Source organism: Mycetocola manganoxydans, assembly GCF_003667545.1.
GTDB classification, from domain to species: Bacteria; Actinomycetota; Actinomycetes; order Actinomycetales; family Microbacteriaceae; genus Mycetocola_A; species Mycetocola_A manganoxydans.
Genome location: NZ_RCUV01000010.1, coordinates 1 through 56,532, shown reverse-complemented (window position 1 = coordinate 56,532; position 56,532 = coordinate 1). Strand labels below are relative to the sequence as shown.

The following is a 56,532-nucleotide window of genomic DNA, read 5'->3' as shown; positions in this document are numbered from 1 at the left end:
CGTGAAAACTCGCGTCTTTCCGGGGAGAGGAACGGTCGATTGAGCGATGTTCTTGCGGCGGTGGGTCAGGTCGAGGATCTCCCGCATGAGTGGGGATGTCTCTTCTTGGACGGACGTAGTACTCACCGACTTTCCTTCAGATTGGGGATGTTTCACGTGAAACGGTCTCCGTTCTCTCGTTGATTCAACCGTACCGGACTGGCTCCCCCGCCATTGACGTCGCCGCGCGAGCATCCCGCTGATCGAGCCTGTCGAGATCCCGATGTTTCACGTGAAACCTCCCACTCCGTGCCAATCATTTCGACAAGCTCAATGACCGGAGCGACCCAGGCCTCCGGTGATCGAGCTCGTCGAGATCCCTGTCCCGGTGATCGAGCTCGTCGAGATCCCTATCCCGTTGATCGAGCCTGTCGAGATCCCCGTGTTTCACGTGAAACACTGCCTGAGGTCCTGATGTCGCCATTTCGACAAGCTCAACGACCGAACCGGCCGGTGATCGAGCCTGTCGAGATCACTATCTCGCTGATCGAGCTTGTCGAGGTCCCGACGTCATTACGCGGTCATCACGCCCGGCGCCGCCTACAGGCGCCGGACGTGATGAGTCTTCAGCGATCAGCCAACCTGATCCCGGCCTCCTCATCGCTCGCACCCGATCCCCGCTTCTGCAGTTCGACGATGCCGGGGAGGTCCGCATGTCGCCCTTCGATGAGAGCACGTCGCTTCCTCCGGCTCCACCCCTGCACCTGCTTTTCGCGTCCGAACGCCTCTGCGATGCTGGGATATTCCTCGCTGTAGAGCAATCTGACGGGCAAGCGAGACCTCGTGTAGGCGGACCCGAGCCCGTCGTTGTGCTGAGCCACCCTCTCCAACAGGTGCCAGGTGCTCCCGACATAGTAAGTCCCGTCGGAGCACTCGAGAATGTACATGTAAGGCATGAGGACAACGGTGTCAGGTAGAGGCACACGCCCACCGCGAGGTCCCGATCTGTGGAGAAGACAACGGTCCGGCGTGACTGTGGAGGAGCGGCGATGCCACGCATCGTTTCACGTGAAACGATGCGTCTGGGGAAGGGTCCGGTTTAGCTGCGAACCGTACCGAGGATCACTCGCGTGACATCCTCCGTGAGCCCTTCTCCCAGAACCTGCACGCGGGCGTCGCTCACCTTGTACTTGCGCATCTCTTTCTGAGCGGCGTCAATTTCGTTCTGGGCGTTCGCGCCCTTCAAGAGGACCAGCTCTCCTCCATCGCGCACAAGGGGAGCAGTCAGCGGAAGGAGCTTCTTGAAAGCGCTGACAGCGCGTGCAGTGACTTGATCGAGGCGCGCCGTCAGGCGCACGTCTTCTGCGCGCTCGCGGAGAACAGACACATTGCTGAGTTCAAGCTCGTTGACCTGATCATTTAGCCAAGCGACGCGCCGCTCCATCGGCTCGATAAGAACAAATTGCACATCCGGGCGCGCAATTGCGAGAACAAGACCAGGAAGGCCGGCACCGGAACCGACATCACCAACCAAGCCCGGACGCAGAAGCGGGGCGACGAGGGCGCTGTTGAGCACATGACGGGTCCACAGGCGGGGGAGCTCGAGGGGACCGATCAGACCCAGCTCTTCTCCGTGCTTCGCGAGGTTCTCGGTGAACCGGCGAGTGAGCTCGAGTCGATCACCCAGGAGGGTCGCGGCGGCAGCAGGCTCGGGCTCAAGAGTGGCGTCAGTCATGTTGGGTTAACTCTATTCGGTCCGCGAGTGTGGTGAGGTCGGGTCCACGCGGGAGGGGATCTCGACAAGCTCGATCACCGGGGTGGGTGGCCATTGAGCCCGTCGAAATGACCGCGAACGATCTCGACAAGCTCGATCACCGGGGTGGTCATTGAGCCCGTCGAAATGACAGCGAACGATCTCGACACGCTCGATCACCGGAACGCGCACTCGACACGCTCGACCACCGGGGGACGATCACCGTTTCACGTGAAACCGAACCTCAGGCGCGCGTGATTACCGTGTGACGATCGCGACCTTCGCCGTGCGAAGTGGAGACAAAGCCCCGGTCAGAGACAACATCGTGGACTAGCTTGCGCTCGTAGCTTGACATCGGAGGAAGAGCTGCGGATGCCGCTCCGCCGTCGAGCTGCGCAATTGCACTGTCGACGAGAACGCTCAGCTCTGCCTGACGCGCATCGCGTGATCCGCCGATGTCAAGGATGAGGCGGGAGAACGCGCCGGTCTTGCTCTGCACAGCGAGGCGAGTCAGTTCCTGGAGCGCGCTGACGACATCCGGCTTCGAGAGAACGCGGATGTTGCTTCCCTCGGCAGCGGTCACGGCCACGTACGCACGCCCGTTGCGGACGTCGATGTCGATGTCTCCATCGAGATCGCAGATGTCGAGGAATTCCTCGATGTAATCCGCGGCAACGTCGCCCTCTTCTTCGAGCTGGGTAACGGTGGGGGAGTCGTTTCGGACGACTGCGACGTCGGTCTGGTTGTCGATCACGTCTGACATGGCGCTACTTTCCGTTGTTCTTGGGAGCTTTACTTGCGTCGGGCTTGGAGCCCGCGGCAGGAGAAGTGGGTGCTGCAGGAGCGGCCTTCGGCGCGGGCGTCGTTGGCGCTGTGCCACCGGACTTCGGCGCTGCTGGACCTGTCGGTGCCTGGGCCTTCGGGGCGCCGGCCTTCTTGGCGCGGTTCTTACCGACCGGCTGCTGCCGCTGGGCGGGCTTCTTCTCTTCGATCACGAGAGTGTCACCAGCCGCACCGTCGGCTGGCTTGAGCTTGCCCTTGCGCGCGAGACGCTCTTCGCGTTCCTTGGCTGCTTCGGTCCCGGGCATCGGCATGTTCCGGATGATGATGAACTGCTGAACCATGGTCCAGATGTTCGATACGAGCCAGTAGAACATGACACCGAGCGGGAAGGCGAAGCCGGAGAAGAGGAAGACGAAGGGGAGGATGTAGAGCAGGATGCGCTGCTGCTTGAACATCGGGCTGGCCTTGGTCTCGTCGGAGATATTCTTCGAGACGATCTGAAGCTGGGTGATGAACTGCGACGCGGTCATCAGTACGACCATGATCGCGGCGACGATCATCACGCCGACCTGGGGGCCGCCCGCAGCGTTCATCGCCGAGGAGAAGCTCATGTGCAGGGGAGCGAGGTCGAACAGCGAGGACGAGCCGAACTGCTCCGACAGAGCTTCGTTCAGCGGGCCGACTCCCGACTTGCCCGTCTGAGAGTCGTTGAGCACGGAGAACAGCGCGAAGAAAATCGGCATCTGCACCAGCAGCGGGAGACAGGAACCCAGCGGGTTCGTACCAGTCTTCTTGTACAGCTCCATGGTCTCGCGGCTCATGGCCTCGCGACTGAACTGATCCTTCTTACCCTTGTACTTGTCCTGGATCTTCTTCAGCTGCGGCGCGACTTCCATCATGCGCCGCTGGTTCTTGATCTGCTTGACGAACAGCGGGATCAAAAGCGCCCGCACCACGAGAACGAGTCCCACGATCGACAGCACCCAGGTGAGACCGTCGGCGGGAGGCATTCCGAGCGCCGACAACAGCGAGTGCCAGCCCACGAGGATGAGCTCCACGGCCCACTTCAGTGGCCAAAGGATGATCGACAGGAGATCCATGTGGGAGTTAGCCCTTTCGGTGGCGTGCTGTAACAACGAACCCACGCGGGGTCACGCTGTATTTGAAGTTTTTCTTGAGGGGAGCATCATCGACCCCGCCCGCAGCCCACGGGTGGCAGCGCGAGATTCGCCGAAGAGCGAGTCCAGAACCGATTACCGCGCCATGCTGTGCAATCGCGTGCATCGCATAAGCAGAACAAGAGGGATAGTACCTGCACACGTCGCCATAAAGCGGGGAGATCACTGTGCGGTAGGCGATAAGAGCGGCCACCGCCGCATTGCGAGGAAGCAACAGGATGCTGTGCATTGCGTCTGCCCCTTCACTCGCGTCCACGACGGCACCGGTCATGACTTCGCCACCAGACGCGCGGTCGATCGCTGAGCCTCGGTATTCAAATCGCTGAAATCCGCGGTCGCTGCGGGAGGAAGAGCACGAAACACCGTCTCGGCGCCGTCCGGTAACGTCCGTGCCAGGTCGAACGCGATTGCCTTCAACCGTCGGCGGACACGGTTACGGACGACTGCGTTGCCAACCGTTTTTGCAACAATGAACCCGAATCGCGGAGCTCCGCCATTCGGGTTCATCGTTTGGTAGGTCACACAGTTCACGCCAGCGATCCGTCGGCCGCGTCGTACAACCCGTTTGTAGTCGTCCGCACTCGTGATGCGTTGCGCTTTAGCGAGCACGAAAACGACGGGTTGCCGAGGTCGGGATGCTACGCGGAGAGTTCGGTGCGGCCCTTGCGACGGCGTGCACCCAGGATGGCGCGGCCGGCACGGGTGCGCATACGCAGGCGGAAACCGTGCACCTTGGCGCGACGACGGTTGTTCGGCTGGAACGTTCTCTTGCTCATAATCACTTACTCCACGTTTGGAAATCTCCGCTGCGGCGAGTCGCATGGCAGGGAAAATTGGCGCCCGAGGGCACAAGTCAACTGACTAAATCTACGGCCTGCGCTACCGATGGTCAAACCGAACCGACCCAAACAATCGATTATCCACAGGTTTCCCAGCTAGGCCAGCACTGACACGCTGGCGGATTTCTGCGGTAAATTTGGGCCAACCCGTGCGATTGGCTAGCGTGAGGGATCAGTTATCCCCAGCTTCGACCACTCGGTTCCCCATAGATCCGGGGGTGTGGGAGCATCCGTGGATAACTCTGTGAATAACTTTATGTAGGGAAATATGGCAAACGAGCAAGAGTCAATCACGCAAACGTGGCAGACCGTGCTCGATGAGCTCGCCACCGACGAGCGCATCACACCCCCGCTGCACGGGTTTTTGAACCTCGTGGTCCCCAAGGGCATCATGGCCGGCACCTTCTATCTCGAGGTGCCGAACGAATTCACCGCCGGTCAACTCAACATGCGAATGCGTGCCCCCCTGCTCAAGGCGATCGGCACCCTCCAGGAGTCGCACGGGGCGTCAACGTTCGCCGTCGTCGTGAATCCCGAGATCATCGACGAGGAATACGAGCCGCTTCCCCAGGCTCCGATGCACCAGCAGCCTCAACAGCAGCAGAGCTACGTCAACAACACATCGCACCTGTCGATGTCTGACACTGCTCTCCCCGCCCGACAGAACGACACGAGGCTCAACTCGAAGTATTCGTTCGACAACTTCGTCATCGGGCAGTCGAACCGGTTCTCCCATGCCGCTGCCGTGGCCGTCGCCGAAGCTCCGGCCAAGGCGTACAACCCGCTGTTCATCTACGGTGACTCCGGGCTCGGCAAGACTCACCTGCTTCACGCCATCGGCCACTACGCGATGAGCCTGTACCCCGGCATCCGTGTCCGGTATGTGTCGAGCGAGGAATTCACCAACGATTTCATCAACTCGATCGCTAATAACCGTGGCTCCGTCTTCCAGGCGCGGTATCGGGACATCGATATCCTGCTGATCGACGACATCCAGTTCCTGCAGGGCAAGGCAGAGACCCAGGAAGCGTTCTTCCACACCTTCAACACCCTGCACGATCACAACAAACAGGTCGCCATCACGAGTGACCTCCCGCCGAAGGCTCTCACCGGCTTCGAAGACCGGATGCGTTCGAGATTCGAGTGGGGTCTCATCACCGACGTCCAGGTACCCGACCTCGAAACCCGGATCGCCATCCTCCGTAAGAAGGCTCAGAGCGAGAAATTACAGATTCCGGACGAGGTCCTCGAATTCATCGCGTCAAAGGTGTCGAGCAACATCCGCGAACTCGAGGGAACCCTCATTCGCGTGACGGCATTCGCCAGCCTCAACCGCACGCCCGTCGATATGAACCTCGTCCAGACCGTGCTCAAGGACCTCATCACGCTCGACGACGACAACGTCATCTCGCCCGTCGACATCATCAACATCACGGCCGCTTACTTCAAGCTCAGCGTCGACGACCTCTATGGCTCGAGCAGGTCCCAGGCGATCGCGACGGCACGACAGATCGCGATGTATCTCTGTCGAGAGCTCACCAATTTGTCTCTCCCCAAGATCGGTCAACTCTTCGGGAACCGTGATCACACGACGGTCATGTACGCAAATAAAAAGATTTCTGACCTCATGCAGGAGCGTCGGTCGATCTATAACCAGGTCACCGAATTGACCAGTCGCATCAAGCAGGGCCACCGCTTCACTCGTTAAAGCGGTGCTCACAACCGGTTAACGGATCAAAAACTGAGGCGTCGTACACAATGTGGATAACCCTGTGGAAACTCTCCTGAAAACTCGGGCGCATCTGTGAACGGATCTCGGCCGATTGTGAACAACGGCCCCGGATGCCAGTAATTGCATGGGACTCAATCGACAGCGAGTGCACACACCGCCAACAAGTCACACCGGTGTAGTTCCCACAGATTGCCTAGCGTGTCGGAAGTTATCCACAGTTTCCACAGCGGTTAAGACCTTTAACCATTCTTTAACTTTCTCTCAGGCCAATAACCTTTTCGCCGCCGTCGAACCGTGAAGCATCACTCGGGAAGACGTGAATGACAGTGCTTCTCCGACCCGACTAACATGGGGATCCACTCGTACCTTGAAACGACAGGGGATCCAACCGTGCGGTTTAGCGTCAATCGCGATGTCTTCAGTGAAGCAGTCTCATTCGCGGTGAAGCTGTTGCCCCAGAGAACAACGCTCCCCATCCTCAGCGGAGTGCTGATTCAAACCACCGACGACGGCCTGACACTGTCGAGCTTCGACTACGAAGTCTCGGCTCAGACCCAGATCAGCGCACAGGTCGAGGAACAGGGAACGATCCTCGTCTCCGGTCGCCTCCTGGCCGACATCGCCAGCCGGCTTCCGAACGCTCCGGTGCAGTTCACCACCAACGACAACCGGATCGTCGTGTCCTGTGGTTCGGCGAACTTCACGCTGCTGTCAATGCCGGTCGAGGAATACCCGAGCATTCCGCAGATCTCCGGCGAAACCGGACTCGTCCCGGGTGAGGACTTCGCCGCTGCCGTCGCCCAGGTCGCTGTCGCCGCTTCTCGTGACGACGTCACCCCGGTCATCACCGGTGTCCAGCTCGAAGTCACCGACAATCGCCTCAGCCTGGTGGCGACCGACCGGTACCGGGTCGCCGTGCGCGAGATCGATTGGGACAACGGCGACAACAGCGCGCCTGATTCGCTCGTCGCGCTCGTTCCAGCGCGCACCCTGCAGGAGGTCGGCAAGACGTTCGGCCACTCGTCGACGATCTCCGTCGCATTCACGAGCAAGGATGACCGCGAGCTGATCGCTTTCACCGCGGACAAGAAGACGGTGACGTCGCTCCTGATCAAGGGTTCTTTCCCCCCGGTCAGGCGGCTTTTCCCCAACTCCAGCGAGAACTACGCGGTCATCAACACCGCCGAGCTCATCGAAGCCGTTCGCCGTGTCTCACTCGTTCTCGAGCGCGAAGCAGCTCTTCGCTTCACCTTCACAATCGACGGGCTGACCATGGAGGCCGTCGGATCCGAGCAGGCGCAGGCATCTGAAGCGATCGATGCTCTCCTCACCGGCGACGACATCGTGCTCAGCCTCAAGCCGCAGTTCCTGATCGACGGCCTTACCGCCGTCCGCAGCGAATACGTTCGTTTCTCGTTCACCAAGAGTGAGAACACGAACAAGCCGGGTCCGATGCTCATCACCAGCCAGTCCTCGAAGGACCAGCCAGGCGCCGACAGCTTCAAATACCTGTTGCAACCGAACCTGCTTCTTCGCTGACACTCGACCACTCACGACTCAAAGGACTTCTCGCATGCACATCGGGCTCATCGGACTCGGAAAAATGGGCGGCAACATGCGGACGCGTCTGCGCAATGCCGGTATCGAAGTCACCGGTTTCGACCAGAACCCGGATGTCACGGATGTAGCGACGCTCGACGAGCTGGTCGCCGCTCTTCCGTCGCCTCGCACGATCTGGGTGATGGTCCCGGCCGGAAAGATCACTGACAGCGTCGTTTCTGACCTTCATGACCGTCTCGACGCCGGCGACCTCGTCATTGACGGTGGCAACAGTCGCTTCACCGAGGACTTCAAGCACGCGGAATTGCTGTCAGCGAAGGGTATCGACTACATCGACGCCGGCGTGTCGGGTGGAGTGTGGGGCCTTGAGAACGGTTACGGCCTCATGGTCGGCGGATCGGCGGCGCAGGTCGAACGGGTCATGCCTGTCTTTGACGCACTTCGCCCTGAGGGACCGCGTGAAGAAGGCTTCGTCCACGTCGGCGAGGTCGGCGCCGGCCACTACGCCAAGATGGTGCACAACGGCATCGAATACGCGCTGATGCAGGCATACGCCGAAGGATTCGAGCTGCTGGAAAAGCGCGAAGACATCATCCGCGATGTCCCGGGCACGTTCAAGGCCTGGCAGCGCGGCACCGTCGTACGATCCTGGCTACTTGAGCTTCTCGTCCGCGCGCTCGATGAGGACGACGACCTCTCTGAAATCGAAGGGTACGTCGAAGATTCCGGTGAGGGCCGTTGGACGATCGAAGAAGCCGTCGCCAACGCGGTTCCCGTTCCGACCATCTCGGCGTCCATCTTCGCCCGCTTTGTCTCACGCCAGGAAGACTCGCCGGCGATGAAGGCCGTGGCAGCTCTCCGTAACCAGTTCGGTGGCCACTCCGTGAAGAAGTCGGACGACTGAGACCGCTGTCAGCCGCCCTCGGTAGGCTTACGCGGTGATTGTCACCCACCTCAACCTCAGTAACTACCGCAACTACGCGGTTGCTGACGTGGCGCTGGCACCGGGGGCGAATCTCTTCGTCGGCCGAAACGGCCAGGGTAAGACCAACCTGGTCGAAGCCCTCGGCTACCTCTCTACCCTCGGTTCGCACCGGGTGTCGACGGATTCAGCTCTCATCCGCGCCGGCGAAGATGCGGCGATCATTCGCGCCCGGCTTCAGCACAATGGCCGTGATCTCCTCGCCGAAGTACAGATCAACCGCAGCGGCGCGAACCGCGCACAGGTGAATCGCGGCCAGATCAAACCGCGTGAGCTTCCGCGCTACTTCTCGAGCGTGCTATTCGCCCCCGAGGATCTTGGAATCATCCGCGGCGACCCGTCAGGCCGCCGCCGTTTCCTCGACCAGCTGCTCATTCTGCACACACCGCGGTTGGCCGGTGTTCTCTCTGACTACGAACGCACACTCAAACAGCGAAACTCGCTGCTGAAATCCGCGCGCGGTTCCGGCCTCAAGACCAACCAGCTGACGACACTCGAAATCTGGGACGACAAACTTGTCCTTCTCGGCTCGGAAATCATCGACGAACGCGTCGCGCTCATCGGCTCTCTCCTCCAGCCGATTCGGGATGCTTACGCTTCGGTCGTCGGGGACGATCACCGTCCGTCGCTCGCAGCGTTGTTGTCCATCGACGGCCTCGACGCCGAAGCGGAATCGGGTTCAGGAACAGATGACGCCGCGGCATCCGGCACCGGAGTGACCGCTGATCGCTTTCGTGAGGCGCTCGCCCGGCAGCGACGCAGCGAACTGGAACGCGGACTCACTCTCGTGGGCCCCCACCGCGATGATGTGTTGTTCGAGTTGAACTCTCTCCCGGTCAAGGGGTACGCGAGCCACGGCGAGACCTGGTCATTCGCGCTCGCGCTCAAGCTTGCGTCCGCGGAACTGCTCCGCCGGGACTCCAACTCGGGCGATCCAGTGCTCATCCTCGACGATGTCTTCGCCGAACTCGACCTCAATCGGCGAGCCAGACTCGCGGCCGCTGTGAGCGGATTCGAACAGGTTCTCATCACGGCGGCGGTACTCGACGACGTGCCAGGTGACCTCACCGCCCACACCGTGCACATCTCCGCCGGCCGAATTCTGGAAACCGCGGAGGAGGCATCCCATGGCTGAGCCATTGTCAGGAGGGGAGCCGCTGTCGGAATCCGCCCGCGTCTATGTGCGATTCAAGGAGTTGTTCGGCGGGCAGAAGCACTATGCCCGATCGAAGCGCAACCGCAAGATCGACCCCGCTGAGAGTGTCCCGTTCGGGCACGGCCGCGATCCGAAGGGGGTCGGCGACGTTCTTGGTGCGCTGACCAGCCAGCTTGGCTGGGATTCTCCGCTGGCTCAGTCAGAACTGGTCTCCAACTGGACCGAACTCGCCGGCGAGGAGACAGCAAATCACTCGTCACCGGTAGGAATAGAAAACGGTGTGCTCACCGTTCAGTGTGAGTCGACCGCGTGGGCGACCCAACTGCGGCTGATGCGAGTCGACATCATGACGCATATCGCGGTGAGGTATCCCGAAGCGGGCATCGACAGCATCCGTTTTCTGGGACCCAACGTCCCAACCTTCAAACGCGGTCCCAGATCGGTTCAGGGGCGTGGCGTGCGCGATACCTACGGTTAACCAGACATTTCTGGTCTACCCAGCGATAAAAGTGGCTCAGACGGGCATATGCGCCCCGAAGCCGTTCGGTTCTTGATAGAATTACATGTCGAGCACGAACACGGTTTGGAGCCTAATTTCATATGTCATCAGAACCGAACAGGTCCGCAGATAACAGCGACTACGGCGCAAGCCAGATTCAGGTTCTCGAAGGTCTCGAAGCCGTACGCAAACGTCCAGGAATGTACATCGGTTCCACCGGTCCGCGCGGTTTGCACCACTTGGTTTACGAGATCGTCGACAACGCTGTCGATGAGGCCCTCGCAGGGTACTGCGACAACATCGAGGTCACTATTCTCGCCGACGGCGCGGTTCGCGTCGTCGACAACGGCCGTGGAATCCCGGTCGACATCCACCCGATCGAAGGAAAGTCGACCGTCGAGGTCGTTCTGACGATCCTGCACGCTGGCGGAAAGTTCGGCGGCGGCGGTTACGCGGTCTCCGGCGGTCTTCACGGCGTCGGCAGCTCCGTGGTCAACGCGCTGTCGAGCCGGCTCGATGTCGAAGTCCACCGCCAGGGTTCGGTGTGGCGCGCCACCTTCCACGACGGCGTCGCCGACGCACCCCTCGCCCAGGGCGAGGACTCGGACAAGACGGGAACGACGGTCACATTCTGGCCGAGCGCCGAGATCTTCGAGACCATCGAGTTCGACTACGACACGCTTCGCACACGCTTCCAGCAGATGGCGTTCCTCAACAAGGGACTCCGGATCGCTCTGCACGACGAGCGTGTCGATCACCTGGTCGAAGGACCGGCAGGCGTCGACGGTGCCGAGCCGGAGATGGTTCAGCAGTCGAACGTGTTTCTCTATGAGCGCGGACTGGTCGACTATGTCGAGTACCTGAACCACGCCCGCAAGGCTGATCTGGTCAACGACGAGATCATCTCGTTCGAGACCGAGGACGACAACCGCAAGATCGCACTCGAAGTCGCCATGCAGTGGACGACGTCGTACACCGAGAGCGTCCACACCTACGCCAACACCATCAACACGCACGAGGGTGGAACCCACGAAGAGGGATTCCGCGCCGCGCTGACGACTCTCGTCAACAAATACGCGCGTGAAAAGGGATTGCTCAAGGAGAAGGACGACAACCTCTCCGGTGACGACGTGCGCGAGGGCCTTACCGCCGTGATCTCGGTGAAGCTCACCGAACCCCAGTTCGAAGGCCAGACCAAGACGAAGCTCGGCAACACCGAGGCGAAGGCGTTCGTCCAGAAGGTCGTCGGTGATCAGCTCGGTGACTGGTTCGGGCGCAACCCGGCCCAAGCCAAGGAGATCATCCGCAAGGCATTCTCGGCAGCGACCGCTCGACTCGCGGCCCGCAAGGCGCGCGAAACCGCTCGTCGTAAGGGCCTCCTCGAGGGCGGCGGTATGCCAGGCAAGCTCAAGGACTGCCAGTCGAAAGACCCCTCGCTGTCCGAGATCTTCATCGTCGAGGGTGACTCCGCAGGCGGTTCGGCCGTTCAGGGCCGTAACCCTGAGACCCAGGCGATCCTCCCGCTTCGCGGCAAGATCCTGAATGTGGAGAAGGCCCGTCTCGACCGAGCCCTCGGCAACGCCGAGGTCCAGGCCATGATCACCGCGTTCGGTGCCGGCATCGGTGAGGACTTCAATCCGGACAAGGCGCGGTACCACAAGATCGTGCTGATGGCCGATGCCGACGTCGACGGACAGCACATCACCACACTGCTGCTGACATTGCTGTTCCGGTACATGCGTCCCCTCATCGACTTCGGCTACGTCTACCTGGCCCAGCCGCCGCTGTTCAAGCTCAAGTGGTCGAACGCGGCGCACGAATACGTGTACACGGACGCGGAGCGTGATGCTCAGCTCGCCGCTGGAATCGCTGCCGGCCGACGGATTCCGAAAGAAAACGGCATCCAGCGGTACAAGGGTCTCGGTGAGATGGACTACAAGGAGCTGTGGGAGACGACCATGGCGCCCGAAACCCGCACCCTGATGCAGGTCAACCTCGACGATGCCGCCGCGGCCGACGAAATCTTTTCCACCCTGATGGGCGAGGACGTCGAGTCCCGCCGCAATTTCATCCAGAAGAACGCGAAGGACGTGCGGTTCCTTGACATCTAACGACGATTCCACCACCACCCCCGAAGGCGCCGAAGACATCGTGGTGGATCCGCCGGAGGACCACGGCGTCCACGGACGCATCAACCAGGTCGACCTCCAGCTCGAGATGCAGAGGTCCTACCTCGACTACGCGATGAGCGTCATCGTCGGTCGTGCGCTTCCCGAAGTGCGCGACGGCATGAAGCCCGTTCACCGCCGCGTGATCTACGCCATGTACGACGGTGGGTACCGGCCGGATAAGGCGTTCTCGAAGTGCGCGCGCGTTGTCGGCGACGTCATGGGACAGTTCCACCCCCACGGTGACTCCGCGATCTACGACGCCCTTGTGCGCCTCGTCCAGCCCTGGAGCCTGCGGTACCCGCTCGCCCTCGGCCAGGGTAACTTCGGCTCCCCCGGAAACGACGGCGCTGCTGCACCCCGATACACCGAGACCAAAATGGCCCCACTGGCCATGGAGATGGTCAGGGACATCGACGAAGACACCGTCAACTTCCAGGACAACTACGACGGACGCACCCAGGAACCGGCCGTCTTGCCTGCCCGGTTCCCGAACCTGCTCGTGAACGGCTCCGTCGGTATCGCCGTCGGCATGGCAACGAACATTCCGCCGCACAACCTCCGCGAGGTCGCGGCCGGCGCCCTGTGGCACCTCGCCAACCCCGAAGCCCCGCGCGAGGAGCTTCTCGAAGCCCTCATGAAGCACGTCAAGGGCCCCGACTTCCCGACCGGAGCACAGATTCTCGGCGTCAAGGGAATTCAGGATGCCTATCGCACGGGCCGCGGATCGATCACGATGCGTGCTGTCGTCAGTGTCGAAGAGATCCAGGGCCGCACGTGCCTCGTCGTCACCGAGCTGCCGTACCAGGTCAACCCGGACAACCTCGCGGTGAAGATCGCCGACATGGTCAAGGACGGCAAGATCTCGGGAATCGCGGACATCCGCGATGAGACGTCGGGCCGCACCGGGCAGCGCCTCGTCATCGTGCTCAAGCGCGATGCCGTCGCAAAGGTCGTACTGAACAACCTCTACAAGCACACCCAGCTGCAGGAGAACTTCGGCGCCAACATGCTCGCCATCGTCGATGGCATCCCTCGTACCCTTGCTCTCGACGGATTCATCACCGCGTGGGTCGCACACCAGATCGATGTCATCGTCCGGCGCACGAAGCACCGCCTGATGAAGGCGGAAGAGCGTGCGCACATCCTGCGCGGGTACCTGAAGGCCCTCGATGCGCTCGACGAGGTCATCGCCCTCATCCGCCGTTCAGGAACCGTCGAAGACGCGCGTGACGGCCTGATGGAGCTTCTCGACATCGACGAGTTGCAGGCGCGCGCCATCCTGGAGATGCAGCTGCGCCGCCTCGCAGCCCTCGAGCGCCAGAAGATCATCGACGAGCACGACGAGATCGAGCGCGAAATCACCGAGTTCAAATCGATTCTCGCGAGCCCTGAGCGCCAGCGCACGATCGTCAGCGAGGAACTCACCGAGATCGTCGACCGGTACGGCGACGACCGCCGTACCGAGATCATGTTCGGCTACGACGGCGACATGTCGATCGAAGACCTCATCCCCGAAGAAGAAATGGTGATCTCGGTCACCCGCGGTGGCTACATCAAGCGCACACGGAGCGACAACTACCGCCAGCAGCACCGCGGTGGAAAGGGCGTCAAGGGTGCCCAGCTCCGGGCAGACGACGTGGTGGATCACTTCTTCGTGACTACAACCCACCACTGGCTGCTGTTCTTCACGAACAAGGGCCGGGTCTACCGGGCCAAGGCGTACGAGGTGCAGGAGGCAGGCAGGGATGCCAAGGGCCAGCATGTCGCGAACCTTCTTGCCATGCAGCCGGACGAGGAGATCGCAGAGATTCTCGACATCCGCGATTACGAGGCGGCGAAGTACCTCGTTCTCGCCACCCGCAACGGACTGGTGAAGAAGACCGCTCTCAGCGAATACGACACCAACCGCACCGGCGGCATCATCGCGATCAACGTCCGCGAGGGCGATGAACTGGTCGGCGCCCTCCTCGTCGAGGAAGACAGTGACCTCTTCCTGGTCTCCAGAAAGGGCATGTCGATTCGCTTCACGGCGACAGATGAGGCGCTTCGTCCGATGGGCCGATCGACCTCCGGCGTGATCGGAATGAACTTCCGCGACGACGATGAGCTGTTGTCGGCATCCGTGCTACCCGCGGACCCTGAGAACGATGCGTTCGTCTTCATCGCCACCGAAGGTGGTTTTGCGAAACGTACCGCTATCGAGCAATACCGTCTCCAGAACCGCGGTGGACTCGGCATCAAAGTCGGAAAATACAACGAGGACCGTGGGCACCTCGCCAGCGCGCTCATCGTGGGTGAAGACGACGAAGTGCTTGTGGTTCTTGCCAGCGGCAAGGTGGTAAGGTCTGCGGTGGCCGAAGTTCCCGCCAAGGGCAGGGACACCATGGGCGTCGTTTTCGCACGATTCGCTGACGACGATCGGATAATTGCCCTGGCCAGGAACAGTGACCGCAATCTTGTCGCCGCCGACGCAGAAGTAGCCGAAGTTCTCGTGGTAAATGAGGCTGAGCCGCTCGCGACCGAGGCCGTAACGAAAGAAGAAGAATGAGTAGCGTTGCCGAAAAGCTCGCACAGAAGTCGACCAAGCGTACGTCGACCAAGCAGGTCAGGCTGAAGCTCGTCTACGTCGACTTCTGGTCGGCCGTCAAGCTGTCGTTCCTCGCTGCGGTGGCTCTCGCCATCGTGACGATCGTTGTGTTCTTCCTCGTCTACACGGTCCTCGACCAGACGAACATCTTCGACAACGTCAACGGCCTCTACAAGGACGTCGCCGGCGTCGGGAACGACCTGAGCGCAATCTTCAACCTCGGACGGGTCATGGGCTTCGCTGTTGTCGTGGCGATTCTCAACCTGATCGTCGTGACCGCGCTCGGCGCGCTGTGCGCCGCGTTGTACAACCTCAGTGTCAAGATCACCGGCGGTCTGCTGGTGGGCTTCACGAACAACTAGTTCGCGTCGGGCGGGTTCCTTCGTTCAGGAACCCGCTCGATTAGAACAAACGGCAGATTTCAGGTAGTCTCAAACCTGCCCAAACGGGGATATAGCTCAGGCGGTTAGAGCGCTTCGCTGATAACGAAGAGGTCCCAGGTTCAAGTCCTGGTATCCCCACTCGGGAGACATATTTACACAGTTTCCCGTTAATCGGGGCCTTAGCTCAATTGGTAGAGCGCCTGCTTTGCAAGCAGGAGGTCAGGGGTTCGATTCCCCTAGGCTCCACAAAAGAAAAGGCCCGTTCTTCTCCGGAAGAACGGGCCTTTTCTCTTTCCACTCACGTCCATGCCGGTAGTGCGTCGACGTCACGGGATCCCCGCAGAGTGAGCCAGACGGGAATCGGCGAGATGATGACGAGTGTTCCGGCCACAACCAACGTGGCCCGCGGCCCGATCAACTCGCCGAGGATTCCACCGGTGAGGGCACCCAGGGGGAAGAGACCCATGATGAGGAACCGCATCGTCGCGGTCACCCGCCCCAGCATCCGTTCGGGACAGAACCGCTGACGCAGACTGACGTTGGTGATCGCGTAGACGATCTGGCCGAACTCACCTGCGGCCATTCCCACAACGACGAGCAGAACGAGCCAGCCTGGCTGTGCGAAGGGCACAGCCAGCGCGAGCGGGCCGGTGAGGGCGAGAGACAGCCAGATGATGCGGGCGGAGCCGACGCGGCGCGAGAGCGTCGGGGTGAGTGCAGCCCCGGCCATGGCGGTCACCGACCCGACGGCGATCACCATCCCGATGACAACCGGCGACAGACCCAGGGTTCGGGCAAGGAAAATCATGTTCACAGCGGATGCCATGGCGAACGAGAAATTACCGGTCGCGCTCGCGAGGGCGGTCGCCCGAAGCACTCGGGTGCGGGCGACGAATCCGAGTCCCTCACGAATCTGCGGCCACAATCGCGGCCGTACTTCGGGTCGGGGTACGACCGCTTCGGTCGAGCGGATCGCGAGGAGCGCAATCGCCGACACCGCAAAGGTCACCGACTGCACGAGGATGACGCTGGCAGCGCCCAGGGCGGCCACCAGGGCGCCGCCGATGCCCGGACCGACCACCTGCCCGGATGCCCGAACCATCTCCAGAGACGAGTTGCCTGCGAGTACGCGGTTCCGTCCGAGGACCGAGGGGATGTAGCTCTGGTATCCGACGTCGAAGAAGACCCGGGCAACTCCGGAGAGCAGAGAGACGATCACCAACTGCGTGATCGTGAGGATGCCGAGGAGCGCGGTGAGCGGGATCGTCGCCAACAGCACTGCTCGAGCGATGTCGCTCGCCACCAGGATCGGCCGCCGGCGCCACTGGTCGACCCACGCGCCGGCGGGAAGCCCGATGACGGCGAAAGCGAGCGTTGACGATGCCGTCACCAACCCGAGTTCGAACGGGGAAGCATCCAGGGTGAGAACGGCGAGCAGAGGAACAGCGACGCCGCTCACCTGCGCGCCGAGCTGACTGGTGGTCTGGCCGAGCAGAAGCATCCGGAAGTCCCGGTCCCGGAACAGGCGCTCGTCTGACATGACGCTCCCGGAGAGTGGTCACCATCCACGTGCGCGATCAGCGCGCGTGCACATCATTCTGCATGAGTATCGTGGGCGAATGGACATTCGGATAGCCGCATACGGAGTCGTCATCGACAACGACCAGATCCTCCTCGCCCACTGGCGGGAATACGGACGCAGCGGCTGGACACTTCCGGGCGGCGGAATCGACCCCGGTGAAGACCCGGCGGATGCCGCGGTGCGCGAGATTTACGAGGAGACCGGGTACACGGCCGTGCTCGACGGACTGCTGGGGATTCACTCATTCGTCGCTCAGCCCGAGGCTCGACTCACCCCCGGAGCCACCCAGGCACTTCACGGACTTCGGATCGTCTACCGCGCCCACGTCACGGGAGGTGAGCTCACGAACGAGGTGGGTGGATCGACAGACATGGCGGCGTGGCATCCGCTCAGCGCTGTCCCGACCCTCGACCGGGTCGGGCTCGTCGATGTTGCGCTCGGAATGCTCTAACCGCACAGTGCGGTTACCCCGTGCCGCCTCAGTCAGTGGAGTCTGGAGCGCCGGGTGCGTCGTCGTCTTCCGTCGGCTCGAATTCCCGGCCACTCACCGAACTCGGCGTGATCTGCACGATGACCTCTTTCGATCCCCGAGCGAACGGGTCCCTCAACCTGCCTGCCACCGGACCCGTGTCGTCGTCACTCTCCAACCGACGGGCGAGCCCGCGCACGATGACGCTCCATCCGCGCGACGTACTCAAGTCGTCCGCTTCGAACAGAACAGCCGCGTTCGCCGCAAGGCCGGCCAGTTTGTCGCCGGGCGCGGTGCGGAAGTACACCGTACCGTCCAGCACCGTATGGGTGACGGGATAAATGTCGGTGATGTCACCGACCGTGACGACGATCCGTCCGACAGGTGCATCCGCCAGGCGCTCGAGTGATTCCGCTTCGGTCAATTCCCGCATGGGCATGATTCCTCCTGCAATCGGCGTTTCGCTCATTGTCGCGCACACCTGAACCGAACGACAGGACTGTCACAACAAAAAAAGGCCAGCCCCAGAGGGACCGGCCTTTTTTGCGAGATCAGAGGTTGGGTAGTGCCGGTTCTTCGTCGGCAACCCAGAGTTCGTCGTCAGCCCGGAAGGTCTGCCACACGGCGTACGCAACACCCGCCGCAGCGAGAACGCCGACACCGATGGCGACGACTCCGCCGACATTCGTCTTCTTGGGCGGCGGCTTGGGCTGGAAGCGCTCGAGCGCAGCCCGAACCCGGTGGTCCTTCGCGATGTCACCGACCGACAGGACGCTGCCGACAACACCGCCGAGAACGGGAAGAACTGATTTGTCAAGGCCCTTCATGGCCCCTTCGACGAGACCGCGAGAAGCGGCGTAGCCCCGGTCGACAACCGGCTGAACCTTGTGCTCGTACGTGCTCACAACGGAGGGAACGACCTGCTCACGTCCATATGCCCCGAGTTGCCTGCTCGCCTCGCGAGCAACGTGGTTGGCGTGGTCAAGGATCTCCTGCTGGGCGTGCCACAACTGATTGGCCTCACCCTTGAGTCGCTTGAGTTCTTTCTTACGCTTGCGTGACAGACTCACCGCTGACCTCCATTGATCTCGTTTTAACGCGACAGAACTCCATCTTGCCATTGAATGGCCGGAACGCCACCCGGCGGGGGGTCATTGCGTGTGTAAGAATTGGGAACATGTCAAAGCACACCGCTGTCGCAACCCTCCACACCAACTACGGCGACATCAAGGTCAACCTTTTCGGAGACCACGCCCCCAAGACTGTCAAGAACTTCGTCGGACTCGCCACGGGCGAGATCGAGTGGACGGATGAGACCACCGGTGAGACCAAGAAGAACACGCCCCTGTACCAGGGCGTCATCTTCCACCGCATCATTCCCGGCTTCATGATCCAGGGCGGAGACCCCCTCGGCAACGGAACCGGCGGACCCGGTTATAAGTTCGACGACGAGATCAACTCGGACCTGAACTTCAACGAGCCGTACATGCTCGCAATGGCAAACGCAGGCAAGATCGCAGGCAAGGGAACCAATGGATCCCAGTTCTTCATCACCGTCGGCAACACCAGCTGGCTGCAGGGCAAGCACACCATCTTCGGCGCTGTCGAAGACGAGGCTAGCCGCAAGGTTGTCGACAAGCTCGCTGAGGTTCCGCGCGACGCCCGTGACCGCCCCCTCGACGACATCGTCATCGAGAGCGTCACGGTTGCCGACGCCTAAGCCGACGACGACCTCCGGCCATCGGGCGGGCCCCGCCCGATGAGCCAGTCTTCGGTTCCCCCGGTGACCCGCAGCAATTTTTGTTATCGCCACCCCGATCGTCAGAGTTTCGTGCTCTGCCAGCGATGCGGGCGTACGATCTGCGGCGAATGTCAGACACCTGCCGCCGTCGGTGTCGTGTGTCCGGAATGCATGAAGGAGCAGCGTCGAACGGCGCCATCGGCCCGAACCGGCTTCTTCAGCCGATCCGGTGACCGGCCCGTCGTGACCTATGGCCTGATCGCGATCACGGCGTTCGTCTTCCTCCTGCAGCTGATTCCGGGGCTCGGGATCACGAATTATCTGCTGTACGCGGGTGTCTTCTCCGTCCCCGCTGAGCTCTCCCCTGGCTATGGATTCGAACCGTGGCGGATGCTGACGACGGTTTTCGCCCACTCCCAGGGCTTCATCTTCCACATCGCGCTGAACATGTACTCGCTCTGGCTATTCGGCCAGGCCCTGGAGCCGATGCTGGGCAGGGCACGTTTCCTCACGCTGTACCTGATCTCCGGCTTCGCCGGTTCTCTCGGCGTCCTGTTCCTGACCGACGGTTACGTTCCCGTTGTCGGCGCGTCCGGCGCGATCTTCGGCCTGATGGGGGCATTCCTCGTCATCCAGCGCAAGCTCGGCGGCAATATGAATGGCTTGCTCGTCCTCGTCGGCATCAACCTCGTGATCGGCTTCATCCCTGGGATCAACGTCGCCTGGCAGGCCCACCTTGGCGGTCTCGTCGGTGGCGCTCTGGTCGGGTTGATCTACTACGAGACCCGTCGACTCCGGCACAAGGGTCGTCAAAGACTTCTGATTGCCGGCCTCTGCGTCGTCCTCGTTCTTCTCGGTCTTCTGCCTTCTCTGGGGCTCTTGAGCACTCTGGGCGGCTAACCGGGCTAGAATCGGCCCTATGGCACGCGACAAGACGAACAGCACCCAGTCCGCTCCGAGCACCCAGCGGACCGGTGAGCAGGCACCCAACCCGGTTTGGTTCAAGCCGGTGATGTTCGGTTTCATGCTGCTTGGACTCGCCTGGATCATCGTCTTCTACGTCAGCCAGGGTGCTCTTCCGATCCCCGCGCTCGAGTCGTGGAACATCGTCGTCGGGTTCGGGATTGCGTTCATCGGCTTTCTCATGACAACTCGCTGGCGGTAGTTTCCACAACCCTGTGTAAAAACGCCCGGGATTCCGTGTAACACGGCGAGCACAGCTGAGAAAAATCGCTGGCCAGAGTTATTAACAGGGTTATTAACACTGTGGACAATTACACGGGTGTAATTATCCCCAGCATGTGGATAACCCTGTGCACAACCTCGAGAACCTCGGAATCCGTGCCGGGCTAGACTGGCGAAATGGTCGCCCACGATGTTCCCGCGCGTGGCGCAACCCGACGCGGTCGATCTCGTCGCGGCCGGCCCCATCCCATCAGCGTCGTCGGGGTTCTCGGAGAGTTGCTCGTTACGGCCGGCGTGTGCGTTCTCCTCTTTCTCGTCTGGCAGCTGTGGTTGAACGATGCTGTTCTCCGCGCAGCACAGAACAACGAGGCTGCTGCGCTCAGCGAGCAGTGGTCGGAGGAGCCGATCCGACCGGACACCCCGTCGGACCCGTTGACACCGGTCGTCGTGCCCCAGCCGAGTGATGCCGAGATCTTCGGCATCCTCCTCGTGCCGCGCTTCGGTGCTGATTACGCCGCCAAACTCGCCGGCGGGGTATCTGCGTCGCGGACGCTCAACCCGATCGGACTCGGCCACTACCCTGAGACCCAAATGCCCGGCGAAGCGGGTAACTTCGCCGTTGCCGGGCATCGGAACACCCACGGCAAACCACTGAACCTGATCGGTGAGCTGCGGGTCGGGGACGCCATCGTGGTCGAGGTGCCCGAGGGGTGGTACACCTACCGGTTCCGCACACTCGAATACGTCCAGCCATCGGGGGTCGGTGTGCTGGAACCGGTGCCGCAGGCCGACGGCGTTGCGGCATCCGATTCGATCATCACCCTCACGAGCTGCAACCCGGCGTTCTCAACCGCGGAGCGTATCATCGCCTATGGTGCGTTCGAGTCCTGGACTCCCCGGGCGTCCGGCCCACCGGCATCCATCACCGAACCGCTGGAGGACTGAGCATGTATGCAGCCCTGTGGCGCGCGCTGCCCGGTCCGCTCTGGATACGTGTGATCATCGTGATCGCTCTGATCGCGGTAGTTTTGTATGGACTGTTCACGTGGGTGTTCCCGTGGGTGCAGTCGTTTATCGATACCCAGGAAGTAACCGTTGAAGAGTAAGAGGCTCCCGTGACCCGAGTGCTGGTTATCGACAACTACGACAGCTTCGTCTACACCCTGAACGGCTACCTCCTGCAGCTCGGGGCTGAGACGGACGTGCTCAGAAACGACGTCTTCTCAGAGGCGGATGCCGCCGCGCGGCTGAACGAGTACGACGCGGTCCTCGTCTCGCCCGGTCCGGGCAAACCGTCGGATGCCGGTGTGTCGATCGCCGTCGTGAACGCAGCACTCGCCGCCGGCAAACCGTTGCTCGGAGTGTGCCTCGGCCATCAGGCGATTGCTGAGGCATTCGGCGCCCGGGTGACCAACGCCGATGAACTCATGCACGGCAAGACGTCGCTCATCGAACACGACGACAGCGCGTTCTACGACGGTGTTCCGCAACCGTTCACGGCAACGAGGTACCACTCGCTCGCGGTGGTCGACGGCACAGTTCCCGACGACCTCCTCGTCACGAGCCGCACGAGCGGGGGCGTCATCATGGGCCTTCGGCACCGTGATGCGCCGATCTACGGTGTGCAGTTCCACCCCGAAAGCGTCCTCACCGAGGGCGGATACCTCATGCTCGGCAACTGGCTCGCGGCATCCGGACTGCCACAGGCCGCCGTCACCGCTCGCGGTCTCAGTCCGCTCGTTCAATCCTGACGTTCGCGCTCGTTTAGGCGTCATCGCCGGGCCTGGCACGCCTCTTTTCAGCGCCTGATACTCCCCCTTTCGCGGGGTGTCAAGCCTTGCCCGGAAAGCTTGGAGTTGGCGCAGCTACGGGTGAGGATTTCTTCACACGACTCGAGACCGAACTGGCAGCGTCACCCCTGACCCGGCCAGCGGTCTCCTCTCAGGAGGAAGAATCATGACAGAAACCTCATCAGGAGCCGGCGAATCGTCGACCACCGATCGCGTGCGCGGAGCTGGATCCCACGTTGCGGGGGTGGCCGCCGACGAAGCAGCCAACGTGAAGCACGAAGTAGGAAGTCAGGCCAAGAATCTTGTCGGCGAAGTCCGTTCGCAGTTGAAGGGCCAGGTGTCGACCCAGCAGGAGCGCGCAGCCGGCGGCATCCGCACGGTGAGCGACCAACTCCGTTCGATGGCCGACTCGACGGACTCCGGAATGGCGTCGAACCTTGTCTCGCAGGCAGCATCGCGGGCTGGGGACGTTGCCGGCTGGCTCGAGAACCGTGAGCCGGCCGACCTTCTCGACGAGGTCAAGCGCTTCGCACGTCGCCGCCCCGGTCTGTTCATCGCCATCGCGGCAGGAACGGGCATCGTCGTCGGCCGTCTGGCCAAGTCCCTTGCCGGAGGCAACGACTCCTCAGACAGCGACTACTCGACGAACCGCCAGTCCTTTTCCTCGCCCACCGACACGACCTCCGGCTATGCCGACACGACCGGGTACGCCGGGACGTCCGGTTATGCGGGCACGACGGATGCAGACCGTTCCGTCTACACTCCGCCCGTCGGAACGGTCGACTACGAGACGAGCGGTGACCTTCGATGAGTGAGCCTTACGTTCCCGACCCCGACGGGAGGACCGAGTCACTCGGCGACCTCCTGGGTGAGGTCACGAGGGACATCTCGACTCTCTTCCGCCAGGAGGTGGAGCTCGCGAAGGCTGAACTCTCGCAGTCAGCCAAGAAAGCGGGTAAGGGTGCCGGAATGTTCGGCGGCGCGGGTGTCGCCGGATTCATGGCGCTCCTCTTCCTCTCCATCGCACTGTGGTGGGGCCTCGGCCTCCTCATCGGCAACGTCTGGTCGGCCATCATCGTGGCGGTCATCTACGGAATCGTCGCTGCCGTGCTGGCCATGCGGGGCAAGAAGGAAGTGGAAGAAATCACCGGGGCGCCGAAGACGGCTGAAACCCTGAAGAAGGTACCTGAGGCATTCAAGACAAGTGAGGACTCAAGATGACGAACGATCCCGAAGCAATCCGCCAGGACATCGAAGAGACCAGGCGCAACCTGGGCTACGACGTCGATGCCCTCGCTGACAAGGTGAGCCCGTCGAGCATCGCCTCACGTCAGACAGAAAAGGTCAAGGGAATGGCACGGAAGGTTAAGGACAGCGTTATGGGTGCAGCAGAGGATGCCACGTCACACGTCAGCGACGCCGCCTCGCACGTGGGAGAAAAGGTCGGCCACACGGGCGACAAAGTCGGCGGCAAGATGTCCGGACTCGGCAGCAGTTCGAGAAACGCGGTCGACAAGGCAAAGGGCAACCCGATCGCGGTCGGTCTGATCGCATTCGGAGTCGGTCTTCTGGCTGCCTCGTTGATTCCGGCATCCGACAAGGAGAAGGAACTCGCCCAGACCGCCAAGGAGAAGGCGGTGCCGCTCGTCGACGATCTTAAGGAGACCGCGAAGGGTGTCGCCGAGGATCTCAAGGATCCCGCAAAGGAGGCCGCTGAATCGGTCAAGGGCGCCGCGACGAGTGCCTTCGCTAACGTGAAGGATGACGCCACCAGCCAGGCCAAGGACGTCAAGGGCGGGTCAGACGACTCCTCCGGGTCGACGGACTACTCTGCAGGATCGACTTCGACCGAGGGTTATGTCGCCGCGGACAGCGGCGCTTCTCCGCTCGGTATGGACGAGCCGGTGTACGACGCTACCCGCACCGACGACACGCTGCGGTAGAACCTCACCAACGAAGACGGCGGTCGTGACGGAAGTCACGACCGCCGTTCTTCTCTGTCAGGGCTAGCCCGAGCAGTAAGTGAGCTGAATCGTCGATTTCTGCGGGACGTCTCCGGGTGCGATCGACTGATTGGTGACGGGATTGCCCGGTTGGGTCGGGCAGGTCGGATCAGGTACCGGTTCGACGGTCAGACCGACGTCCGGGTCCTCCATGAGATCGGTGGCGACCTCGAGGCTCTGCGCGATGACACTCACGATCGTGACGAGCCCGCTCGAGACGGTGAGGTTGACGGTCGAATCTTCGGCAACCTCCGTATCGGCGGCCGGATCGGTGCTGATGACCGTTCCTGCTGCCAGCGTCGGCGAGTTCTCTTTCGAAATCGATCCGGATGTCAGCCCGGCCGCGGTCAGGTCCGATTGCGCCTGCTCGGTTGTCTTGTTGACAACATCAGGCACGGTCACCTTCGCGGCGCCGAGTGAGACGTAGAGTCGCACGACATCCTTGGGCCGCACCTTGCTGTCGCTGTTCGGGTCGGTACGGATGACGAGACCTTCGTCGACGGACGCGCTTTCCTCGGTGACGACACTCGCGACCAAATCGAGATCGGTCAGCGTGTTGATGGCGCTCTGCTCGCTCACCCCGACCAGATCGGGGATGGTCCTCGACTCGGTCTGAACGACCGGAGCCTGTCCGAGCGAACCGACCCAGATCATGACGGCGATGAGCACAACCGCGATCGATGCGATGCCGGCCCAGATCCAGACGACAGGAGGGCGGCGCTGCGTTCGCGTGACAGAATCGTCGCTCGTCAGTTGGCGGAGTGCCTGCTCGGTGCTCGAGGATGCCCGGGGTGCTGCGCCGAAGAGCGCGGTGGTGGCGTCATCGGCGTCGCGGTGAACGGGGACTTTTCCTGCCGCGGCGAGTTCGAGGTCATCCCGGAACTCGGATGCGGCCTGGTAACGGCCGAAGCGGTCCTTCGTGAGCCCGCGCATGACGACCTGGTCGAGCGCGGGTGAGACATGCGAGTTCACCGAGGAGGGTCGAACTGCGGTCTCGCTCACGTGCTGATAGGCCACCGCCACCGCGGTGTCGCCACGGAACGGTGCACGACCGGTGAGCATCTCGAACAGCACCACGGCGGTCGAGTAGAGATCGGTGCGCGCGTCGACGACCTCGCCTTTGGCCTGTTCCGGGGAGAAATAGGATGCGGTTCCAAGGATCGCGGTGGTCTGGGCAACGGTCGAGGAGGAGTCGGACACGGCCCGGGCGATCCCGAAGTCCATCACCTTGACCTTCTCGTCCGGCGTGATCATGACGTTGCCGGGCTTGATGTCGCGGTGAACGACCCCTGCGCGGTGCGAGTACTCGAGAGCGGTGAGGATGCCCTGGGTGATCGCGACGGCGCGTGCGGCCTCCATCGGTCCTTCGGCGATCACCTCTTTGAGCGTGCGACCGTAGACGTACTCCATCACGATGAAGGGTTCACGTGAAACACGGCCGTCGTACTTGACCGTCTCTTCGCCGGCGTCGAAGACCCGCACGATGGTCGGGTGGGCCATCCGTGACGCGGCCTGGGCTTCCTGGCGGAAGCGGGTTCTGAATGCCGGGTCGTTTGCGAGGTCCGATTTCAGGATCTTGATCGCGACGGTGCGGCCGAGCTTCGTGTCTGTGCCGCGGAACACATTGGCCATGCCACCGCGACCGATGAGGTCACCGACGAGGTAGCGCCCGGCGAGCAGGCGTTGTTCGTCAGCCACTCATGAACTCCTTAGATCAGACCGTTCCGGTCAGGGATATCTTAGTCGCTGAGAAATTCTCATTCCTCGGTGGCGCGGATCTGGGTGGTCGCTGCAGGTGATTGGCCCGATTCTGCGTCTCCGCAGAAGGCGAGGTACGTCACGCTGAAGGATCCGGGGGTGTCCCCGAGCACGACCTGAGCCGAGTTGGTGGAGACAGCGCCGCCGGGAGCCGTCGGCGTTCCTCCCGTGGCGGTGACGCGGTAACCACCGAGAGTCATACCGGCAGGGCACTGGGTGAAGGCAGGCCAGCTGACGGTCACGGTCGAACCCGCGGCACAGTTGACACTGTCGCCGTCGCATCCGTCACCCGTGATGGTCGGAGGCGCCGTCGGTGTCGGAATCTCAGCCATCGGGGCATAGACGGTGACGGTGACGAGCTGGCCGCGCTGCAGGTTGCCTTCGGGGTTGATCGCGTAGACGATGCCGACCTGGTCTGGCGACGTCGCCGTGTTGCCCTCGGCGCGTTCCGACGCGAGACCGAGCTCCTTGAGCTTCGCTGCTGCGTCGTCGTAGGTGTCACCGATGAAGTCGGCGGCACTGACGGCGATGAGCTCACTCGTCGGTGTCGGCGTTGGCGTCGGCGTCGTCGGTTCCGGGGTGGGTGTCGTCGGCGTCGGAGTGGCGGATGTCGCGGGTGGATTGTTCGTGTCGTCCTGGTTGATGAGGGCGATGACGGTTCCAGTGAGAATAATGGCGAGGATCGTGATCAGGGCGATCAGCGGCCACGTCCACCGGCTTCGTTTCTTCTTCTGTTCTTCCTCAATCGGGACTTCGGCGGTCGTCGTGGGAACTTCCGCGGCACCGATGAGCTGTGTCGTCGCGTCTGAGCCGGAACTCATGACCTTTGTTGCGCCGGTGAGGGCGCTGCCATCAGCGATGGCAGGAACGGCTGCGGCCGCAGCGGCAGTGTCGCCGCGACGTAAGGCCTGCGCGGCGCGGCTGACGTGCGCTGCGGATGCCGGGCGGTCGGCCGGGTTTTTGGCGATCATCGAGAGAACGAGGTTCCGCACCGGTTCGGAGACAGTGACGGGGAGCGCCGGGGGTGCCTCGTTGATCTGTGCCATGGCGATCGCGACCTGCGACTCGCCGGTGAATGGACGTTTCCCTGCGAGGCACTCGTACGCGACGATGCCAAGCGAGTAGATGTCGGTGGTCGGTGACGCGGCGTGACCTGACGCTTGCTCAGGAGACAGGTACTGCACGGTCCCCATGACCTGTCCAGTGGCCGTCAATGGGACCTGGTCCGCGATGCGGGCGATGCCGAAGTCCGTGATCTTGACGCGCCCATCGGGAGTGATGAGGAGGTTTCCCGGTTTGATGTCACGGTGCACGAGGCCTGCGGCGTGCGCCGCCTGGAGTGCAAGGGCCGTCTGCGCGGTGATGTCGAGTACCTTGTCGGTGGACAACACGTGCTCGCGCTCGAGCATCGTTGACAGCGCTTCGCCCGGGACGAGTTCCATGACGAGGAACGCGCTTCCGTCCTCCTCGCCGTAGTCGTAGACGTTGGCGATACCTTCGTGATTGACGAGAGCGGCGTGCCGTGCCTCGGACCGGAATCGCTCGAGGAAGTTGGGATCGCCGAGATACTCATCCTTGAGGATCTTGATAGCGACCGTCCGACCGATCACAAGATCCGTCGCGTTCCACACCTCGCCCATGCCGCCGATGGCAATCCGGGACTCCAGTTCGTAGCGTCCCCCGAAGGTGACCCCTGCTGTGGGTCTCATTTGTTCAGCACCGCCTCTATGACTTTCTTGGCAATTGGCGCGGCAACGATGTTTCCTGAGCTGTGACGGCCCAGGTTTCCGTCGTTTTCAACGACAACCGCGACTGCGACTTCGGGATTGTTTGCTGGGGCGAATCCGGTGAACCAGAGTGAATATGGTTCGTCCTCACCGTTCTGCGCTGTACCGGTCTTTCCCGCCACGTCGACCCCCTCTATTCTTGCACCGTTCGATTGCCCGACCTCGACGCCGTTGACCATCATCGTCGTCACCCCGGCCGCGGCATCCTCGCTCACGGCCTCGTTGAGCACCTGCGGTTCGAAACTCTTGAGCTCCTCGAGGTTCCGTCCTGTGACACGGTCGACCAGTGTCGGGGCCATCACGGTTCCTTTGTTGGCGATTCCGGCAGACACGAGCGCCATCTGCAGCGGCGTCGCCCGGACTTCGTACTGGCCGAAAGCCGTCAGGCCGGTCTGTGCGTCGTCGAGGCCTCTCGGGTACACGCTCGTCCCGGTGGGAGTCGGCAACTCGAAACCGTTGTTGAACCCGAACTTCTCGGCAGCCTCGCGCAACGCGTCGTCGCCGAGTTCCATCCCCAGTTCGGCGAACGGGATGTTGCAGCTCTGGCGAATGGCTTCAGCGAGCGTGACCGTTTCGCCTGGTCCACACGTCGTGCGGGTCCAGTTGTACACAACGGCACTGCTGTTCGGGAGCGTGAGACTCGCGGGGTTGGCGAACGTCGACTCGGGCGTGTACTTGCCGCTGTCGAGCGCAGCGGCGGCGACGACCACCTTGAACGACGACCCAGGAGGATTCATGTTTCCGCTCGTGGCCCGGTTGATCAGCGGGGTGAGCGGGTCGTCGTCAAGTGCGGCATAGGCCGAGATGACGCTTTGGGAATCGTGTGAGGCGAGGGTGTTCGGATCGTACGTCGGGGTCGATGCCATCGCGAGGATGCGGCCCGTCGACGGCTCAATCGCGACGACGGCACCCTGCCGGTCGCCGAGGGCGTCGAAAGCCGCCTTCTGCACGACCGGGTCGATTGTGACCTCGACGGCAGCACCCTTCGGCGCCTGGCCGGCGACGATGCGGTTGATGCTGTCGAGGAATTGCGTGTTCGACGTACCAGAGAGGTAGTCGTTCATGTACTGCTCGATACCGGCTGATCCCTGCGTGGGGTTGAAGAAGCCGGTGACAGGGGCGTACAGCTCCCCTTCCGGGTACTGTCGCTGGAACACGAAGCGGTCGCCGGTGCGCACGGACTGAGCGATCACTGTTCCGCCGGCGAGGATGGGCCCGCGTTCTGTGTCGTAGCTGTCGTAGAGGGCGCGCGTGTTCCTCGAATCGAGGCGGAGAGCATCCGCCTGGACCGCCTGAATGATCGTCGTCGAACCGAACAGGGCGATGAACATGGCGAGCACGAGCACACTCACGCGTTTCAATTCGCGATTCATGAACTGACCTCCTGAGCAGGTCCGGTCCGGATGCTGTCACTCACGCGCAGAAGGAGGGCGACGATGATCCAGTTGGCGACGAGTGATGAACCACCCGCGGCGAGGAACGGAGTGGTGAGACCGGTGAGCGGGATGACGCGGGTGACGCCGCCGACCATGATGAAGACCTGGAGTGCGATGGTGAACGCGAGACCCACGGCGAGCAGCTTGCCGAAGTCGTCCTGACCACGGAATCCGATGCGGATCCCACGGGAGACGAAGAGCAGGTAGAGGCCGAGAATGGCGAAGATGCCGGCGAGACCGAGCTCTTCTCCGAGGCTCGCCATAATGTAGTCGCTCTGCGACAACGGAGTGAGCTCGGGGCGGCCCTGGCCGAGGCCGGTGCCGATGAGGCCGCCGTGAGCGAGTCCGAAGATGCCCTGAACGAGTTGATAGCTGCCACCGGTTGCGTCATAAACGGTGGGGCTGAAGGCGTCGAGCCAATTCCGGAACCGGCCCTCGACGTAGGTGAGGGTCTGCGCGGCGAAGAACGCGCCGACGCCGAACATGCCGACGCCGATGAGGATCCAGCTGAGCCGCCCGGTCGAGACGTAGAGCATGACGGTGAACAGGCCGAAGAACAGGAGTGCTGTTCCCATGTCGTGCTGGAAGACGATGATCGCCATCGACAGCGCCCAGACCACGATGATCGGGCCGAGGTCGCGGAGCCGCGGGAACTGCATCCACAGGAACTTCTTGCCGACCATAGAGAGGCTGTCGCGCGTGCGCACGAGGTAGCCGGCGAAGAAGACGGCGAGGGCGATCTTGGCGATCTCACCCGGCTGGAAGCTGACGAAGTTACCGATCCCGATCCAGACCCGCGCACCACTCACTTCTCGGCCGATGCCAGGAACCAGTGGCAGGAGAAGGAGGAGGAACGCAAACGCACCGAAGAGGTAGGTGTAACGGAACAGCACCCGGTGATTCTTGACCACGATGATGATGACGATCGCCGCAAGAATGGCGATCGCACTCCAGGTGATCTGGCGGGTGGATGCGGCAGCCCAGCCGCTGACGCCCTCGGCGAGGTCGATCCGATAGATCATCGCAACGCCGAGGCCGTTGAGCACGGTGGCGATCGGTAACAGCAGCGGGTCGGCCTGGGGTGCAACGTAGCGCAGGCACACGTGGAGCCCGAGTACGAGGGCCGACAGGCCGGCGCCGAGGTAGACGAGGTCGAGGTCGATCGCGCCGGTCGCGCCGAGCTGGACGAGCAGGATCGAGACCGAGTTGATGGCGCAGGCGAAGATCAGGAGGGCGAGTTCGCGGTTGCGAAGCTTCAGCGGCAACCGCAGCTTGCGCATGGTGCGCAGGACCGCGGTGTCCGCCTTGAACTCTTCCGCCGGGCGCTCAGCGACGCGGCCACCGACGGCGCCGGTCGCTCGTGTTCTCGAATTGTTCGTCATTCCTCGTCGTCCTTCGACGTGGTCGTCCGGAGCCGGGAAACGATCTCTTCCGCTTCCTCGAGGGAGGAGGCGGAGATGGTCTGCTCGACCTGCTGGCGATCATAGGTCGACAGCATGGAGATCGGAATCCCGGTGTCATTGTGTTCGGTGGAGAGACTGAATGGCCCGACGTCCTGCTGGATGCCCTGGAAAATAACGACGGTGTCCTCGTCGGCACCGACGAAGTAGCGCGTTTGTGTCCAGGTGTATCCGAGCAGCAAGGCGAGTGCGATGGCGAGCACGAGGGCGATCGAGCCGACCAGCCAGGTGAGGCGGCGGCGTTTCGCGCGGCGGGCATCCTCTTCGATCAATTCGTCGAGGTAGTCGTCCGACGCCGGTTCGAAGTGGCTGGGGCCAGATGACGTGCCGCGGCCGGAGTGCAGGCGCAGGGACGGGAGCAGGCCCGTCCGTTTGGGCACATCGTTCTGGAAGGCGAGCGGGCGAGACGCCGACCCGACGATGACGGGAGTCTGCGCGCTCGGTGACCGCTCGGCGCCGACATCGAAGATCACGACCGTCACGTTGTCGGGAGCGCCGCCGTCGAGTGCCTTGCGGATGAGTCGTTCCCCGACCTGACGCGCGGGCAGTTCGAGAGCGAGCGTGCCCTGGATCGCATCCTTGTCGACGACACCCGACAACCCATCTGAACAGAGCAGCCAGCGGTCACCCGGGTGGGTACGCATCACCATCGTGTCGATCTCAGGGTTTGAGTCGACGTCGCCGAGCACGCGCATGAGGACCGAGCGACGAGGGTGGACCATCGCCTCTTCCTCGGTGATGCGTCCCGAATCGACGAGACGCTGCACGAAGGTGTGGTCGGTGGTGATCTGGCTCAGTTCACCATCGCGAAGCAGATAGATGCGCGAGTCGCCGATGTGCGCAATCGCGACCTCGTCGCCCACCGCAACGATGGCATCCACCGTCGTTCCCATGCCGCCGAGTTCGGGATGTTCGAATACCACCTCGGCAAGTTCCGAGTTCGCCGCACTGATCGCGGTCTGCAGGGCAGCCTCAGCATCCTGCGCGCTCGTGAAATCCGAATCGGCCTGCATGATGCGCTTGAGCGCGATGGCACTTGCGACGTCACCACCGGCGTGGCCGCCCATGCCGTCGGCGACGACGAACAGGTGGGTTCCGGCGTAACCGGAGTCCTGATTGTTCGAGCGAACCTTCCCGACATGGGAGATGGCCGCAGAGTCGCCTGCCTTTGTCACCGTCTACCGCCGCAGTTCGAAACTGGTCGCGCCGACCTTGATCGGGGTACCGAGTGTGATCTGCGTCGGTGAACTGATCCGCTTGCCTCCGAGGAAGGTGCCGTTGGTGGAGTCGAGGTCCTGGATCATCCAGTTCTCGTTCCAGAGAAGCAGTTTGGCGTGGTGTGTGGATGTGTAGTCGTCGCGAATGACAAGTCCCGAATCGGGTGCGCGTCCGATCGTGAGCGGATCGCGGCCGAGGGAGACCTCGAGACCTTCCTTGGGACCCGCGGTGATGACAAGCCGTGAGACGTTGTGGATCGTCGCTTTTTCGTGCTTGCGCCCCGACGGTGTGACGGGCGGCGGTGCCGCGCTTCTCGGTGGGACGGGCGGAGCGGGCGCCGGCCGCGGGGCGGGCGTCGCTTGCTGGCCCGCCTGTGCCGGCTGAGGTTTGCGGGTACCCGGGCCGAAGATGTCGGAGCGAAGGGCGTAGACGATCGCGAAGACAAACAGCCACAGCAGTAGGAGGAACCCGATGCGGAGCACCAGGAGAGTCAGCTCACTCACGACGCGGGCCCCCAGAATCCGCCCTCAGCGCCGTAAGCGCGGGTGGAGTCGTCATAGGTATCGGGTGACGCCGGGGCAGAAGATTGGGCAAGCACTCGGAACACAATACGGGTGCGACCGATCTGCACGACTGAATCCGGTGACAGGGCGACCTGGTTGAACGGGGATCCATCGAGCGTCGAACCGTTGGTCGAGCCCAGATCGCGTGCCTGGGCGCGTTCTCCGTCCCAGAGAATTTCGACGTGTTTCCGGCTTGTACCCGGGTCATCGATCGTGATGTCCGCATCGCTTCCGCGGCCGATCACGGTCCGGCCCTTGGTGATCGGGTGCCGCTTGCCGCCGATGTCGAGGACCGGAGTCCAGGAGACCTGACCCTTCACATTGACCGAATCGAGTTGGAGCATCCCGTCAGAGAGACTTCCGTCGCTCTTGAGGCGGATGTCGATGCCGCCGGCGAATGTGTAACCCTGGTGCGACGCGTGCTTCTGCACGAGGCTCGTCAGCTCGTCGATGAGAGCTGGACCGATCGCGGTCATTCGCTCGTGGTCGCCAGGCGACATTCGAACGACGAACTGGTTGGGAGCGAGGATCCGGTCACGGCTCATGACGGCCGACTTGGTGTCGAGTTCGCGCTTGAGCGCCGACGTGATTTCGACCGGCTGCAGCCCCGAACGGAAGGTCTTGGCGAACGCCCCATTTACGGCGCGCTCGAGACCCTTCTCGAAGTTGTCCAGAATGCCCACAGGTCTCCCGATCGTGTCAAATGGCTATGGACATGTTAGTAGGCGGGGCTGGGAGTGAGGTTTGCCGGTATTTCGGCGGCGATTGAGTGCCGATCGCGCCTTCACGCGACCGCGGGCGGTCCAGCTCGAGACCGAGGTGCGGGGGGAGCAGTGAGATCGACCCTCGAATGGCGATTCGACGGGGGCCATGCTAATCTCGCTGAGTTGACACGCACGTGTCACGACACTGCGCGAGTGGCGGAATTGGCAGACGCGCTGGCTTCAGGTGCCAGTGTTCGAAAGGACGTGGGGGTTCAAGTCCCCCCTCGCGCACAGAGGGTAGTTCGTGATGAATCCGGTTTCGGGTTCGCGAAATTGACCGGCGAAAGGCCGAGCTGATCTAAATGAGCAGTTCGGCCTTCTTTGTTTGCTATTAGGGCACCCGACTTGCGCCGACTGTTCCGGTTTGGTCTGTTCTTAACGCGAAAACCCGCTTATCGGGCGCGACGGGGCGTCCGGTAAGCGGGTTGGTCTTGCGAAAGGGAGTGGCGCGGAGGAGTTACTGCGGCGGTGCCGGGATGGCGGGACTGTGCTCCTCGGAGAAGAAGCGCTTCATGACATCGACGCGGCGCGGCGCGCGGGTGCGGGCCTTGCTCGGGACGGGGTCGACGACGGACCGAATGAAGGTTGCGATCTTCCGAACGTTGGCTGAGACGACGGCCAGAGTGCTCGCGAGGAACGCGAATGTGTATCCGCGGCCAGGTCGCTTCCCGGGATCCGCGAGGCCTTCGGCGTTCGAGTCCTTCAAAGACTTGTTGAATGATTCCACCGTGTTTCGCAGCGCGTACCACTTCTTCCACGGCTTGCTGTTGTATTGCAGGTGCTGACGGTACTTCATGCCTGCGCTCGGTGGAATCGTGAGGCTGCTCGGGGTTTTCGGGGCGCGTAGGTGCTTCTGGCTAACGGGCTCGACGGCGGAGTAGGAGCCCACGGGAGGGTAGGAGAACCGCTGGTAACCTTCGGGGTCGGGGCGGCCCTTTGGCTTGAGCATGTATGGAATGCGCGCCTCGAGACGGCCATTTCGCGTTTTCTTATCGATCCGACCGTTGCGGGAGTCCGCTGTTGCGTTGATGAGGGTTTGTGGCATGTACTTCACGTACCAAGTGCCGTCAACCAAAATGGCGTCTTCGTGCCATGCTTGCAGCCCGAGCTGAGTCTTTTTGTAGTCAGCGACAAAGATCCAACCCATAGCTCGGGCCGGAGCCTGGAGTTCTTCGGGGCGCGCGCTGGGAACGTACGCGCGGTCCGACATGAGGGTCCCGATCGCATGGCCACGGTCGCGGATGGAATTCAAGAGTAGGAGCCCCTCACCCCTGACTTTGCCCGGCTGATGGAAACCAACGGCTGAGGCGACGAGAGGGAACTCATCAGGGCCGTCCGGTGTGTTGCGAACCCAAACGCCAAGCTCGAGTTCATACGACCAGATTTCGGTTCGGCGGCCTGTGCCACCGTGGCTACCGCCACGGCGCCAGTAACCTGCGAAAACATCGATGCTTCGCCTCTTCTTGTGGTCCTTGCCCTTTCCGGGATTGCCGGCCTTACCGAGGATGTCAACACGCGTTGCGTCGATCGCCAGGTTGCCCTTGTAGCGACGCATCACCTCTCTTGGCATGAGACTGACGGAGCCTTCGACCAACTGGTTGCACATCCATCGCATGCGTGTTTCCTTGAGATCGCACATGGGCTGGTCAAGTGCCGCGAGAAGTTTTGCGAACTGATTCTTTTTGAGTTTCTTGTGGCGCGGGGCCGGTCGAGAGTCGACCAATTTGATCAGCTTCTGGGCGCTCCTCCATAAACGGTGGAACCATTCCTTCTCAGATCCTTCGGAAGCTTTGATGCCGATGAGGGCAAAGTCGCCCGGTTCAAGGCGGTTGGCAAGAGTCTCCGCCATCTTGGTGAACACGACGCCGCGGCCATCAAGCACGTGCATGAGAAGGACGATGAGGACTGCCTGCATGCTGATGTCAGCCTTTCGGCCAGCCACGCCCTTGCGTTCTTCAGCGAACCACTCTTCAAGCACCGGGCCGACCCCGGAGCGCTCGACGATCCGTTTCGCGGTCGTGATGTACGCAAGCGGAAATCTGCCGTACTGGTTGTCCTTGTACTCGTCCAGTGACATGCCAAAGGCTTCAAGCATCCAAGCCTCGGCTTTGCCAGCGTCGACGTGCTGAGCGCTCATCGCGTTGCCTCGATTCGGAGACGACGGCGGTAGTCAGCGGTGTCCAGCTCGGGGATGTACTGGAGGTAACGGCTGAGGTTCTCGAACTTCGAAACTCCCGCCGCTTTCATGAGCCCCTTCATCGGGGTACCGGCCGTGAGGTGGGTCAAGATCCAGGTCGCACGAAGTCGGTCGCTACGCGGGTGCTCCACCCCGTCTGCTTTGTCGACGAACGCGCTCAGCACGTTCCTTGAGTGTTTGCGAGTCGGTGCACCGAAGACGAGATGGCCTGCCGCAGTGTCGCCTAGACCTCGGACCAACCAACTTTCCCACTCGGCGAGAAGCGGGATCACCCGCACGTTACCGGACTCAACTTGAACCAGGATGCCGTCGGCATCGATCGAGACGTGTTCCCTCCGCAATTCGGCCACCTCAACCGCTTTGAGACCTGCTCCTCCACACAGGGAAAGCATCATCGCCGCCTTGCGTCGTCTGGTCTCTGTACTTTGACCCATGGCCCAGTTTCGGAGTCGCGCGAGCTCTTTCTCCGAGTAAGGGGCGATGCTCGCGCGGTCGTTGAGCGGTTTCATGGCGAGCGGGCTGCATTCCGGTACGAGGACATCGGAAACCCGGAGAAGCATCGACCGGTAGTTGCGCAGTGTCCCCTCGCTCAGCGTGCCGGACGCGGATCTGATGAAGTGCTCGATGGTTTCGCGCTGGAAGAGTACGTCTGCTTCGAGCGGCAAGCCTGCGTCACGCCAAGCCCACAGAGTGTACGTGGCGACAGGTGTAAGCAGACGGTGAGCCGTGTAGGCCGTCGACGGCGCCGCAACCGCCACGCTGTCGCGGACGAATGGTCCTACTTCGCGCCAGTACTTGTTCTTCATACGCGGCTTGTAATTTTCCATCTGGGCGAGCGACTCCTCAGTGCAGTGTCGATAAGTATCGACAACCAGTGCACCATCCGCCTCTGACATCGGGCCGTCGAAGCGGCCGACAAGGCTTACTAGGCTTGAGCCATGTCCCCGCGTCCCGGCCGTCCGTCCCCAGCGCAGCTGTGTGTCTCGTGGCCGTATGTCGCTAGCGACGACCCGGTGGCGGAGGCTGCTCGCCTTTTTGCGAGGAACGTCGTGGAAGCGATGGGCGGTCGCAGCTACCGCGAGATCAGCAGGCTGAGCGGTGTCCATCATGAGGTGTTGAGTAGCGTTGCCGCCGGCGAGTCCTGGCCCGACTTGGTGACCATCGTCCGTCTGGAAGAAGCTCTCGGAGAACCACTTTTCCCGGCCAAGCGCGGCTGATCGGAAGCGGGCCCGCGTCGCGGGATCGAGTGCGGTGTCGTAGTTGATATTCACATAGCGGCTATTCCGACGAATCAGCATGTGGTGCGGTCACACAGGCCAATTGCAACGGTTTACCGACAAAATACTGAGTATCTGCCACAACTTATTGGTTCCGCTGAGAAGTCTTGTCGAATCTCGCTATGGTAGCGACGTGTCTCAAGCCTCTAAACGCTCCACCTATCAGCCGCGCGATCTGTTTGACGAACCGAAGCGGTTCGGAAAAGGAGCGCAATGGCTCCGCCCGGCGGTAGATGTCAAAGAAGGGGACGCTCGATATCAGGCGGCTCAGTTCCAGCACGAGTTTGCGCACCGACTCAACCGAGCAATCCGAGATAGCGGTACATCGGTCTACGCCTATTCGAAGGATCCTCGGACAAGAGGAGGAGTCGTCCATGACAGATTGTCGCGACAATTGCGGGGAGAGACGACATTGCAGCTCTTCGACCTCTTCTTCTGGTCCCAACGGTTTGAGTCCATCCGAAGATGGCTGGCTGAGTTTCCATTCGGACACGCCAACGCGAAGGCGCCGCCTGTCGGCGGGGGAGCCGACGCCCTCCTGCCCCGTTGATTGTCGAGCGCTAGAGAAGCCCGACGATCGAACGCGATGCCGAGACCGTCTGTCCGCGGAATCGGTATACGTGTGGTTCCGGGTGAGGCGCCGATCGTGGCGTTCTAAGTTCGGAGCAGCGCGCGGGCGTTGCGTCCCGGTACCGCAGGAACAAACTGCATAAACCGCGTAAACGCTTCCAGCGACTGAACCCCTGCCGCTTCCATCAATACACCCATCGGCGTCCCAAGCGTTAGATGCTCGACGATCCAGGTCGCTCGCATGCGCTGACTTTGCGGACGGAAGTCGGGTCCGAGACTTTTTTCTATCAGGCCGTTCAGGAAGTTGCGTGAACTCGTCGTTCGTTCTGGCCGGATGAAATAGTGGTCAGCTGCTGCGAATCTCGCATGATCGATTAGCGGCTCTTCCCACTCGCGCCGGATCTGCACCGTCCTCGGTCGTTTATTCTCGACAACGACTTGCACACCTTGGGCGTCAATCCGGATCGCATTGCCACGTAGATCGGCTATCTCACCGGCTGCTAGCCCGGCCCCGATGCCAAGGCTGAGGACGCTTCGCGCATCGCGTCGTAACTCCTCGGTTGCCTGAGCAGCGGCCCACGATTGCAACCGACGGATGTCTGACTTTACGTACGGGGCGGAGGGGTCCGCTGATGAGAGCGGTTCGGCAGTTCGGGGGCGATCTAACGCGGTCCGTATGGCACGAAGTTGTGCCCGCTGGTTCGAGCGGCTCGCGTCCGTATAGCCGGGAAGACCATTGGCGATGAACGACGAGATCCTGATCTCCGTTAGAAGGTCATCAGGATGGACCGGCAGATAAAGATCGATCGACCAGTTGATGATTTGCGTCAAAGCGCGCTTGAGCTCAGCACCCGTGTATGGGGTGGAGCGAGCTGCGAAAACTGCCGTGTCAGTGGCGAAGCTTTCGATTTCATCGAGCCAGGCTGCTGACCCATAGGTCAGATCGGGCGAGTCGGGCTCAGGCATCAGTTCATTCTATTCATCGACTTATACGAGCTGTTTATGTCTGCATGTTCCCAAGTCAAAGAGGGGGGCTTCTTATCCCGCAAGCGGGAGCCCTCAACGGAACACTGAACGGAAAGGCCACCGTACCCGAGGGGGCGGGGCAGTTTGGCTACTCGGCGCGGCTGCCTGTGTGTCCAGCCCTCCACCAACAGGTGCCCGCCGGCGCATTCATCACTCTGCCGTCATCAACATTGACGCATAGACGTTCTTCTATCGAAAGCGATTCGTTGCGTATCGTTAAGGTGCTGTTCATATAGACAGCCTTCTATCGGTTAAGACGGTTCCGTCATCACATTCAACCGACGCGAAGCGATTCGCGAACTTGAAGGGCCACACAGTGTCGAAGAAATCCATCCGAATTCTGGGATTGGCGGCAAGCCTCAGCGTTGCCGCACTCCTGCTCACCGCCTGTGGCGGGCAAAGCTCAGGTGCAGATAACGCCAATGCCGAGGCAGGAGGCCTCTCCGGCTCGGTCACAGTTGACGGCTCGTCGACTGTCGCTCCGCTCAGCGAGGCTGCCGCTGACCTCTTCCGGGATGTCGAGCCCGACATCAATGTCACCGTGGCCACCTCCGGCACAGGCGGTGGATTCAAGAAGTTCTGCGCGGGAGAAACCGACATTTCAAACGCATCGCGCGAGATCAAGGAAGAGGAAATCGCCGAATGTGAGGCCGCCGGTATCGAGTACACCGAGATCGTCATCGCCAACGACGGTCTCTCCGTCGTCGTCAACCCGGAGAACGATTGGGTCGACTGCCTGACGGTGGAGCAGCTCGCAACAATCTGGGGCCCTGAGTCAGAGGGCGAGATCACAAACTGGAACCAAGTCGACCCGTCATTCCCTGACATTCCTCTCGGCCTGTTCGGTGCAGGCACCGATTCAGGAACCTTCGACTACTTCACGGATGCCATCAACGGCGAGGAAGGCGCGATTCGCGCTGACTACAGCCCGTCAGAAGACGACAACATCACCATCCAGGGCGTCTCCGGCGACGAAGGCGCTATGGGCTTCTTCGGCCTGTCCTATGTCGAGGAGAATCCCGACTCGGTGAAGGCACTGGAAATCGATGGCGGTGCTGGATGCGTTGCCCCGACCGCTGAGACCGTTCAGGACGGCACATACACACCCCTCGGCCGCGAGCTTTTCATCTACGTAGCGAACGAGTCGTATGCCGACAAGGAGCAGGTTCGGTCGTACGTCGACTTCTACGTCGAGAACGAAGCTGAAATTGCCGAAGCCGCTCTGTACATCGGCCTGACCGAGGAGCAGAAGACGACAGCAACTGAGGAGCTGGCTTCGCTGGTCTCCGAGTAACCCACCACCACTCAACCTCGACTCCGGAAAGCACACAATGAGCTCCGTAGCGACGAAGGCCGGTCCATCCGAAAGGGTGGGCCGGCCCCCCGCCATTCCGCAGTTCGCGGGACGCCCTCGGTATGGCGAAAAAGTCATCCGCTTCGTTCTTCGGATCGCCGCCATTCTCACCGTCGTCATCACGGTGGGGATCCTGATCGCCCTTATTGTCCCGTCACTAGGCTTCTTCAGCCAAGTGAGTGTGGGTGAGTTTCTCTTCGGTACGCGCTGGGCTCCGCGGTTCGCCGAGGCATCCTTCGGTGTCATCCCACTCATCACGGCAACACTCTGGACGACCACGATTGCCCTTCTCGTGGCCATACCGCTGGGACTCGGAGCGGCTATTCTCCTCGCCGAATATGCATCGTCAAAAGCGCGCAAGACACTGAAGCCAATTCTCGAGATACTCGCCGGCGTCCCGACAGTGGTCTACGGCCTCTTCGCGCTTCAGTTTGTCCAGGCCACCGTTCTCCGCGACTGGTTGCAACTGGACACCGGGGCGTTCAGCGTCCTCGCGGCGGGTCTCGTCATGGGCGTCATGATCGTACCGACGATCGCCTCGATCTCTGAAGACGCAATGTCCGCGGTGCCGTCTGCACTTCGCCAGGGGTCGGCCGCTCTGGGAGCCAACAGGATGCAAACCACAATGCGTGTCGTGTTCCCGGCTGCACTATCAGGAATCGTCGCCGCCATCGTCCTCGGTATCTCGCGCGCCATCGGCGAGACCATGATCGTGGCGATCGCCGCTGGCAGTCAGGCTCGGATCGTCACCGGTCCCCTGGAGCAAGGACAAACGATGACCGGGTTCATCGCTAACGCAGCCCTGGGTGATTCCCGCGTCGGATCGATCGAATACGACACGCTCTTCGCCGTCGGTCTGCTGCTGTTCGGGATCACTCTCATCATCAACGCAATCAGCATCCGGTTCGTCCGCAGATTCAGAGAGGCCTACTGATGGTCAGCACTCAGACTCTTAAAGCCAGTGATTTGGCTTCGTCAGGCCGGGGCGAACGGGGAGTGAAGTCGCTCGTCTTCATGACTCTGCTGTGGCTCAGCCTCGTCATCGCGATCCTCTTCCTGATGACGTTGATCACGAACATCCTGTTGGAAGGTTTCGCGCGCCTGACTCCGGCCCTCTTCACGGAGTACCCGGCGTCCGACCCGGATCGGGCGGGAGCCCGGCCCGCGATTCTTGGATCGATCTGGGTGATCGCAACGACGGCAGTCCTTACGATTCCTCTGGGTGTTGCGGCCGCGATTCATCTGGAGGAGTTCGCGGACAAGAAGCGGTGGCACAACCGGTTCATCGAACTCAACGTGCAGAACCTCGCCGCTGTGCCATCGATCGTCTACGGTTTGCTCGCCCTCGCTTTCCTCTCAGCAATCGGAGTCCAGGACAAGAACATCGTCATCGGCGGGGCCTTCGCTCTCAGCCTTCTTATCCTCCCCGTCATCATCATCGCTACACGGGAGGCGATCCGGTCGGTGCCGGAAGAGATTCGGCAGGGATCACTCGCTCTCGGAGCCAGCCAATGGCAAACCGTGTGGCGTAATGTCCTCCCCTCGGCAGTACCCGGGATCGCCACCGGCTCCATCCTGGCGTTGTCACGGGCTATCGGCGAAGCGGCGCCCCTTCTGCTTCTAGGCGCGCTAGTGTTCGTCAGTTTTGACCCCAACGGACTCCTCAGCGGTTTCTCCACCATGCCGATTCAGATCTTCAACTGGACCGGGCGCCCGCAGGAAGGCTTCCACGAACTCGCCGCAGCGACCAGCATCGTGCTGCTCGTTCTCCTCGTCGTGATGAACGGCATCGCGATCTATATCCGCAACCACTTCCAGACACGTTGGTGACACATGACTTCTATAGACAGGCCAGAAATGACCACCCAAGATCTCCGAGACGACGAACCAGAAGCTCTCCACGAGCTCGCCATCGAACTCGAGCGCAAAGCACGAGCACGCTCGATCCCCGATGTTCCTGTCGGCGTCATGAGCTGTAAGGACGTCGACGTGTACTACGGCAAATTCAGGGCGGTGACTGGAGTCAACCTTGAGTTCGGGCGGAACGAGATAACTGCACTCATCGGCCCGTCCGGGTGTGGCAAGTCGACCCTCCTTCGATCGCTGAACCGCATGAACGACCTCGTTGACGGCGCTCGTGTTGACGGTGATGTTCTTTTCATGGGTGAGGACATCTACCGCAAGGGTGTCGACCCGATTGAAGTCAGGCGCCGGATCGGAATGGTGTTCCAGAAGCCCAACCCCTTCCCTAAGTCGATCTACGACAACATCGCATACGGCCCGCGGGTCACCGGCATGAAGGTGGATTCGATGGACGACCTGGTCGAGGAGGCTCTCACCAAAGCCGTGCTCTGGGACGAGGTTAAGGACAAGCTCAAGCAGTCCGCATTCGGGCTCTCGGGTGGTCAGCAGCAACGTCTGTGCATCGCTCGGACGATCGCCGTGAAGCCCGATGTCATCCTGATGGACGAACCGTGTTCAGCCCTCGACCCGATCGCGACAATGCGGATCGAAGACCTCATGCAGGAACTCCGTCAGGACTACACAATCGTCATCGTGACACACAACATGCAGCAGGCAGCCCGGGTCGCGGATCGGACGGCGTTCTTCACCGCTCTGGCCGATAAGGGGACCGGGGACCGCACCGGCGTGCTGGTGGAATTCGGAAGAACGACGCAGATCTTCGAAGACCCGCGTGATCAGCGCACAGAGGACTACATCTCCGGGCGCTTCGGATGACGCAGGTTCGGCCGACGAAACGGGGGGACTCGGCCGCGGCGGAGTTTGCGTATGCGCATGCTGGTGCCACCCACATGGGTCTGCCGACTCTGAGATGGCCGCTAAGAGTACTGGTGATCGATTCGGCCACCGTCATCACCAGCGATGCCCCGGAGGCGTTGTTCTCACGGGGCATCGACCTCATGCCCTATTCAGAAGGCACCGGTGCTCTCATCGGTCTGTTGAAGGACGAACCTGCCCTCGTCGTGGCCCCGACGGATATGGCAGAGATCGATCTTGTCCGGTTCGTCACCGCCGTCGTCACCTGGACCGAGATTCCAGTGGTCGTCGGCCTGGGCAGTGAACCGGGAGCGGGGGAGCGTGCATTCCAGGCGCTGGAGGCCGGAGCTCGATCGATTTTGGCGCTGCCGTTCAACGCTGACCAGATCTCCATGGCGGTACGTCAGATGGGGTTCACGGCTGATTCGTCGACAGTCTCGATGCGGATCGGACCGCTCACGCTTGACCCGCAAGCTCACAGGCTCACCGTCGACGGCAATGACGTCAACGTGACGCCACGCGAGTTTGAGCTTCTGCGCTACCTCATGAGAAATCATCCTCGAGTGGTGACTGTCGAAGAATTGACCCAGGCTGCGAACATCTACGAAGACAGCACAGATGCGGCGACGCGGGTACACCTCACTCGGCTGAGGAAGAAGCTCGACGGCGTGAGTATTGCGGGTGGACCGTCGGTGCTGGAGAACGTGCGAGGACTCGGCTACCGGTTGCGCGGCTAATTCGGTCGAACGGCGATGTTGAGCGATCGCAATAGCCCCTCGACGCGAGACTGGATTTCGTCGCGAACGGCGCGGATGCCTTCTGTCGACAGTTCAAGTGGGTCCGGGATAGCCCAGTCCAAGTATCGTCGACCGGGGTAGACCGGGCAGGCGTCGCCGCAGCCCATGGTGATGACGACATCCGCTGCCTGGACAACTTCATCGGTGAGGGGCTTCGGAAATTCCGAGATGATCGGCACTCCGATTTCATCGAGGGCGTCCACTATCCGTTCGTCGATCTGGGTCGCGGGTTGTGAACCTGCCGTCCGCACGTTCGCCCGGTCGCCGGCCAGTTGGCGAAGAATCCCGGCTGCCATTTGTGAGCGCCCGGAATTTTGTACGCAGACGAAGAGAACCTCAGGGGCCCCGGTCAGGTTGAATCCGTTCGCGGTCGCGAGCGCCCCCAGCCTGTCGGTAGCGAATCGACTGGTTAGCGATGGAAGGTGACGGGTGACGGTCGCCCGCTCGCTCAGTAGCGCATAGCTTTCGGCAACGTAGCGGGTCACGGTCTCGCGGGAGAAGTGGCTGCTGAACCGATACGCGAGGCGCTCGGCGATCTTCAGGATCACGGGAGGCAACTCACCGGGTGGCGGCGACGCGGCGCCGGTCGCGACAGGCTCCTGATAGCCCGACTTTCCCCTCAGCAGCCGACCAAAGCGCACCCACGCGTCGGGAGAGGGGCGGAATGTCGGACCGGCACCCCCCGGGCCGATCTCGACCAACCCGGCAGCGAGAAGCTCGGCGAGATGGCCGTCGATGGCCGCGACTGATTCGTCTAGCAGCTCGGCCAGGCTTGCGGAGGTGTGCGTGGATTCCGGGTCGGTGACGAGCGAGCTCAGGAGGCGCAAGCGATCAGGGTTGGCCAGCGCCGCCACCTGTTGTGCACGGGCCGCGGCGGTGGTCGGGTCCATGGTCAGTGGACGACGTGGATAGTCGTTCACAGCGCCTGCCTAGCGAATGAGATCGGCGATGTCGGCGCGGCGAGATTCGACGATTGAATACCAGGCGTTTCGGCCACGCTGATCGCGGGCCAAGAGACCGTCACCGACCATGATGCGCAGATGATGGCTGACCGTAGGCTGTCTGAGTCCCAGATGCTGCGCCAGGTCACCGACGGTGATTTCTCCGTCCGGGCTGTGAGAAATGATGCTGAGCACTTGAAGACGTGTGGGATCAGCGACAGCCCGGAGCGTCCGGGCAAGAGTTTCCGCCTCGTCGCGACCGAGCGAGCCAGCTGGGGCGCTTGAAGCTCCGGCTGTGTCGAACTCGCGTGCAGGAGAGGCCATGTGCGGGATTCTATTCCACGTGAGTGAACAGGGGCGGTCCGGCCAGCCATGAGCGTTTCTACCGGCAGCAGGCAGAGCCTGAGGCTTCCGGGCTCGACTCGCCGTTCTCCGTGGGTGCTGCGGTGGAACAGACACCGGTCTCGGGTAGAACGAGTTGAACCTGGCGGGCGGCACCATGGTTGCCGGCAAGCTCATCAGCAATCGACCGGACCTGCTCGTAACCGGTGAGGAGAAGGAACGTCGGCGCCCGGCCGTAGCTCTTCATTCCCGCGATGTAGAAGTTGGGTTCCGGGTGTGCGAGTTCTGCAACTCCGTGCGGATACACGGTCCCGCAGCTGTGCATGTTCGGGTCGATCAGTGGTGCGAGGGCGCGCGGTGCCTCGACGATCTCGTCGAGCGACAGGCGGATCTCGCGCAGCATCTCGAGGTTCGGTCGGAAACCGGTGGCGTTGACGACCTGGTCGGCCTCGATGATCGAGGTCTCGCCACGACGGCGTCCGCGCACCTGGACGCGATCATCCGTTGCTGGCCGGAGATCATCGATCTCGAATCGATCAACCAAGGCCACCTGACCGCGGCGAACGAGATCGTGGACAGAATCGCCTAGTTGACCACGTGCTTCGAGTTCGTCATTCGTCGATCCGTACGCCCGCACGGGGCTCGCACCGCGGATCGCCCAGGTGATCGAGGTGCGGTCGTCTTCTCGAGCAAGCACGGCGAGTTTCAGCAGCGTATTAGCCGCTGAGTGACCTGCCCCAACAACGAGCGTGTGCTTGCCGGCGAAGAGCCCTCTATCTGCGCCGAGAACGTCGGGAAGCGCATGCGTGACGTTCTTTCGGATGCTGTCCGGGTCGATCGGTGGGAGCCCGCTAGCGGTGAGCCCGTTCGGCGTGCTGTAGGTACCTGATGCGTCGATCACGGCGCGAGCGAACTGTTCGAAGGTTGCTCCTGCGCTCTGGACACGGAGAAGGAAGGGGGTACTTCCGCGGCCGGCGGAGCGAGTGCGGTCCATGCCCTGACGGCTTACATCGGTGACGGTGCTCGAATACCGGATGCGTGGGGCCAGTTCCGGGGTTGCAGCCAAGGGGAGCAGGTAGTCGTCGACGAGTTCGCGACCAAACGGCAGCTTCTTGGCGGCAGGCGCTTGCCAGTCGGTCTTGTCGAGGAGCCGGCCGGCTGCTTCGTCGACGAGGTACTCCCAGGGTGAGAACAGTCGCGTGTGGCCCCAGGCCGCGACGGATGCTCCGGCAGACGTCCCAGCCTCGAAGACGATGACGTCAACGCCACGCTCGAGTAGTTGGGCCGCAGCAGCTAGACCGACGGGTCCTGCACCGATGATCGCGACCGGTAGACCGTCGAGCTTGCGGGACGAGGGGGCAGTCAGCGTTGGCAGTTGTGCGAGGGTCATGGTTCGTCTCTCTTCCTTCTAGCGGGCGACGGCGTCGTCGAGTACCGCTGTTTCCTGCTGCGGGTAGCTGGCGAGTCCGCTCACGGCTAGATAGTGCTCGGCGTCGGCAGCTGCGGAGCAGCCCGTTCCTGCCGCGGTGATGGCCTGGCGATAGCGGTGATCGACCAAGTCCCCACAGGCGAAGACACCGGTCAGGTTGGTGTGGGTGGTGGGGTGGTCGACGATGACGTAGTTCTCGTCGTCGACGGTGACCTGTCCGAGCACGAGTTCGCTTCGAGGGTCGTGACCGATCGCGATAAATAGGCCGGTGGCATTTAGCTCGGACAGTTCACCGGAAACAGTGTCACGGACCGTCAGCCCCGTCATCTTCTCGTCGCCATGCGCTTCAACCACTTCGCTGTTCCATCGCGTAATGATTTTCGGATTCGCGAAGGCTCGTTCTTGCATGATCTTGGATGCGCGAAGACTGTCCCGGCGGTGGATAAGGGTGACCGTGTTGGCGAACCGGGTAAGGAACATTGCTTCTTCGAGAGCGGAGTCTCCGCCGCCGACGACGACGATGTCCTGATTGCGGAAGAAGAACCCGTCACAAGTTGCGCACCAGGAGACACCTCGACCAGTGAGGCGTTGTTCGCCTTCGATGCCAAGCTTGCGGTAGGCGGAGCCCATGGCCAAGACGACGGCATGCGCCGAAAACGTGGTGCCATACCCTGTTGCGATCGTTTTCACGTCTCCATCTAGGTCAAGCTTGACGGCGTCGTCGTAAACCACGCGAGCTCCGAAGCGCTCGGCCTGCTGTCGCATGTTCTCCATCAGTTCCGGACCCATGATGCCGTCGGGGAAGCCCGGGAAGTTCTCGACCTCTGTGGTGTTCACGAGGGCACCGCCCGCCTCTACAGAGCTCGTCAGCACGAGAGGGCTCAGGCCCGCCCGCGCCAGATAGATGGCTGCTGTATAGCCAGCAGGGCCCGACCCGACGACGACGACGTTTTCGATAGTCACACTTGTTCCTTCGGGGTGACGGCGAGCGAGGCGAGCATGCCTTCGACGTTGGATTTGATCTGGTCCCGGATCTCGCGAACCACCTCGATGGGCTGGCCTGCCGGGTCGATGAGTTCCCAGTCCTGGTAACGCTTGCCCGGGTAGATGGGGCAGGCGTCTCCGCATCCCATCGTGATGACCACGTCTGCGGCCTGTACCACGTCGTCGGTGAGGGGCTTGGGGAAGGCCTCGTCGAGGTCCAGTCCGATCTCAGCCATCGCCGCGACGACGGTGCTGCTGAGTTCCCGAGCGGGTGCAGAGCCCGCCGACCGAACGTGAACGGCACCGCCACTCAGCGCCTGCGTGAGCACAGCGGCCATCTGACTGCGTCCGGCGTTCTGTTCGCACACGAAGAGCACTTCGGGAACCGAGTGGTCGAATGCACCTTTTGCCTGGGCGAGCGCGGTCAGGCGGTCCGTCGCGAAGTGGACAGTGTTCGTCGCCAGGTGCGCCTTGACGGTTGCCGTGCGCAGAAGCGCCGTATACGACTCGAGAACGTAGCGCTCCACCGTCTCTTGATTGAAGACCCCGGCGAACTTGTCGGACAGGTCAACGGCGAGTCGTCGGAGGTGTTCTTCGGGGTAGGTCAGCCCAGGCAGACCACGGCGGGAGCTCACGTCAAGCATGATGCGTCTACGCCTTCGCCGGGAGGATCTCGGACAGCAGCTGCTCGATGCGAGCCTTGATGTCGTCACGGATGGGGCGGACCGATTCGATGCCCTGGCCTGCGGGGTCTTCGAGTTCCCAGTCTTCGTAACGCTTGCCGGGGAAGATCGGGCAGGTGTCACCGCAGCCCATGGTGATGACGACGTCGGAGTCTTTCACCGCTTCGGTGGTGAGGATCTTCGGAGTGTTGTTGGCGATGTCGATGCCCTCTTCGGCCATGGCTTCGACAGCGATCGGGTTGATCTGGTCTTTCGGTTCTGAGCCCGCAGACAGCACCTCGACTTGTCCGCCTGACAGAGCGGTCATGTAGCCGGCGGCCATCTGGGAACGGCCGGCGTTGTGAACGCAGACAAACAGGACGGACGGTTTCGCACTCATCGGATTCTCTCTCTTTCGGGGTGGGATTTAGACCCGGTCCGTGACCGGGAGCTCGGATTCTACGCTGGCCGGGGAAACAACGGGGAACATGCGTGGGCGGAGCCACAGCGCGACGTAAACCAGCGCGACAAGGACGGGTACTTCGATCAGCGGGCCGACGATCCCGGCGAGGGCCTGGCCGCTGGTCGCCCCGAAGGTGCCGATCGCGACGGCGATCGCGAGCTCGAAGTTGTTTCCTGCTGCCGTGAACGCCAGCGTCGTCGTGCGTTCATACGACAGCCCGATCAGCTTGCCGAGGACGAAGCCGATGAAGAAAGTGGCCGTGAAGTACACCAGGAGGGGAACAGCGATTCGCACGACGTCGAGCGGTCGGTCGATCACCTGCTGGCCTTGAAGGGCGAACAACATCACGATCGTAAACAGCAGCCCATAAAGGGCGAACGGGCCGACCTTCGGGAGGAAAGCGTCTTCGTACCAGGCCCGACCACGGGTTCTCTCGCCGATTTTCCGGGAGAGGTACCCGGCGAGCAACGGGATGCCAAGGAACACAAGCACGCTGAGGGTGATCGCCCAGATCGAGAACGATGCGCTCGTGGTTGGCAGGCCCAGCCATGTCGGAAGAATCTGAAGGTAGAACCAGCCGAGGGCCGAGAACGCGATGACCTGGAACACCGAGTTCACGGCGACGAGGAACGCTGCGGCTTCACGGTCCCCGCAAGCGAGGTCGTTCCAGATGAGCACCATCGCGATACACCGGGCAAGGCCGACGATGATGAGACCGGTCCGATACTCCGGCAGATCCGGAAGGAACGCCCACGCCAGGGCGAACATCAGGGCGGGTCCGAGAAGCCAATTCATCACCAGCGACGAAATCAGGAGCTTGCGATCGCCGGCGATAGCACGAGCATCGGAGTACCGGACCTTTGCGAGCACCGGGTACATCATCACGAGCAACCCGATAGCGATCGGAACACTGACCGATCCGATCGAGAAGCTGTGCAATGCCTCACCGAATGCCGGAATAAAGACGGCTAGAGCCAGCCCGAGGGCCATCGCGGCGAGAATCCAGACCGGCAGAAGTCGGTCAGTCGCTCCAAGTCTTGCGGGCTGTGGGTTGGCGGGGTCAGGCGTCGACATTCAGCTCCGTGGGTATCGGTGATAGATTGATCACTGTCGATACACATTCTGACTATTGCATTGACGATTGTCAATATAAGCGGAGGCTGTCCACATGTCGTTAACGGAGCTGTTGCCGATCACTGACCTCAACGACTGCTGTGCGCCGATAACGCGAGAGCCGATGAAGGCCGACGGAGCGGAAAAGCTTGCCCGCTCCCTGAAGGCATTGGCTGACCCGGCGCGTCTGAGGCTGCTATCCATTGTCGCCTCGCACGAGGATGCCGAGGCATGCGTCTGTGATCTCACCGAGCCGCTCGGCCTGAGCCAGCCCACCGTGTCGCACCACCTCAAGGTGCTCGTCAGTGCGGGCTACCTCAACCGTGAGAAGCGCGGAACCTGGGCGTACTACAGCCTCGCGCCGCACGCCCTCGAAACCGTCTCTGGGCTTCTCGGCGACCTCTGACCTCTAGCCCGGCCGCGTTCGCGAGAATCGTCGAACCGCTGCGCCGGTAGGCGCGGTCAAGACTGGACGGTGTCCCGCTAGCTGGAAGCCTCGAGGCTCCGAACGCGTACGCGGTCGCTCGCAACGGCACCCTGATTGGCGTGATCTTTGAGGACGGATCGCTTTCCCTTCTCGGGCCTCGATTGACGGGCCGGGAGCGCACCTTCGTCTGAGCGTCTTGCCTTGATGCGATCGCTCAACGGAACCCTCTGCGGGGACCCTCAACAGGAACAGTCATCGACGACGAGCCGGGCGGCCTTCAGTCGGTGCACCCGCACGTGCGAACGCTGCCGCATCCCAGAAAGGGCGTTGCCGACTCAGAGACCCTGGCCCCCAACGATTCAGGCGCTTAGGCTGAGGCATCAGGAGGTGACCGTGAACCTATTCAACCGCGGACGATCGGATTCAACACTCCGAGATCTCGTCCGAATCTCACGCCGGGAAGGCTGGGATTCCGAGGACCTTCGTGGATGGCTGAACGCTCCCAACAGTCGATTCGATGACGACCAGCGGCCAATGGACCACCTTCAGACGCACCCCGAGGCCGTGATCAGCGCTCTTGAGCAGACCATAGCCGACAAGTGGTGACTTCGGATGCCGGTCTTCAGCGGCCGGCTAGCGAACGATGCTCTTGGGTCGCCCATCGGCGTGAAAGTCTTGTAGTACAGATCGGTTGAGCGCGTAGCTTCTTCGCAACGCGGCAGAGAGAGCGGCCACGAATCTCGCCGGGACTGTGACTCCAGAGAGAGACGCGGAGCTCCGGGGTGCCGCACGTGATTCAGCGGGTTTGCCTTTGTTCTTCCGTCCGTCTTCAGTGTCAGAGTTGCAGTACCCAACGACCGATTCGGCGAAGAAGAGCGGGGATCTATTGGACACGGAGATCAACGCAATCTACTGGTAGTAGGCCTCGAAGTCGATGCGAAATGTCGCCTCGCAAAGTCCACGGGCGTTCGATTGTGCAAGGTATTCCCGTCGCCAACCCTCAACCGGAACCCTCAGCGGGAAGGTTGTGGGGGTCGTTCTAACATCACGGGAGGCCTTGCGGTGCTTTGGCACATTCGTACCTCGTTTTGGGTGGTCCTCTTAGCGGGACGAAAACCTTTCGAGCCCATCTACAGGACGTCCCTCTTCAAACGCTCAGTGGAACACCCAGCGCGATCATCGCGATCAGTTTATTCTGGCGGTGGCGGCGTTTTCCTCGGCGCTCCTGGGGGCCCATCAGTGGGTCGCCGAAATGGATCGGCAGGAGGGAACACGCCTTTCCGCAATCACATCGGGTTGGGCGTCCACGTGGCGTCGTCGAGGCGAGCGATATCAAAAGTCGAAGCTATTTTGGCAGGCATCTGATTGAGCCAAACAGTTTCGTCTGGGCTCCATCCAGCGATCATCGTGTTGCCCGTTCTTGCTGGGATCGGAATTCCTGAGAGGTCAAGGTAGGCCCAGGTGGTGAGATGGATGCCATCGTATTCAGACGCGAGCTTGGCCCAGTTCGGAAGCCACCAGGTGGTGGCGGGGCGTTTACTCCGTAAGGCAGGAAGAGGGAACGGCTGGTAAATTGGTGCCCTTTCGCCCCAGTTCTCGTCTCGGGAGATCGAAACGTCCAATGGCGCGGAGTCAACCAATGCGACCCAATCGGACGCGGACGAGATTTCGTAGATGCGCGCATCTGAAGGAATAGGTGAGGCCACATGGATCCGGGCGCGGTTGCGTCCCATGTCGTCCTCGTCGGCGACGAGATGAACGGCCGGCGCGAAGGGCGTTGACCGTGATGTGCGGATCACAGAGGGCCCTAAAGGTGCCGACCACCACGGCCCGTCCCCGCCTTCTTGGCTGGCTCGAAGCGTCCATTCGCTGAGAGCTTCGGACAAGCCGCCCTGTCCTAGTGGCGTGGGGTCGTCCTCAAGCCACTCAACAATGCGTTGATCGACTCGGTCAATCGGGGTATCCCACCACACGGTGCTGTCGCAGTTCTCGAGAACGGAGCGCACAACGTCGGGCACAGCGGACGACGGTTCAAACGGCGGGTGTGGCGTCGACTGATGGAAATAGTGCGTCGCGTTTGCGGCACTCCACAAGGCGCGCCACAGTTGCGCCTCCTCCGGCGGGTTCTTCTCCCAGAATTGCCGATCCGACGCGCACTCCAGGTCCACATCGTCACACAGTGCGCCGACGAAATACTCCCATTTGGTCGGACGCACTGGCTTCACGCTCCGCACGGGATTTCCCGGTGTTTCGAAATTCCCTGCACGAAGTACTGTTTTCCGTTATATGTGATCTGAGATCGCGCAGAAGCAATCCACCATGTCTTTGTTTTTCCCACGCAGGGAACGGACAAATTTTTCGTCTTGAACGTGTTCACGTACGTTCCGCTTGATTCGGTCACTGGGCCGCCCTTGCTCAGTGTCCAGTGCCAGAACATATAGTGCATGAGAACGGTCGTGATGACCTTGACCTTCTTGCCTTTGTCACACCAGGTATAGCCTTTTGCGCCGACCGTTTCCTTCCCCGTAGAGCTGCGTGCGTGGGGGTGCTGTACTTCGAACAGGCATGGTCCGTACTTGAATCCGCGAAGGCCGACTTCCGTGTCATCACCATCTTCTTCCACATAGGGAACCGAACCCTCCGAGACGAGCAGATCTTCACCCGCCGTGGGGTCTCCTTCAACAATGTCGGCGCTAGCGATGAAAGTCCAGATTGGGGATTTGAGGGTGGCTGTGGTTCCGTAATAGTCAGTGGCTCCGGTGATGTGAACCTGCCAGTAGTAGGTCTCACCCGCCGAAAGGAGCCCATCAGGAACTGTGAACGCGTCGGCGAGGAGGTCGCTCGTCACTACAGGGTTGCTCATGTCAGGCTGTGCGCTCACCGTGTACTGCCGGGCGGCCGTGTCGGGTAACACGTGGGTATCTTCGGCGGCCACTGAGACAGCAAGAACTGGGGTCACCGAGGCACTGCTGCCGTTTGCCGGGAGCCCAGACAGTGTGGCTTGCGTCCAGTCGCCGGTTGAGAATCGGTAGGTGGACGTGAACTTGTTGCCATCAACGTCTGTACGGGTGGCCGTAATCAGGTGCTCGCCATTCGCGACGGGGATATTCACCGTCGCGAACGTGGGAGCCGGGGCCGAAGAGGCGACTTCCACTAGATCATCGTCGTCCACAATGTATGACAGCATCTCGCCCGCCGACGCTGAGACACTGATCGTGCACGCAATTGGAGTGACAGTGGGCGCTGTCCAGCTTTCGTTCTCAAACGGGGCTGGACAGGCGATCAACGGCGCCAAGTTGACCGAAAGGTTGTTAGACCACTTCCCGCCGTATTCCTCAACACCATCCTTCGTATATACCGTCCACACGTATGAACCGCCGTCCTGGAGGGCGCCGACAGGCGGGGCCCACGTCGGCGCATCCAGCCAGTCGGAGGAGGTCGTTGCGTCCGACCCATCGGCTGCTGTCACCTCGAACCTATACTTCACCGGCTGGCCCGCCTTGTCGGTGACAGTTCCGGTTGTGAACGTCGGCTGAGTCGTGCCAACCTCAGCATCATTCGCTGGGGTCGCCGTTGCTTGGGCGGGCAGACCGGGCTTGTTCGTTTTGAAGTTCGCGACCGCCGAGGATCGCACTGTCGAGGTTCCCAAGACTCCGTCAGCGGTGTCGTGAATCTCAACTTTCCAGTAATAGGTGGTGTCCGGGTTCAACTTGCCGACAGGGACCCGTGCCTCGGACTTCCCAATACCGGTTGTGCCAACCCAGCCGGATTCCCATACCTTTGACGCGTCGACGTTCGACGTGGTGCCGACTTTGAACCGCCATGTCACCGGGTAACCGCCGGCAGACGTCGCTCCTGCCGATGTCAGCAGTGGAGTCTGACCGACGACCGTTCCATTTAGTGGTGTGGAGGGCGATCCGGCGGTTGGGAAGTCCTTGTAGAGGATTCGCGTGTAGAGCGACTCCATGCGCTTGTAGGTGAACTCCGAGTTCTCCACCCCGCGCATTGCGAAGTATTTTCCGGTCGTCCGGGCGTTTACCCAGTCCGACACTTGCCTTGACAGGCGTGAATCGTGAGCGGTTGCATTGCCGGTACCGATTACGAAGGGGCTGAGGACTGCGCCATAGCCGCCGTAGCTGACGGACGTGCCGACGTGAACGTAGTTGGTGCGGGTCGCGGTGGACGAGTCACTTGCGAAACCACCGAAGTCCAACGCAACGTCCAACACCTGCTTGCCGAACACTGCTGGATAGTTGACCAGCGCTGAGGTTCGCCAGATCCCGTTGCTCGTGTTGCCGACCTGCACGCCATACCAGGAGTTGGCCTGCCCGTTCGACTTGAACGTCTTAACGTCTGAGCTACCGTACGTTCCTTCCGGGTCAACGAATACGGGGTACACGCGGTCCTTTTCATTGAGCCAAGTACGGCTGGCATTCAACGTCAGCCGCCACCGGTCACCGTCGCGCTCCACCTCGGCACCGACGTTGCGGGTCGCGTTCTCCCGTTCCTGGCCGTCACCCGCGGAATCCCACATGTGCGGTGCCGGGATTACCATCAGCGGAGACCCATCCGCCTCGCGCAGCTCGATCATTCCCTCATCGGTCACGACCATGTCGAGACCATCGGTGTCGATTAGCCATTCCCAGCTCGCACGCCCATCGGAACCCGGCGCTCCATGCAGCTCGAACAGCTCTTTGACACCGCCGGTTGTGACGTCGAAAAGCAAATCCGTATCTTCGAATACCCCCGGGTACTCGACCTGAGAGTGTTCGCCCCACGGTAGAAGGTTGCGGGACAGCTTCGCGTCGGAAGCGTCGACAAGCGAAAATGACACGTCGTAGCCGCCCTTGGACAGGCTCAGCACACCCGCGTCGCTCGCCGTTTCGGCGAACCTTGGGTGCAGCGGATGCTGTTTGACCTCTCCCCCACCGATACCGAAGACGGACCAGGCACCCACGCCGTCAACTGCGGTCTGGATTTCTTCCCACTCACCGTTAACCTCCATGTTCAACGGTTCCTGCGACAACTGAACCAGCTTCACCCCGTCGCCGACGTCGAACGTGTTCTGAACATGTCCTGGTCCACAATCGCCGACTCTGGCGGCAACGGGTCGTTCACATCAATGACCTGCGAGGGAGTTGTTCCCTCGGAGGCAGCGACCGATGGCACCGGCTCAACCCCGTCTTCGGATCTCTCAGCGGACGTCGCGGGTGTTACAGACCCGCCGACCAACGCCAATGACACCAGGGCCACGAGGGCAGGACGAAAGAACGAACGGGCTGAAAGTCTCACAGCTCTCCTTGAGAGGTCAAGCGAAATCGCCGGCCAAAGAGCCGTAACACCAGAACATACTGGCCGTCCCCAGCGCTCACCGAGTCGTAGGGTACCCCCAGTTCGAGCAGTGGACCGGGAGCCGAAGATTGATTCGTGGACCTAAAGTTGCTAGTTGGGGCGCCTGCCCTCAAGTCGGACGTCTAACGGGTCAAGCGTCGAGATACTCGTCCCATACCGCCTTGGAGTAGGAGTCCTGCTGCGCGGGATGGGCCTCTCAGGAACCGGCCGAGATTTGAGCTGAGGGAGCAGCAATGCGCCAGGCGCGAATGATCTCCGCGCCGATCTCGACGTCTCTTTCGTTCGAGTTGCTGGCCAGCAGTAATGGCTGGCGGCCGTCGTCGAGGGTCAGTTCTACCGTGTAATCCACATCGCGGTTCATAAGCATGGTGAGCACCAAGCTTGGCCACCACCGCAGCTGGACCGCGTTGACGGAGACGATCGATAGACGCGAGTATCGGCGGGACCAGAAGTAACCGCGCGCGATCAGGTGCGTCGGCGTCAGCTCCACCCCATGTAGCGGACTGCGCAGAATCATCCAATTGAACGCTGCCACGAACGCAGTCATCAGGACCGCGATCGGGAGCGCGATCCACACATCCGTCGGGGCAGTGGAATCCCAGCCCAGCGCCGAGGGAATCAGGAACAGTGCCATTGCCACCAGCACTCCGCAGAACGGAACCGCAACGACGTTCCAGACCCGGAAGCGTCGCCCGAGGGGCCAAACCAACGCGGAGCCCGAGCCCGAGCCGTTAGCAGTCCGGGCCCGGATAGCAGGCGGCGGCACCAGCAGCAACGTTGCCGCAGCCGCCCAAAGCACGAGCACCGCCCCGGAGATCGGGATGTCGAGACCGAACGAGTAGCCTTCGTCCTCCACTCCCCAGACCAGAATGGAGCGGATGATCAGCACGCCACCCGCTGCCATACCAATGAGCATGATCAGGGGCGAAAACCGGAACAGCCGCCAATACAGTGTCGGTGAGATCGCCCATCCTGTCCCGTTCCCTCGCGCCTCGCGCATCTCCTTCCTCACTGGACGAGTGCGAACCGGAGTGTTGGGCTGGAAGTCATGCTTCAGAGATTAGCCCGGGCGGAGCCAGTAAGGCACGAGGCGCTGGGCCCCTCTCCAAGGCACAGTTCGCGATCAAGCTGTGCGCAAGCGGCCTGGCTGGAAGGTTGGGCGTCCACATCTCTTGAACGGTGGGCTAAGTGACGTGTTCGTCCAGCTTCCTCGCTGACCGCACGGGCACCTGCGAAAGCTCTCATCACCGCAAGCGGGACCTCTACGGACACAGAAATGGGGCCACACCCTCGAACCTCACAGAGTGGCCGTGACGTGTCACTGGGGAACGCCTTACGGGACAGACTTAGCCCGTGTTTCATGCTGCCCTTTCAATTGGTGGATCAAATCTTGCTGGAAGCCACTGACGGCGAGGTTCGCTGTGAGGCTTCGCTCAGGCGCACCCGTGCACACTAGAAGCCC

General features: G+C 61.8%; 56 protein-coding genes and 3 tRNA genes (1 of these 59 only partly in view). 28 read left to right on the top strand and 31 right to left on the bottom strand.

The window, feature by feature from the left end:
* The 8 genes from D9V29_RS10390 to rpmH form a co-directional block, all read right to left on the bottom strand.
* Positions 1 to 156 carry the 5' end (the start) of a ParA family protein gene (locus D9V29_RS10390; protein ID WP_373294832.1) on the bottom strand. Its footprint begins 804 nt before the window's first position, so the window shows 156 of its 960 coding nt (coding positions 1-156); it begins with the start codon at positions 154 to 156; its stop codon lies beyond the left edge, outside the window.
* Between the two features lie 449 nt (positions 157 to 605).
* Entirely contained in the window at positions 606 to 935 is a 330-nt protein-coding gene (locus D9V29_RS10385; RefSeq protein ID WP_121673255.1) for a GIY-YIG nuclease family protein, read from the bottom strand.
* A 143-nt stretch (positions 936 to 1,078) separates the two neighbouring features.
* Entirely contained in the window at positions 1,079 to 1,714 is a 636-nt protein-coding gene (gene rsmG / locus D9V29_RS10380; RefSeq protein ID WP_121673254.1) for a 16S rRNA (guanine(527)-N(7))-methyltransferase RsmG, read from the bottom strand.
* A gap of 262 nt (positions 1,715 to 1,976) precedes the next feature.
* A complete protein-coding gene (locus tag D9V29_RS10375) occupies positions 1,977 to 2,495 on the bottom strand; it encodes a Jag family protein (protein ID WP_121673253.1) in 519 nt (172 codons plus the stop codon).
* Between the two features lie 4 nt (positions 2,496 to 2,499).
* Positions 2,500 to 3,615, bottom strand: a complete 1,116-nt coding sequence (gene yidC / locus D9V29_RS10370) for a membrane protein insertase YidC (RefSeq protein ID WP_121673252.1) — start codon at positions 3,613 to 3,615, stop codon at positions 2,500 to 2,502.
* A gap of 7 nt (positions 3,616 to 3,622) precedes the next feature.
* Positions 3,623 to 3,922 (bottom strand): membrane protein insertion efficiency factor YidD, encoded by a 300-nt coding sequence (gene yidD / locus D9V29_RS10365; RefSeq protein ID WP_308428573.1) that lies wholly within the window; start codon positions 3,920 to 3,922, stop codon positions 3,623 to 3,625.
* A gap of 38 nt (positions 3,923 to 3,960) precedes the next feature.
* On the bottom strand, positions 3,961 to 4,302 hold the full coding sequence (gene rnpA / locus D9V29_RS10360; protein ID WP_121673250.1) for a ribonuclease P protein component: 342 nt from the start codon (positions 4,300 to 4,302) through the stop codon (positions 3,961 to 3,963).
* A 29-nt stretch (positions 4,303 to 4,331) separates the two neighbouring features.
* Positions 4,332 to 4,469 (bottom strand): 50S ribosomal protein L34, encoded by a 138-nt coding sequence (rpmH, locus tag D9V29_RS10355; RefSeq protein WP_010204566.1) that lies wholly within the window; start codon positions 4,467 to 4,469, stop codon positions 4,332 to 4,334.
* Positions 4,470 to 4,800: 331 nt separating this feature from the next.
* Here rpmH and dnaA point away from each other — a divergent pair, with 331 nt between their 5' ends.
* The 10 genes from dnaA to D9V29_RS10305 all read left to right on the top strand — a co-directional run bounded on the left by dnaA (position 4,801) and on the right by D9V29_RS10305 (position 15,848).
* Positions 4,801 to 6,240 (top strand): chromosomal replication initiator protein DnaA, encoded by a 1,440-nt coding sequence (gene dnaA / locus D9V29_RS10350; RefSeq protein ID WP_121673249.1) that lies wholly within the window; start codon positions 4,801 to 4,803, stop codon positions 6,238 to 6,240.
* A 414-nt stretch (positions 6,241 to 6,654) separates the two neighbouring features.
* On the top strand, positions 6,655 to 7,803 hold the full coding sequence (dnaN, locus tag D9V29_RS10345) for a DNA polymerase III subunit beta (protein ID WP_121673261.1): 1,149 nt from the start codon (positions 6,655 to 6,657) through the stop codon (positions 7,801 to 7,803).
* 34 nt (positions 7,804 to 7,837) lie between these two features.
* Positions 7,838 to 8,728, top strand: a complete 891-nt coding sequence (gnd, locus tag D9V29_RS10340; protein ID WP_121673248.1) for a phosphogluconate dehydrogenase (NAD(+)-dependent, decarboxylating) — start codon at positions 7,838 to 7,840, stop codon at positions 8,726 to 8,728.
* 34 nt (positions 8,729 to 8,762) lie between these two features.
* Positions 8,763 to 9,941: a DNA replication/repair protein RecF gene (gene recF, locus D9V29_RS10335; protein ID WP_121673247.1), complete on the top strand. Its 1,179-nt coding sequence runs from the start codon at positions 8,763 to 8,765 to the stop codon at positions 9,939 to 9,941.
* Entirely contained in the window at positions 9,934 to 10,440 is a 507-nt protein-coding gene (locus tag D9V29_RS10330; protein WP_121673246.1) for a DciA family protein, read from the top strand. Before recF ends, D9V29_RS10330 begins: the two co-directional genes overlap by 8 nt.
* Positions 10,441 to 10,562: 122 nt before the next feature.
* Positions 10,563 to 12,572, top strand: coding sequence for a DNA topoisomerase (ATP-hydrolyzing) subunit B (gene gyrB / locus D9V29_RS10325; protein WP_121673245.1), 2,010 nt, complete (start codon positions 10,563 to 10,565; stop codon positions 12,570 to 12,572).
* Between the two features lie 40 nt (positions 12,573 to 12,612).
* Positions 12,613 to 15,180, top strand: coding sequence for a DNA gyrase subunit A (gene gyrA, locus D9V29_RS10320; RefSeq protein WP_229790532.1), 2,568 nt, complete (start codon positions 12,613 to 12,615; stop codon positions 15,178 to 15,180).
* Entirely contained in the window at positions 15,177 to 15,581 is a 405-nt protein-coding gene (locus D9V29_RS10315; protein WP_121673243.1) for a DUF3566 domain-containing protein, read from the top strand. The genes gyrA and D9V29_RS10315 overlap by 4 nt, the downstream gene beginning before the upstream one ends.
* 85 nt (positions 15,582 to 15,666) lie before the next feature.
* Positions 15,667 to 15,740 (top strand) — tRNA-Ile (locus D9V29_RS10310).
* Between the two features lie 35 nt (positions 15,741 to 15,775).
* Positions 15,776 to 15,848 (top strand) — tRNA-Ala (locus D9V29_RS10305).
* Positions 15,849 to 15,900: 52 nt separating this feature from the next.
* On the opposite strand, the gene D9V29_RS10300 is transcribed toward D9V29_RS10305, so the two are convergent.
* Positions 15,901 to 17,142, bottom strand: a complete 1,242-nt coding sequence (locus D9V29_RS10300) for an MFS transporter (RefSeq protein ID WP_121673242.1) — start codon at positions 17,140 to 17,142, stop codon at positions 15,901 to 15,903.
* Between the two features lie 79 nt (positions 17,143 to 17,221).
* Here D9V29_RS10300 and D9V29_RS10295 point away from each other — a divergent pair, with 79 nt between their 5' ends.
* Complete coding sequence (locus D9V29_RS10295; protein WP_183084980.1) at positions 17,222 to 17,635, top strand: NUDIX hydrolase; 414 nt, start codon at positions 17,222 to 17,224, stop codon at positions 17,633 to 17,635.
* A 28-nt stretch (positions 17,636 to 17,663) separates the two neighbouring features.
* On the opposite strand, the gene D9V29_RS10290 is transcribed toward D9V29_RS10295, so the two are convergent.
* Both D9V29_RS10290 and D9V29_RS10285 read right to left on the bottom strand, forming a co-directional pair.
* On the bottom strand, positions 17,664 to 18,122 hold the full coding sequence (locus tag D9V29_RS10290; RefSeq protein WP_121673241.1) for a pyridoxamine 5'-phosphate oxidase family protein: 459 nt from the start codon (positions 18,120 to 18,122) through the stop codon (positions 17,664 to 17,666).
* A gap of 82 nt (positions 18,123 to 18,204) precedes the next feature.
* Positions 18,205 to 18,723, bottom strand: a complete 519-nt coding sequence (locus tag D9V29_RS10285) for a DNA helicase (RefSeq protein WP_121673240.1) — start codon at positions 18,721 to 18,723, stop codon at positions 18,205 to 18,207.
* A gap of 107 nt (positions 18,724 to 18,830) precedes the next feature.
* Here D9V29_RS10285 and D9V29_RS10280 point away from each other — a divergent pair, with 107 nt between their 5' ends.
* The 9 genes from D9V29_RS10280 (at position 18,831) to D9V29_RS10245 (ending at position 24,312) form a co-directional block, all read left to right on the top strand.
* The gene (locus D9V29_RS10280; RefSeq protein ID WP_121673239.1) at positions 18,831 to 19,373 is read left to right on the top strand and encodes a peptidylprolyl isomerase; all 543 of its coding nucleotides are present in this window, start codon (positions 18,831 to 18,833) and stop codon (positions 19,371 to 19,373) included.
* 192 nt (positions 19,374 to 19,565) lie between these two features.
* Positions 19,566 to 20,294, top strand: a complete 729-nt coding sequence (locus tag D9V29_RS10275) for a rhomboid family intramembrane serine protease (RefSeq protein ID WP_308428572.1) — start codon at positions 19,566 to 19,568, stop codon at positions 20,292 to 20,294.
* Positions 20,295 to 20,313: 19 nt separating this feature from the next.
* Complete coding sequence (locus D9V29_RS10270; RefSeq protein ID WP_121673237.1) at positions 20,314 to 20,559, top strand: cell division protein CrgA; 246 nt, start codon at positions 20,314 to 20,316, stop codon at positions 20,557 to 20,559.
* Between the two features lie 197 nt (positions 20,560 to 20,756).
* A complete protein-coding gene (locus D9V29_RS10265) occupies positions 20,757 to 21,524 on the top strand; it encodes a class E sortase (RefSeq protein WP_121673236.1) in 768 nt (255 codons plus the stop codon).
* A gap of 2 nt (positions 21,525 to 21,526) precedes the next feature.
* A complete protein-coding gene (locus D9V29_RS14945) occupies positions 21,527 to 21,685 on the top strand; it encodes a hypothetical protein (protein WP_183084979.1) in 159 nt (52 codons plus the stop codon).
* Positions 21,686 to 21,694: 9 nt separating this feature from the next.
* A complete protein-coding gene (locus D9V29_RS10260; protein WP_121673235.1) occupies positions 21,695 to 22,330 on the top strand; it encodes an anthranilate synthase component II in 636 nt (211 codons plus the stop codon).
* Between the two features lie 205 nt (positions 22,331 to 22,535).
* The gene (locus D9V29_RS10255; protein WP_121673234.1) at positions 22,536 to 23,180 is read left to right on the top strand and encodes a hypothetical protein; all 645 of its coding nucleotides are present in this window, start codon (positions 22,536 to 22,538) and stop codon (positions 23,178 to 23,180) included.
* On the top strand, positions 23,177 to 23,590 hold the full coding sequence (locus tag D9V29_RS10250; RefSeq protein WP_121673233.1) for a phage holin family protein: 414 nt from the start codon (positions 23,177 to 23,179) through the stop codon (positions 23,588 to 23,590). The genes D9V29_RS10255 and D9V29_RS10250 overlap by 4 nt, the downstream gene beginning before the upstream one ends.
* Complete coding sequence (locus D9V29_RS10245) at positions 23,587 to 24,312, top strand: DUF3618 domain-containing protein (protein WP_121673232.1); 726 nt, start codon at positions 23,587 to 23,589, stop codon at positions 24,310 to 24,312. Before D9V29_RS10250 ends, D9V29_RS10245 begins: the two co-directional genes overlap by 4 nt.
* A 63-nt stretch (positions 24,313 to 24,375) precedes the next feature.
* On the opposite strand, the gene pknB is transcribed toward D9V29_RS10245, so the two are convergent.
* The 7 genes from pknB to D9V29_RS10210 form a co-directional block, all read right to left on the bottom strand.
* Positions 24,376 to 26,070 (bottom strand): Stk1 family PASTA domain-containing Ser/Thr kinase, encoded by a 1,695-nt coding sequence (gene pknB, locus D9V29_RS10240; RefSeq protein WP_121673231.1) that lies wholly within the window; start codon positions 26,068 to 26,070, stop codon positions 24,376 to 24,378.
* A gap of 59 nt (positions 26,071 to 26,129) precedes the next feature.
* Positions 26,130 to 27,839 carry a protein kinase domain-containing protein gene (locus tag D9V29_RS10235; protein WP_121673230.1) on the bottom strand — a complete coding sequence of 570 codons (1,710 nt, stop codon included), beginning with the start codon at positions 27,837 to 27,839 and terminating at the stop codon, positions 26,130 to 26,132.
* The gene (locus tag D9V29_RS10230; protein ID WP_121673229.1) at positions 27,836 to 29,290 is read right to left on the bottom strand and encodes a peptidoglycan D,D-transpeptidase FtsI family protein; all 1,455 of its coding nucleotides are present in this window, start codon (positions 29,288 to 29,290) and stop codon (positions 27,836 to 27,838) included. The genes D9V29_RS10235 and D9V29_RS10230 overlap by 4 nt, the downstream gene beginning before the upstream one ends.
* Positions 29,287 to 30,633 (bottom strand): FtsW/RodA/SpoVE family cell cycle protein, encoded by a 1,347-nt coding sequence (locus D9V29_RS10225; protein WP_121673259.1) that lies wholly within the window; start codon positions 30,631 to 30,633, stop codon positions 29,287 to 29,289. Before D9V29_RS10225 ends, D9V29_RS10230 begins: the two co-directional genes overlap by 4 nt.
* A 98-nt stretch (positions 30,634 to 30,731) precedes the next feature.
* Positions 30,732 to 31,988: a Stp1/IreP family PP2C-type Ser/Thr phosphatase gene (locus D9V29_RS10220; protein WP_121673228.1), complete on the bottom strand. Its 1,257-nt coding sequence runs from the start codon at positions 31,986 to 31,988 to the stop codon at positions 30,732 to 30,734.
* A 3-nt stretch (positions 31,989 to 31,991) separates the two neighbouring features.
* Entirely contained in the window at positions 31,992 to 32,534 is a 543-nt protein-coding gene (locus D9V29_RS10215; protein WP_121673227.1) for an FHA domain-containing protein FhaB/FipA, read from the bottom strand.
* Complete coding sequence (locus D9V29_RS10210; protein WP_121673226.1) at positions 32,531 to 33,277, bottom strand: FHA domain-containing protein; 747 nt, start codon at positions 33,275 to 33,277, stop codon at positions 32,531 to 32,533. The genes D9V29_RS10215 and D9V29_RS10210 overlap by 4 nt, the downstream gene beginning before the upstream one ends.
* A 228-nt stretch (positions 33,278 to 33,505) precedes the next feature.
* On the opposite strand from D9V29_RS10210, the gene D9V29_RS10205 reads away from it, so the two are divergent.
* Positions 33,506 to 33,589, top strand: a tRNA-Leu gene (locus D9V29_RS10205).
* 226 nt (positions 33,590 to 33,815) lie between these two features.
* Here D9V29_RS10205 and D9V29_RS10200 read toward each other — a convergent pair.
* Positions 33,816 to 35,495: a hypothetical protein gene (locus D9V29_RS10200; protein ID WP_121673225.1), complete on the bottom strand. Its 1,680-nt coding sequence runs from the start codon at positions 35,493 to 35,495 to the stop codon at positions 33,816 to 33,818.
* On the bottom strand, positions 35,492 to 36,361 hold the full coding sequence (locus D9V29_RS10195; protein ID WP_183084978.1) for a site-specific integrase: 870 nt from the start codon (positions 36,359 to 36,361) through the stop codon (positions 35,492 to 35,494). Before D9V29_RS10195 ends, D9V29_RS10200 begins: the two co-directional genes overlap by 4 nt.
* Positions 36,362 to 36,493: 132 nt before the next feature.
* On the opposite strand from D9V29_RS10195, the gene D9V29_RS14785 reads away from it, so the two are divergent.
* The gene (locus tag D9V29_RS14785; RefSeq protein ID WP_147436261.1) at positions 36,494 to 36,772 is read left to right on the top strand and encodes a helix-turn-helix domain-containing protein; all 279 of its coding nucleotides are present in this window, start codon (positions 36,494 to 36,496) and stop codon (positions 36,770 to 36,772) included.
* Between the two features lie 714 nt (positions 36,773 to 37,486).
* Here D9V29_RS14785 and D9V29_RS10185 read toward each other — a convergent pair.
* Positions 37,487 to 38,368, bottom strand: coding sequence for a site-specific integrase (locus D9V29_RS10185; protein ID WP_121673222.1), 882 nt, complete (start codon positions 38,366 to 38,368; stop codon positions 37,487 to 37,489).
* A gap of 376 nt (positions 38,369 to 38,744) precedes the next feature.
* On the opposite strand from D9V29_RS10185, the gene D9V29_RS10180 reads away from it, so the two are divergent.
* The 5 genes from D9V29_RS10180 to D9V29_RS10160 all read left to right on the top strand — a co-directional run bounded on the left by D9V29_RS10180 (position 38,745) and on the right by D9V29_RS10160 (position 43,297).
* On the top strand, positions 38,745 to 39,722 hold the full coding sequence (locus tag D9V29_RS10180) for a PstS family phosphate ABC transporter substrate-binding protein (protein WP_220699946.1): 978 nt from the start codon (positions 38,745 to 38,747) through the stop codon (positions 39,720 to 39,722).
* 37 nt (positions 39,723 to 39,759) lie between these two features.
* On the top strand, positions 39,760 to 40,716 hold the full coding sequence (pstC, locus tag D9V29_RS10175) for a phosphate ABC transporter permease subunit PstC (protein ID WP_121673220.1): 957 nt from the start codon (positions 39,760 to 39,762) through the stop codon (positions 40,714 to 40,716).
* A gap of 32 nt (positions 40,717 to 40,748) precedes the next feature.
* Complete coding sequence (gene pstA / locus D9V29_RS10170) at positions 40,749 to 41,612, top strand: phosphate ABC transporter permease PstA (protein WP_229790523.1); 864 nt, start codon at positions 40,749 to 40,751, stop codon at positions 41,610 to 41,612.
* A 138-nt stretch (positions 41,613 to 41,750) separates the two neighbouring features.
* Positions 41,751 to 42,521, top strand: coding sequence for a phosphate ABC transporter ATP-binding protein PstB (gene pstB / locus D9V29_RS10165; RefSeq protein ID WP_121673258.1), 771 nt, complete (start codon positions 41,751 to 41,753; stop codon positions 42,519 to 42,521).
* 113 nt (positions 42,522 to 42,634) lie between these two features.
* Positions 42,635 to 43,297 carry a winged helix-turn-helix transcriptional regulator gene (locus D9V29_RS10160; RefSeq protein WP_183084976.1) on the top strand — a complete coding sequence of 221 codons (663 nt, stop codon included), beginning with the start codon at positions 42,635 to 42,637 and terminating at the stop codon, positions 43,295 to 43,297.
* On the opposite strand, the gene D9V29_RS10155 is transcribed toward D9V29_RS10160, so the two are convergent.
* From D9V29_RS10155 to arsB, 7 genes are read right to left on the bottom strand one after another with little or no spacing between them, the layout of a single operon-like run.
* Positions 43,294 to 44,277 (bottom strand): arsenate reductase/protein-tyrosine-phosphatase family protein, encoded by a 984-nt coding sequence (locus D9V29_RS10155; protein WP_229790522.1) that lies wholly within the window; start codon positions 44,275 to 44,277, stop codon positions 43,294 to 43,296. The genes D9V29_RS10160 and D9V29_RS10155 overlap by 4 nt on opposite strands.
* 9 nt (positions 44,278 to 44,286) lie before the next feature.
* Complete coding sequence (locus D9V29_RS10150) at positions 44,287 to 44,622, bottom strand: ArsR/SmtB family transcription factor (protein ID WP_121673216.1); 336 nt, start codon at positions 44,620 to 44,622, stop codon at positions 44,287 to 44,289.
* 58 nt (positions 44,623 to 44,680) lie between these two features.
* Positions 44,681 to 46,030, bottom strand: a complete 1,350-nt coding sequence (locus tag D9V29_RS10145; protein WP_121673215.1) for an FAD-dependent oxidoreductase — start codon at positions 46,028 to 46,030, stop codon at positions 44,681 to 44,683.
* 18 nt (positions 46,031 to 46,048) lie between these two features.
* Entirely contained in the window at positions 46,049 to 47,032 is a 984-nt protein-coding gene (trxB, locus tag D9V29_RS10140) for a thioredoxin-disulfide reductase (RefSeq protein WP_229790520.1), read from the bottom strand.
* A complete protein-coding gene (locus D9V29_RS10135) occupies positions 47,029 to 47,697 on the bottom strand; it encodes an arsenate-mycothiol transferase ArsC (RefSeq protein ID WP_229790519.1) in 669 nt (222 codons plus the stop codon). The genes trxB and D9V29_RS10135 overlap by 4 nt, the downstream gene beginning before the upstream one ends.
* Before the next feature lie 7 nt (positions 47,698 to 47,704).
* Positions 47,705 to 48,115 carry an arsenate reductase ArsC gene (locus D9V29_RS10130; protein WP_121673213.1) on the bottom strand — a complete coding sequence of 137 codons (411 nt, stop codon included), beginning with the start codon at positions 48,113 to 48,115 and terminating at the stop codon, positions 47,705 to 47,707.
* A gap of 27 nt (positions 48,116 to 48,142) precedes the next feature.
* A complete protein-coding gene (arsB, locus tag D9V29_RS10125; protein ID WP_121673212.1) occupies positions 48,143 to 49,252 on the bottom strand; it encodes an ACR3 family arsenite efflux transporter in 1,110 nt (369 codons plus the stop codon).
* A 94-nt stretch (positions 49,253 to 49,346) separates the two neighbouring features.
* On the opposite strand from arsB, the gene D9V29_RS10120 reads away from it, so the two are divergent.
* A complete protein-coding gene (locus D9V29_RS10120; RefSeq protein WP_121673211.1) occupies positions 49,347 to 49,697 on the top strand; it encodes an ArsR/SmtB family transcription factor in 351 nt (116 codons plus the stop codon).
* A gap of 1,307 nt (positions 49,698 to 51,004) precedes the next feature.
* On the opposite strand, the gene D9V29_RS10110 is transcribed toward D9V29_RS10120, so the two are convergent.
* The 3 genes from D9V29_RS10110 to D9V29_RS10100 all read right to left on the bottom strand — a co-directional run bounded on the left by D9V29_RS10110 (position 51,005) and on the right by D9V29_RS10100 (position 55,974).
* On the bottom strand, positions 51,005 to 51,943 hold the full coding sequence (locus tag D9V29_RS10110; protein WP_147436260.1) for a hypothetical protein: 939 nt from the start codon (positions 51,941 to 51,943) through the stop codon (positions 51,005 to 51,007).
* Positions 51,940 to 54,723 carry a hypothetical protein gene (locus D9V29_RS10105; protein ID WP_121673208.1) on the bottom strand — a complete coding sequence of 928 codons (2,784 nt, stop codon included), beginning with the start codon at positions 54,721 to 54,723 and terminating at the stop codon, positions 51,940 to 51,942. Before D9V29_RS10105 ends, D9V29_RS10110 begins: the two co-directional genes overlap by 4 nt.
* A gap of 543 nt (positions 54,724 to 55,266) precedes the next feature.
* The gene (locus D9V29_RS10100) at positions 55,267 to 55,974 is read right to left on the bottom strand and encodes a hypothetical protein (protein WP_147436259.1); all 708 of its coding nucleotides are present in this window, start codon (positions 55,972 to 55,974) and stop codon (positions 55,267 to 55,269) included.
* Positions 55,975 to 56,532 lie beyond the last annotated feature (558 nt).

What these genes read in the sequence shown, in the direction of transcription:
- D9V29_RS10385 (WP_121673255.1), bottom strand. Translation starts at nt 935, where the DNA reads ATGCCTTACATGTACATTCTCGAGTGCTCCGACGGGACTTACTATGTC.
- rsmG (WP_121673254.1), bottom strand. Translation starts at nt 1,714, where the DNA reads ATGACTGACGCCACTCTTGAGCCCGAGCCTGCTGCCGCCGCGACCCTC.
- D9V29_RS10375 (WP_121673253.1), bottom strand. Translation starts at nt 2,495, where the DNA reads ATGTCAGACGTGATCGACAACCAGACCGACGTCGCAGTCGTCCGAAAC.
- yidC (WP_121673252.1), bottom strand. Translation starts at nt 3,615, where the DNA reads ATGGATCTCCTGTCGATCATCCTTTGGCCACTGAAGTGGGCCGTGGAG.
- yidD (WP_308428573.1), bottom strand. Translation starts at nt 3,922, where the DNA reads ATGCACAGCATCCTGTTGCTTCCTCGCAATGCGGCGGTGGCCGCTCTT.
- rpmH (WP_010204566.1), bottom strand. Translation starts at nt 4,469, where the DNA reads ATGAGCAAGAGAACGTTCCAGCCGAACAACCGTCGTCGCGCCAAGGTG.
- dnaA (WP_121673249.1), top strand. Translation starts at nt 4,801, where the DNA reads ATGGCAAACGAGCAAGAGTCAATCACGCAAACGTGGCAGACCGTGCTC.
- gnd (WP_121673248.1), top strand. Translation starts at nt 7,838, where the DNA reads ATGCACATCGGGCTCATCGGACTCGGAAAAATGGGCGGCAACATGCGG.
- D9V29_RS10330 (WP_121673246.1), top strand. Translation starts at nt 9,934, where the DNA reads ATGGCTGAGCCATTGTCAGGAGGGGAGCCGCTGTCGGAATCCGCCCGC.
- gyrB (WP_121673245.1), top strand. Translation starts at nt 10,563, where the DNA reads ATGTCATCAGAACCGAACAGGTCCGCAGATAACAGCGACTACGGCGCA.
- D9V29_RS10315 (WP_121673243.1), top strand. Translation starts at nt 15,177, where the DNA reads ATGAGTAGCGTTGCCGAAAAGCTCGCACAGAAGTCGACCAAGCGTACG.
- D9V29_RS10300 (WP_121673242.1), bottom strand. Translation starts at nt 17,142, where the DNA reads ATGTCAGACGAGCGCCTGTTCCGGGACCGGGACTTCCGGATGCTTCTG.
- D9V29_RS10295 (WP_183084980.1), top strand. Translation starts at nt 17,222, where the DNA reads ATGGACATTCGGATAGCCGCATACGGAGTCGTCATCGACAACGACCAG.
- D9V29_RS10290 (WP_121673241.1), bottom strand. Translation starts at nt 18,122, where the DNA reads ATGAGCGAAACGCCGATTGCAGGAGGAATCATGCCCATGCGGGAATTG.
- D9V29_RS10280 (WP_121673239.1), top strand. Translation starts at nt 18,831, where the DNA reads ATGTCAAAGCACACCGCTGTCGCAACCCTCCACACCAACTACGGCGAC.
- D9V29_RS10275 (WP_308428572.1), top strand. Translation starts at nt 19,566, where the DNA reads ATGAAGGAGCAGCGTCGAACGGCGCCATCGGCCCGAACCGGCTTCTTC.
- D9V29_RS10270 (WP_121673237.1), top strand. Translation starts at nt 20,314, where the DNA reads ATGGCACGCGACAAGACGAACAGCACCCAGTCCGCTCCGAGCACCCAG.
- D9V29_RS10265 (WP_121673236.1), top strand. Translation starts at nt 20,757, where the DNA reads ATGGTCGCCCACGATGTTCCCGCGCGTGGCGCAACCCGACGCGGTCGA.
- D9V29_RS14945 (WP_183084979.1), top strand. Translation starts at nt 21,527, where the DNA reads ATGTATGCAGCCCTGTGGCGCGCGCTGCCCGGTCCGCTCTGGATACGT.
- D9V29_RS10255 (WP_121673234.1), top strand. Translation starts at nt 22,536, where the DNA reads ATGACAGAAACCTCATCAGGAGCCGGCGAATCGTCGACCACCGATCGC.
- D9V29_RS10250 (WP_121673233.1), top strand. Translation starts at nt 23,177, where the DNA reads ATGAGTGAGCCTTACGTTCCCGACCCCGACGGGAGGACCGAGTCACTC.
- D9V29_RS10245 (WP_121673232.1), top strand. Translation starts at nt 23,587, where the DNA reads ATGACGAACGATCCCGAAGCAATCCGCCAGGACATCGAAGAGACCAGG.
- D9V29_RS10235 (WP_121673230.1), bottom strand. Translation starts at nt 27,839, where the DNA reads ATGAGACCCACAGCAGGGGTCACCTTCGGGGGACGCTACGAACTGGAG.
- D9V29_RS10230 (WP_121673229.1), bottom strand. Translation starts at nt 29,290, where the DNA reads ATGAATCGCGAATTGAAACGCGTGAGTGTGCTCGTGCTCGCCATGTTC.
- D9V29_RS10225 (WP_121673259.1), bottom strand. Translation starts at nt 30,633, where the DNA reads ATGCGCAAGCTGCGGTTGCCGCTGAAGCTTCGCAACCGCGAACTCGCC.
- D9V29_RS10200 (WP_121673225.1), bottom strand. Translation starts at nt 35,495, where the DNA reads ATGAGCGCTCAGCACGTCGACGCTGGCAAAGCCGAGGCTTGGATGCTT.
- D9V29_RS10195 (WP_183084978.1), bottom strand. Translation starts at nt 36,361, where the DNA reads ATGAAGAACAAGTACTGGCGCGAAGTAGGACCATTCGTCCGCGACAGC.
- D9V29_RS14785 (WP_147436261.1), top strand. Translation starts at nt 36,494, where the DNA reads ATGTCCCCGCGTCCCGGCCGTCCGTCCCCAGCGCAGCTGTGTGTCTCG.
- D9V29_RS10185 (WP_121673222.1), bottom strand. Translation starts at nt 38,368, where the DNA reads ATGCCTGAGCCCGACTCGCCCGATCTGACCTATGGGTCAGCAGCCTGG.
- pstC (WP_121673220.1), top strand. Translation starts at nt 39,760, where the DNA reads ATGAGCTCCGTAGCGACGAAGGCCGGTCCATCCGAAAGGGTGGGCCGG.
- pstB (WP_121673258.1), top strand. Translation starts at nt 41,751, where the DNA reads ATGAGCTGTAAGGACGTCGACGTGTACTACGGCAAATTCAGGGCGGTG.
- D9V29_RS10150 (WP_121673216.1), bottom strand. Translation starts at nt 44,622, where the DNA reads ATGGCCTCTCCTGCACGCGAGTTCGACACAGCCGGAGCTTCAAGCGCC.
- D9V29_RS10145 (WP_121673215.1), bottom strand. Translation starts at nt 46,030, where the DNA reads ATGACCCTCGCACAACTGCCAACGCTGACTGCCCCCTCGTCCCGCAAG.
- D9V29_RS10135 (WP_229790519.1), bottom strand. Translation starts at nt 47,697, where the DNA reads ATGCTTGACGTGAGCTCCCGCCGTGGTCTGCCTGGGCTGACCTACCCC.
- D9V29_RS10130 (WP_121673213.1), bottom strand. Translation starts at nt 48,115, where the DNA reads ATGAGTGCGAAACCGTCCGTCCTGTTTGTCTGCGTTCACAACGCCGGC.
- arsB (WP_121673212.1), bottom strand. Translation starts at nt 49,252, where the DNA reads ATGTCGACGCCTGACCCCGCCAACCCACAGCCCGCAAGACTTGGAGCG.
- D9V29_RS10120 (WP_121673211.1), top strand. Translation starts at nt 49,347, where the DNA reads ATGTCGTTAACGGAGCTGTTGCCGATCACTGACCTCAACGACTGCTGT.
- D9V29_RS10105 (WP_121673208.1), bottom strand. Translation starts at nt 54,723, where the DNA reads ATGGAGGTTAACGGTGAGTGGGAAGAAATCCAGACCGCAGTTGACGGC.
- D9V29_RS10100 (WP_147436259.1), bottom strand. Translation starts at nt 55,974, where the DNA reads ATGGCAGCGGGTGGCGTGCTGATCATCCGCTCCATTCTGGTCTGGGGA.